This window comes from Rhizobium giardinii bv. giardinii H152, from assembly GCF_000379605.1.
Classification (GTDB): domain Bacteria; phylum Pseudomonadota; class Alphaproteobacteria; order Rhizobiales; family Rhizobiaceae; genus Pararhizobium; species Pararhizobium giardinii.
The window spans coordinates 114,373-172,043 of record NZ_KB902713.1; the positions used below are offsets into that span (position 1 = coordinate 114,373).

The window sequence follows — 57,671 nt, forward strand, 5'->3', positions numbered from 1 at the left end:
AATGGGAACATGAGGCCAGCGGCCAGGAAGCCGCCGTCGACGTTCAGGGTGTGCCCCGTGATATAGGCTGCATCGTCGCTCGCCAGGAACACCGCGGCGTCAGCGATTTCCGATGGTTCGCCATAACGGCGTTGCGGAACGAGCCGATGATAGGCGTCACGCGTTTCGACCGTGTGCATGACTTTTGAGACCTCGGTCAATATCGGACCCGGTGCGATGTTATTCACGTTGATTCCCGATTCGGCGAGTTCCACGGCCATCACCTTCGTGAGAAGTTCGACGCCGGCCTTCGAGGCACCATAGGCCGAACGCCCGACACCGCCCTTTTGACCGGACAGCGAAGCGATATTGATGATTCGCCCATAGCCTTTGGCGGCCATGATCCGAGCAAAGGCTTGCGCCACGAGGAATGTTCCGGTCAGATTGATCCGGACGACGCGTTCGAATTCCTCTCTTGAGCTTTCGAGAAACAGAGTGGTTGCGCCCACACCCGCGTTGTTAACGAGTATGTCGACCGTGCCGAACCGGCCAATCGTTTCCTTAACGATCGTCTCAACGTCTTCGTTGACGGAAATATCGGCGCGGACCGCCAAAGCCCGCTCCCCAAGCCGCTCGGCGGCTTCGTTCGCCACTTCCAGATCGCGGTCGACGATAACGATGTTCGCGCCTTCGCGAACATAGGCTTCAGCGATCGCCAGTCCGATCCCCCGGCCAGCGCCTGTCACCACGGCAGTGCGTCCAGAAAGTCTCATCTCGTCGTCCTCCAATTTTCTCGATATGAGGTATAAGGTATAAGGTATGACCTTGACAGGGTTATGAGCTGCTTCTATGAGTATTGTCAAGAGTGAGGCCCGGCTGATGTATGGAGGAAGATATCATCGGCCGGGATATTGGGAGGATCCAATGACATCAGGTGGCAAGCTCAAGGCCGTGTTTTACGGCGACGACTTCACGGGTTCTTCCGAAAACCTGGCGCAGTTCCATCGCAGTGGCGTGAAGGGCAAGCTGTATCTGGCGCGCCCCTCAGCACAGACGGCGGTGACGGACTCTCGGTCTTATGATGTGCTTGGCTTCGCCGGCACCGCACGGGCGTTGTCCGGCGTCGAACTCGACGAGGAGCTTGACAGCGCGTTTTCGATCATGCGCACCCTCGACAGTCCGCTCATCCAATACAAGATCTGCTCGACGTTCGACTCATCGCCCACCGTTGGAAGCTATGGTGCTGTCCTGGCGCGCGCTGCGGCTCACTTCGGCAAGAGGGACGTTCCAGTCCTCGCCGCTACCCCGGACTTCGGGCGCTACACCTGTTTCGGAAACCATTTCGCGCGCTTTGCGGACAGGATAGAGCGGCTGGACCGGCACCCGAGCATGTCGCGCCACCCCAGGACGCCGATGCAAGAGGCGGATCTGCGCATGCATCTGGCTGGGCAGACAGATAAGGAATTCGTCAACGTCACGCTTCCCGCGATCCGGAACCGCTCGGCAATGGACGAGCGCGTGTTCAAGGCCTTCCAAGAGGGGGCAGGGGTCATTTTCGATGGGCTCGAAAACGCGGATCTTGCGGCTGTCGCCGATCTGCTCTGGGCGCGATATCCCACACGTCCCATGTTCGCGCTTGCGGCTCAAGGCCTGGCGCAACAACTCGGAGCTCTTTGGGCCCGCTCGGGGCTGCTATCGTCGGCCGAGCCTGTAAAGACGGAGATCGTCGGAGTCGAAAATCTCCTGGTGTTATCAGGCAGCTGTGCTCTGCAAACCGGGCGCCAGATCGCTGTGGCCGAAGCTTCCGGGTGGAAGCTTGTCCACTTGGATGTCTCCAGGATCGCGTCCGACGAACAAGCTACGGCGATTGCCCGGGAGGCTGCTCTTAAGGCGATCGAAGGCCTTGATCGTGGCCGCCCCACAATCATCTACACGGCTCGCGGGGAGACCGGCCGCGTGGCCGGCGGCGATGTTCCCGCGGAACGCTTGGGAGCCATCTACTGCGACGTCGCACGTGCCGTGCGCCGCGCGGTTTCCTTGCCGCGGATCGTCTTTTCAGGCGGCGACAGTTCGAGCTATGCGGTGCGGACAATTGGCGCCGAAGCGCTCGAGATTGCCGTTTTTGACGAGGTACAGAATTGTCACGTCTGCCGTCTTGCCGCACCGGGCGACGCCGACGTCGATGGCCTCGAGGTTATGCTGAAGGGCGGGCAGATCGGTGGCGATGATTTCTTCCTCCGGGCCAAGGCGGGCACTGCGGGTTCGGTGGCGGCATAAGGAGCGGAAGATGCAAAAGAAAATCATCCTCGAAGCCAGGGTTAACGAATACGCGCCGCGGACTTCCAACCCAAATATCCCTTACACCGCCGACGAGATCGTCGAAGCCGCCGTTGCAGCCCGCAAGGCGGGAGCGGCGATCCTGCATTATCATGCCAGGACACCCGACGGCGGAGCGACGAACACCGTAGAAGCAAACGCCGAAATCATCCGCGAAGTCAGGCGGGCGACCGATTTGCTGATCCTGCCCACTCTCGGCTTTATCTCGAATGATGCCGACGCCAAGAAGCGCATCGACACGGTCGCAACCCTGGCATTGGACCCGGCTACGAAGCCAGACATTGCTCCGATCGATACCGGTTCGGCCAATCTCGAGCTTTGGGATGCCGAGACGCGCACGTTCGAAAATCCCGAGCGGTTGTATCTGAACACGACGGAAAGCCTTGCGCATTACGCGCGCACACTGAGCGGAAGAGGCGTGAAGCCGAAGTTGGTCTCATGGTCGGTTGGATTCACGCGTCGCGCCATTGCACTGATGGACGCGGGTCTCGTGAAGGGTCCTGCCTACTTTCTCCTCCACCTGACAGGAGGGCGGTACATCACCGGGCACCCGCCGACCGAGGCTGGTCTTATGGCACATCTTGCATTTCTGCCAGACGACAGGCCGATCGAATGGACGGTCAATTGCCTTGGGGGCAATCTCTTGAACATCGCTCCTGCGATCTGCCGTCTGGGCGGCCACATGGCTATTGGAATAGGCGACTACCCTTATCGTGAGCTCGGTATGCCCACGAACGCGGATGTCATATCGCGCGCTGTCGAGATCGCCCAAAAAGTCGGGCGCGAGCCCGCTACACCCCAAGAGGCACGCGCCATCCTCGAACTCGACGGCGCGTAGAACCAATACGGCATGCGACCCGCATAGAAGCGGCATAGATTTGGATTTTATGAGGTATGACGTCATATCATGGTGAACGCAACTGAGAAAATAAAAGTTCAGACAACCGCGCAGTCGTCGTCGGCACGCGTGCTTCTGCGGGCCGAGGGCGTGGAAAAGTCGTTCAACGGCGTACCAGCGCTCGTTGATGGCCGACTGACACTAAAGGCTGGGACAGTCCATGCTTTGTGCGGCGGTAATGGCGCCGGCAAGTCGACATTCCTCAACATCGCGATGGGATTGCTCCGCCGTGATGGCGGGATAGTTGAGATCGATGGCGAGCAGGTCGACTTTAAAAGCGCCGCTGACGCTTTGCGTCACGGCATCGCGATCATCACTCAAGAGCTTTCCCCGGTCCCCGAGATGACCGTCGCCGAAAACTTATACCTTGGGCGCGAGCCGAAACGGCTTGGCGTGCTCATCGATTTCAGCCAGATGCGCCGCGACGCCCAGGCATTCCTCGATGAGCTCGGTTTCGAAGTCGACGCTACCAGGAAGATGGGCGAATTAAGCCTCGCCCAGATTCAGCTCGTCGAAATTGCGAAGGCTCTCAGCTATAGGGCGCATATCGTCATCATGGACGAGCCGACATCGGCTATCGGCGAACACGAAGTCCATGTCTTGTTCAACGCGCTCCGCAAGATCACCGCACGCGGTTCCGCAATCGTCTACGTGTCTCACAAACTCACGGAAATCTTTGAGATCGCGGATGAGTATACCGTGTTCCGCGACGGCCGTTTCATCGAGACCGGAAACATCAAGGATATCGATCGCCGCCATCTTGTGACACAGATCGTAGGGCGTGAAGTCAAGTTGGTCGAGAGGGGAAAACCTCTCGAAGACGCGCCGATCCTGCTTTCTGTCTCGAACTTGGCGCGAGGGTCCCATTTCCGGGACATTTCGTTGGACGTGGCGTCGGGCGAAGTGGTCGGCATCTATGGATTGCTTGGATCCGGACGAACCGAATTTCTGGAAACTATATTCGGGCTGCATTCTCCGACTGGAGGCGAAATCGTCTTCGATGGCGGCAAGGTCAAGCCAGGCAGTCCAAAGGACGCAATCCAGCGTGGCATGGCGATGGTGACCGAGGATCGCAAGGACAGCGGTCTCGTGCTGTCGGCTTCGATTGCCCATAACATCACGCTTTCCTCGCTCGCCCTGATGGCCATCAGCGGTTTCATCCGCGGAGACAAAGAGCGCAGCGCAGTCCAAGACATGATCGTCTCACAGAGGATCAAGTCGGCGTCGCCGGATGTTGCCGTCGAAACTCTGTCAGGCGGCAACCAGCAAAAAGTCGTGCTGGCCCGTTGTCTTCTGACAAATCCGAAGCTGCTCATTTGCGACGAACCGACGCGCGGCATCGACGAAGGTTCCAAGCAGGAGATCTACGCGTTCCTGCGGGACTTCGCGGCAAAGGGTAACGGGGTCCTGGTGGTTTCATCGGAGGCACCGGAGATCATGCAGCTCAGTGACAGGATTGCGATCTTCAAACAGGGGCAGCTCGTCAATGTAATCGACGGTGCCGAGGCATCACAACAGACGCTCATGGATTTGGCGAGCTGATCGACAGCCCCAATCCGCCAGTGGGAGGATTTGCAAAATGAGTACAATCGCTTTGGAAAGATCGGGAAGCTTCCGTGCCGGCGAGATGATAAGGCAATTCAGCATCGTCTTGGTGTTCCTGCTGATCGTCGCGTTTTTTTCAGTTGCCAGCCCTTATTTCATGAGCTGGCCGAACTGGCTCAATCTGGTCCGGCAGTCGTCGATCAACGGCATTCTGGCGATCGGTGTCACCTTCGTGATCTTGACCAAGGGCATTGACCTGTCCGTTGGCTCGGTCATGGCTATTTCCGGGATGATCGCCGCCAGCCTGGTGACTGAAACCAACGAGCACTTTGTCCTCATCGGCATCTTGGCCGGACTGGCTGTTGGCGCGGGCCTCGGCCTCGTGAACGGCGTCCTCGTGGCCGCGATCAAAGTTCCGCCGTTCGTGGTGACGCTTGGGATGCTGAGCGTGGCGCGCGGTCTAACCTTGATCTTCTCCCAGGGAAGTCCGATCCCCAATCTCTCCGACGCCTACAAGTGGATCGGCTCCGGCCAGGTCGTGTACATCCCCGTTCCGATTATCATTCTGTTTCTCGTATTCATCATCGGCTGGGTCGTTCTGAACTACACAACCTTCGGACGCTACGTCTACGCCGTCGGGGGCAATGAGAAGGCGGCGCGCACGAGCGGCATTTCCACCAAAGTGATCGTCGGCGCGACCTATGTGATCTCGGGTCTGTTGGCTGGTCTTGCGGGACTTGTCCTGACGGCTCGCACCACCGCCGCGCTGCCGCAAGCTGGCATCGGTTATGAGCTTGACGCGATCGCTGCCGTCGTGATCGGCGGGACGAGCCTTGCGGGCGGCCGAGGATCGCTGCTCGGTACTCTCATCGGAGCCCTGATCATTGGCACCATCAATAACGGCATGGACCTGATGGGGGTGTCTTCCTACTACCAGCAGGTGCTCAAGGGCACCATCATCGTGGTCGCGGTCATCGCCGACCAGTTCCGCAAATAGGAAATTTCAGAATTGCCGCCGACGTGGTCGGCGACAATGCCCGGCCATGCGGGCGTGTGCAGGCACTTTCAAACCAGAGGAGAGCAATAAATGCAGATGTTTAGGAGGAGCCTGCTCAGGGCAGGCGCGGGATTGGCACTCGCCGCGGTGACACTGACAGGACCCAAACTGGCGTTCGCGGAGGACAAGATCCGCATCGCAGCGTTGTCGTTCGGCGAGTCCGGCGAATACATGAAGGCTTGGTCGACGGAAATCCAGAACCATCCCGCCGTCAAGTCGGGCGAGGTCGAGATCACCGTTTTCGACGGCAAATATGATCCGCTAACACAGGCGAACCAGATCGACACCGCTATCACCCAAGAGTTCAACGCGATCATCATGTCACCGTTCGACCTTGAGGCCTCGGCACCGCCGATCGAAAAGGCAGCGGAAGCGAAAATCCCGCTGATCGTGTCGGCGCTCAAGACGAAGTCGACGAAATACACCGCGTCCATCATCGTTAACGACACCGAAGGTGGCCGGATCATCGCTGAGGAACTCGCCAAGCGCCTTCCGAACGGCGGCAACGTCGTCCTCATGGAAGGTCCGATCGGCCAGTCGGCCCAGATCGAGCGCCGCGCAGGCATCGATGCTGGTCTCGCCAAGTTCACCAATCTTAAGCTCATCGAAGACAAGACAGGCAATTGGAGCCGCGCCGAAGGTCAGGCGCTCATGGAGAATTGGTTGCTCGCGCATCCTGGCCAGATCAACGGCGTCCTTGCGGAAAACGACGAGATGGCGCTTGGCGCGATCGAAGCGATGAAGAGCGCCGGCATCGATCTCAAGACCGTTCCCGTTCTCGCGATCGACGGCATCCCGGACGCAAAGCGCGCCGTGAAGAAGGGCGAGATGGCGGTCAGCCTCTACAAGTACGCCCGCGCCGAAGGCCAGGGCGCGGTCGACCTCGCACTGCGGGCGATCAAGGGCGAGAGCTACAAGCCGCAGTCCGAAATCTGGGGCTCGCTGATGGAATGGAAGGGCGGCACCGAGAAGGACTACGTCGTGCCGTGGCTCGTGCTCGATTCCGGCAATGTCGAGAAGTACATGTAATCGGACGATGGCGGACGGCCCAATGCGGCCGTCCGCTCTGCACCAAGGAAATAGGATCGATCATCATGTTGAAAAGAAAAGTTGGAAAGACCGATGTGACACTGACCTCCCTGGGGCTGGGTACCTCGCCGCTCGGCGGGTGCAATGTCGATGTGAGCTTCCAGACTTTCGAGGCGGTCGTCCTCAAGGCATACGACTTGGGCGTTCGTTATTTCGACACCGCGCCCCTTTATGGTCTCGGAAAATCAGAGCATTCCCTTGGCCACGTCCTTCGCAACAACGACCTCGTCGGCAAGGTCGTGGTCAGCACCAAGGCGGGCCGGATTCTGAAACCGGAAAGCCGCGCTAAGCGTGCCGAGAGCCTTTACGGCATCGACTGGGTGAAGGCGCTGCCGTTCGTCGACGACTACGATTACTCGTACGATGGCATCATGCGCGCCTTCGAGGATAGCCAACAGCGCCTTGGCATGGACCACATCGACATCCTTTATCTCCATGATGTCAGCGGCGAATGGCATCGCGAGGCTTACGACACCCACTTGTCGGCGCTGAGAGCGAGCGGTTACAAGGCGTGTGACGAACTGCGACGGACGGGCTCGGTTAAAGCCATCGGCCTCGGCGTCAACGAGACGGCGTCGGTACTTCAGGTCGCGGAGGAATTCGATCTCGATTGCTCCATGGTCGCCGGGCGCTACACCCTGCTCAACCATGGCGCTCTCGACCATTTCTATCCAGAAATGCAGCGTCGCGGCATCGGTATCATCGCAGCCGGCATCTACAACTCCGGCATCCTCGCCGAGGGCAGCAAGTCGATGACGACGACCCGCACCTACGATTGCCAGCCTGCGCCTGAACCGATCGTCCGTAAGGTCGAGGCGCTCGAAGCCGTCTGCCAGCGCCACGGTGTCTCGCTGCCGACTGCAGCGACACAGTTTGTCTACGCACATCCGGCGGTGACTGCGGTGGTGCAGGGAGCGCTGACGCCGGAACACGTGGCCGCGAACGTCGCCGCGATCTCGACGCCGGTTCCGGCCGCGTTCTGGGCCGACTTGAAGTCGTCCGGCCTCATCCCTGAAGCCGCGCCAGTCCCGGAGGCGTGATAGCGATGGATCTGGCTCAGCGGAGGCCTTCGGACATTCTGGTCACCTATCGGATCGAGACCGCAGGGAGCGCTGAGGCCTTGGCGGTCAAGATCGCGAGCGACCAGTCGACTGGCACATTTGTTGACCTCCCCGGGGAGACGCCGCAACTGAAGGCACGAGCGGCAGCGCGCGTGGTCGCTTTCGAAAAACTGGACTCTTTCGAGGCTCCCTCGCTCCCCGCAGCGGGCGAAGTCTTTAACCGGGCGGAGACAACGATTGCCTATCCCCTGGAGGCCGTCGGAAGTGACCTTTCGGCAGTCACCACGGTTGCATTGGGCGGAGTGTGGTCGATTAAGGAGTTTACCGGGCTGAGGGTCGTCGGTCTGCAGCTGCCCGCAGCGTTTGAGGGCGTCTATCCCGGTCCGCAGTTCGGTATAGACGGCTCCCGGCGCCTGACCGGCGTTTACGACCGGCCGATCATCGGCACGATTATCAAGCCCGCGCTGGGCCTCACCCCGGACGACACGGCGCATGTGGTTGCGGAACTCGTCGCGTCCGGCGTCGACTTTATAAAGGACGATGAGAAGCTGATGTCGCCACCGTACTCCTCGTTGGACGCGCGGGTGAAAGCGATCATGCCGATCATCCGGGATCACGAGCAGCGCACCGGCAAGAAGGTGATGTATGCCTTCGGCATTTCCGACGTCGATCCCGACGAGATGGTTCGCAAGCATGACCTGGTCGTGCGCGAGGGCGGTAACGCCGCCGTCATCAACATCAATGCGATCGGCATGGGCGCTTTTCTGTTTCTGCGTCGGCGGTCGTCCCTGGTCTTGCACGCCCATCGCAACGGCTGGGATCTTCTCACCCGGCATCCAGGTCTTGGGTTCGATTTCTCGGTCTACCAACAGCTTTGGCGACTTCTCGGCGTCGACCAATTCCAGATCAACGGCATCGCCGCCAAATACTGGGAACCGGACCATTCTTTCGTCCAGTCGTTCCATGACCTCCAGAAACCGATCTTCAGTGACGCCGACCGTCCGCTACCGGTCGTTTGTTCTGGTCAGTGGGGTGGACAGGCACCTGAGACCTATCGGAGGACGGGGCAGACGCTCGACCACCTTTACCTTTGTGGCGGTGGCGTCGTCAGCCATCCCGGCGGGCCGTCGGCGGGTGTGAGAGCGGTCCGTGCGGCCTGGGATGCCGCGGTCGCCGGAATCGATCTCCATGAATATGCCAAATCTCATCCAGAGCTGGCGCAGTCGCTCGCCAAGTTCGGCTCTAAAACCGTATCAGAAGGAAGATGACAGATGGATTATCGTCAGCTTGGCCGGTCAGGTCTGAAAATCTCGCAACTGGTTCTTGGTTGCATGAGTTTCGGCGTCGCCGATCGCGGCAACCATGCTTGGACCTTGTCCGAAGACGACAGCAGGCCCTTTATCAAAGAGGCACTCGAACAGGGCATAAACTGCTTCGACACGGCCAATGCCTACTCAGACGGCACCAGCGAGGAAATCGTCGGCAAGCTGCTCAGGGAGATGGGGCAGCGTGATGAGGTCGTCATTGCCACCAAGGTCTATGGCAAGATGCGTAATGGAGCGAACGCGGTCGGACTTTCCCGCAAGGCAATCATCGCGGAGGCTGAGGCCAGCCTCAAGCGGCTGGGGACCGACTACATCGACCTCTACCAAATTCATTTCTGGGACAATTCGACGCCGATCGAAGAGACGCTGGAAGCGCTGACCGATCTTGTTCGAAGCGGCAAGGTTCGCTACATCGGCGGGAGCAATTGTTACGCATGGCAATTCGCGCGCGCGCTCTACAAGTCGGACGCTGCCGGATGGTCGCGTTTTGTTTCGATGCAAGCTCAGATGAACCTCCTTTATCGCGAGGAAGAGCGGGAGATGTTGCCGCTCTGCAAAGCGGAAGGTGTGGGGATCATGGCGTTCAGCCCGCTGGCTCGCGGGCGCCTCAGCCGGCCTTGGGAGGAAAGCAGTTTGAGGTCCGAGACCGACAATGTCACAGCTCGATTCTACGGTCACGCGGACGAGGCGGATCGCCGCGTCGTAGACGTCGTCGCAAAGATTGCAGACGACAAGAACGTCTCACGATCCCTCGTTGCGATGGCGTGGCTCAACACAAAGGCGGGCGTGACGGCTCCTATAATCGGCGCCACGAAGCTTCAGCATCTGAAGGATGCCGTCGCTTCGTTGGCCGTCAAGCTAAGCGACGACGAGGTCCGCGAACTCGAGGAGCCATACGTGCCGCACAGCGTCGTCGGCTTGAACTGAGTTTGGCTCGGCGGGGACGACGTTGAGACTGTCAGCAGGCACGCGGGCCAGGCCTCCTGAACCAATGGCTTTGGCCGTATCGATCTCTGCTCCGTTCCGGAACCAGCGCGAGGAAAAAAGATGACCGCCACCCGTCGGTTTGACGTCAGCGACAGCGGGATTGAAGCTGCCGCCTGGCTAATGCGAAATGGCGAGGTTGTCGCTTTTCCGACGGAGACGGTGTACGGGCTCGGCGCGGACGCCAGCAGCCCCGCCGGGATAGAGCGCATCTATGAAGCCAAGGGACGCCCGCGGCATAACCCGCTGATTATCCACGTTTCGGACTTGGAAATGGCGCGCAGGATGGCACATTTCAATCCGGAGGCAGAGTTGGCTGCTGCCAGCTTTTGGCCGGGACCTCTGACATTGCTCCTGCCAAAGCGGGAAGACGCGGGGCTCGCAACCGCAGTTACCGCGGGCATGAAAAATGTCGCAATCCGATTTCCGTCGTCAAGCGTCGCCCAGCGGCTGATCCGAGCCGTCGGATTTCCGGTGGCAGCGCCTTCGGCCAATCGCTCCGGGAAGGTCACGTCGACGCGCTTTGCGGAGGTCGCCCGCCAGCTGGACGGACGAATTTCGGGGATCGTGGAAGAAGACACATGCGATCATGGCCTTGAATCGACCATTCTATCTTTGGTCGGTTCTCCGACCATTCTACGCCACGGGTCGGTTACACGGGAGGCGCTCGAAGCATTGCTCGGTCCGATTGAGGAGGACAGCGCTCCCCAGAAAGTCTCGGCTCCAGGCCAGCTAAAGAGCCATTATGCTCCGGAAGCTGCAGTTCGGATGAATGTCGATCGTCCTTCCGGCAACATGGTCTGGGTCGGTTTCGGACCGGACTGCGAGGGCTGTCAGTTCACGCTGTCTTCTTCTGGTGACCTTCATGAAGCTGCCCGCAACCTCTACACCGTCATGAGTGAGGCCGACGCTTCGGCTGGGCCAAATGATGTAATTGCGTTCGCTCCAATCCCGCTGACTGGCCTTGGATGGGCGATCAATGATCGTCTGCGAAGGGCCGCGGCACCGCGCCCAGCGGGGGTTCATCAAGAGTTTTGGTGGCGCTAGGGGCAAACGCCTCAACGTTGCATGCAAGTGGACCGGGCCTTACCCGAACAATGACGGCATGGCTGAGGTCAGATCCTCGCGACGCCTCCCATCGACATCTAAGGATGACCACATGACCGAACTCGAAACTAGACCGCTCGGAAAAAGCAAAGTGCAGGTGACTTCGCTGGGGCTTGGCACTGTGCCGCTCTCTGGCTTCAACGCGGATGTCTCCTATGACGAATTCGAAGCGACGATCCTCGCCGGGTACGCGGCCGGAATCCGCTACTTCGATTGCGCGCCGATGTACGGCTTTGGCAAGTCGGAGCATTATCTTGGCCATGCCCTCAGGGCGAACAAGCTGCGCGAAAACGTGGTCGTGAGCACAAAGGTCGGTCGCGTATTGAAGCCCGCCAGCAGGACGAAGAAGCTTGAGACCGTCTACGGCATCGAGTGGATCGACCCGCTTCCGTTTCTCGACACCTACGACTACACCTATGACGGCGTGATGCGCGCATTCGAAGATAGCCAACAGCGCCTCGGCCTAGACTATATTGACGTTCTTCTCGTGCATGACGTTGGTCGGGCATGGCACGGCGACCAAAGCGAGTTCTATTGGAATCAGCTGCGGGCCTCAGGTTACAAGGCACTGGACGAACTTCGCTCCAGCGGAGCCGTCTCGGCCATTGGTCTGGGTGTCAACGAGACCGACTCCGTCGTGGGTGTCGCCCGTGAATTTCCGATCGACTGCTCGTTGATCGCGGGCCGCTACACCCTTTTGAACCATGCCCCGCTTGAGGCCGCGTTCGACGAGTTGCTCCAGCGGAACGTCTCCGTGATCGCCGGCGGGATCTTCAATTCCGGGATCCTGGCGACCGGCATAAGCGGTCCTGCGGCCACTTACGATTACGGCAAGGTTCCTGCGGCCGTCGTCGAAAAGGTCAAGACCATCGAGAGCATTTGTTTAGGATATGCGGTGAGCTTGCCTGCAGCGGCGATGCAATTCGTCTATGCGCATCCGGCAGTGGCCACGCTGGTCATGGGGGCAAAAAGCGCATTCGAAGTCGATCAGAACGTCAAGGCGATCAACGAGACAATACCCGCTGCATTTTGGGACGCTTTGACTGAAGCGAACCTTCTTCCGTCGAATGCTCCGCTGCCGACGGCTGCACGATGATGGCGAGCGGAGGCACCGTTTTGCGCGGCTTCCGCTGTGAAGCGCTCGTTGGTTCGGTTCCATCGCCGGATGCACGCGCATGCCTCGAGGCGCTCGTCAGGACATATGGCGAGCTCCTCGCGATCTATTCCTTCATGCATATGGCATTGAAGGAGAAGAGCATGCGCCTCTTGATGGGCGAACTCGCCGATCGCGCCTCAGAGATAAAGCGATCCGTCCGTCACTCGCTCGCGGGCTCACCCGTTCTCGCGGGGCAGGGCCACGCACTCTCCCATCTTGGACGGGCAGATTGCCTGCTTGTCGAGGCGGAGGAGCACCTGCAGCGCGGTGTCTTGGTTTCAGATGCACCCCTGCTGGGGCTGCTTTCAAATGCGGCGATCGAACTCAGACGTTCGGCCGCCATCTTAGACACGACGACCTTCGACACGACAGCATGCTGTGGAGGGTCTCTACTTGGACATGGGGAAGAAGGCCATGGGAGCACACTCGATCTGGGTGCTTGAATACTCGCGAAGCCCGGTGCACCCGGTCAGCGGGGTTTTTTACGGCGCCCATAATCAGGGCACGATGAACCTGCCGTTCGCATACATTCTCATCAAGACAGGAGATGCAGTCGTTCTCGTCGATGCCGGTCACGACGCTGCCGATTTCGGAGGCCAGATCGCCAATTCAATCGGTGTCACAGGCTGGACGCCTCCAGATCTTGTTCTCGGGGAATGCGGGATCAGGCCCCAGGACGTCACGCATGTCATCCTCACGCACGCGCACTTCGATCACATTGGCGGCCTGAAATTCTTTCCAAATGCGAAAATTTTCGTTCAGAAGAAAGAATTGGAATCCTGGATGTGGATTCTGGCAAAAGGTCGCCGCTTCCGTTCATTGCAGGCCGGACTGAATCCCGCGGACATCCTCTATCTGACCCAGGCGAATATCGAAGGCCGCCTGGAACTGGTGGAGGGAGAGCGGGAAAACCTGGTGCCGGGCATTCATATCTATCCGGCATTCGACACCCACACCGCAGGATCGCAATATGTGGTGGTGGAGACCGGCGGTGGAGACGGCAAGTTTGTCCTGTCCGGCGACGTCATCTACACCTACAGCAACCTCACGGGTGAGGACGCCAGCGATCCCTGCTTCGTGGCGCCGGGCCTGGCCAATGGCAGCCAGACACGTTTGATCGAGTCCGCCGAGGAGATGCTCAAAATCGTCGGTATGGACGAACGACGAATCGTTCCCATGCACGAGGAGCAGCTCTCAAAAATCTATCCGTCGCGCGTGACAGATCGCCAGCTCATGCTCGTCGAAATTTGTTTGGCCGACGGAGACGTATCAAGAGTTTGATGGATTTGGAGCAGCGCGAACGCCAAGCTGCAGTCGTTTACAATCGTCCTCCCAAGGGTACGCAGAGAAAGGGCCGGGTGTCAGTGACCCCGGCCTTTTCCAAGTAGCTTGCCCGCCGCGGTGATCTGCCCGGTGAGGAAGCCCTATATTCGCGCTCACTTTGATGACGGCCCGGTGGCCCGCGATATTTGCCATGGAGGACAAGGCGTCCATCTACTTTGCGCGGCTGACGCGCGGGACCATCTCCATGGCGATGACATTTGCGCTTGAATGCCGAACATCCTGTTTCGTTAGAAAAGTTCGAGCGCTTTTGGCCATGCAAGGAACTTCCAAACCTTCCCGGCGAGAGGTGCAGTGGAATCACGCGTCTTCACGTCTCCCATGATGCCACCAGGCGCGATCGGCCTTGTCGAACAAAAGCACAAAATAACGCGAAATAAGGTCGCTATGTGGTTTTGTACGGTGCGGACCTTGATGTTAGAAGGTCGGTTGCAGTGCGGGCCGGAGGATTAGAATATGAAGAGAGATGATCGGAGGCAGGCCATTATGGACCTGTTGGTCGCGCAGAGGGTCGTGGATCTGGACGAGCTATCCGATCGGTTCGCTGTATCCAAGATGACCATCCACCGGGATCTGGATGATCTTGAGCAGGCAGGGATGCTTCGCAAGGTCCGTGGCGGGGCAACGATCGAGGCAGGAAGCCATTTCGAAAGCGATTTTCGGTTTCGCCAGCAGCAGGAGGGCGAGGCCAAGCGCCGGATGGCCGAGGCCGCCCTTGAACTCGTCGAGCCCGGCATGACGGTGATGGTCAACGACGGATCTATGGCGTCGGTGCTCGGGGAATTGCTGCCACAGAAGAGGCCGCTGACGGTGATCACCAATAATGCGGCGATCATCGATCGGCTCAAGACGGAATCAGGGATCAACCTGATTGCGGTTGGTGGACGCTATTCGGTGAAGTTCAATGGGTTTTTCGGCGTCGTCGCCGAACAGGCACTGTCGCGTCTCAGCGCCGACATCGCCTTCATCTCAACGCCAGCAGTTTCTGGATTGCGCGTCTACCATATGGATGATGACGTTGTCCGCTCGAAGCGAGCGATGATCGCGAGCGCCGCGCGTCGCTGCCTGCTCTTAAACCATAAGCGCTTCAATCATACCGCTCTTCATGTCCTGGCCACCATTGACGAGTTCGAAGTTATCATCACCGACCAGGAACCGTCAGTCGACGTCCGCACGGCTTTGGAAGGAGCCAATGTGCCACTTCGAGTGGCATCGCAGGCGAGCAAGTGAATATGGCAACATCCGTTCGGATAGGAACGGTTGGGATGAACACGTCGCTTTTCAGGCGAGAGCCCTCTGACTGGAACAGGCCAAGAGATCGATCGTGCTATCCAAAGCTTCCCGTTTAGATCTCTCATGTATCGGGTCTTCTTAAATCGCAGGCGCAAATCCTACCTACGATGCCGCGTAAGGCGGCACCTGTCCCGAATCTCAAGCTGGGCCCACCGATGGAGGGAGCCCTTCCACAATCTTCTCCTATGGACGTCTCTTATGGACGTCCAACGCGATATCTCAGATGCACGGAGCCGAGGCCAGCGGCTTCGGCGCTGATAAACGTGAGCCTCGCCCTGCCGGCAAGCCCATCCTCGTCGCCCTCGAATATGGCCGGGGTATTCGACTTGCCTCCGATCGCAGGGAAGATGACCAGGCTGACCTCGTCAACAAGACCCGCCTTCAAGAAATGGCCATTGGTTTGCGCCCCGCCTTCCAGCATCAAGCGCTTCACACCGAACTCGGTTCCAAGAAGGTCGAGCGCGTTTTTCAGATCGACGCCATCTTTCTCCGAGACGATATAGGAAACGCCAGCCTGGGTGAGGCCCGCCAGGTAAGCATCATCCACGTCAGATCCTGTCAGGACGACAAGGTGAGCTCCTCAATGTCGCTCTTGTCCCAGCGTAGCCGACCGTCCTTATCCACGATGACAGCGAACTCGCCGGCGTCCGGGTTGGCGATTATGGATCGGTCGCGCGGCTGTGCCGGTTGCTTGATAGGGGCGGTCGACGGCGTCCGCGAACTCTTCTCCCGTCGCTCTTCCCGAAAGCCAGGCGTCGGCGCCGATCTTCTCATGCAGGCCGTCATAGATCTTCACGAGCTCATCGACCGAATGGCCGGTTGCCTCGGCCCAATCATTGACGATCAATCGGCCATCCAGCGGCGACATCATGTGACAGATTACATAGGGTATGGGCATCGGATTACTCTCCTCTACAAACATTCCACCGTCAGTGGCCTGCCTTCAACCAGGCTGCGAATTTATCCATCCAGTCGGGGTGCCAACGTGAAAGCGCCGGTCGGTTCAGGATCATGTCATCGGCCGCCCAGCGGATCCGTCTGGCATCTATCGCAGACGTAACCGCGTTATCAGGACAAATGATGTAAAAATCTTCGTCGAGCAGACGGGCCAGGAAGTATTCCACAAGCTGTTCTGCGGTCCATGCCTCGTCGGGCTTGGCAGCGCCCTGCGGCTTGAGTGCGATGTTCATGGGTGTCCACGTGTAGCCAGGGACGAGGAGATGAGCCGATACACGACCTCTCGTCTCCTTCAAAAGCTCGTGCGACAGCTGTTCGGTCAGCACCTTGACAGCTGCCTTTGCCACCGAATAGGCGGCATTGCCTGGAGGAGTTGTAATTCCTTCCTTGGAGCTGAGGTTGACGACCGCCGATGGTCGGGCTGCCTTGATCATGTAGGGCACGAAGGCGTGTTGCGCGGCTAGAACACCTCCGAAGTTTACATCGATCTGGCGTCGCCACTTTGCAGGATCATCCCAGGGGCCCGCTCCTTGCGTAATGCCCGCGTTGTTTACAAGGATGGCCACGTCGCCAAACCGCGAGACCGTTTCGTCCTGCAACCTCGTCAGTGCCGATAGATCCGAGACGTCGCCGCTCACAACCAGAGTGTCCGTATCGAGTGTCGAGCTAATATCCTCAAGTGCGTCGGTGTCGAGATCGAACAATGCGAGCTTCATTCCGCGGGCCGCGAGAGCCCTCGCGATGGCTAAGCCGATGCCCTTGGCTGCTCCCGTGATGACCGCAACGCGGCCAGGAGCAACGATGCTGTTCATTCTCTCGCTCATCTTTGTCTTTCCCGTCATTGGACCGTCGCGGTGGAATTTTTCTCCGAGAAGCGTGCCGGCCGATGGCACCAGCGCAGAGAAGTCCATCAACGCTACTCGGGCGCTTGGGTCGGCGGACCATATCCGCTGGCTGCGAACGACCGTTCGATCGCCCATAAGAATAGGGTATCGCGACGGCTACTTGAAGTGAGCGGGATCGCACGTGCCGATGAGCCGTGTTCACTCAAGGGCCTTCGCGACGTAGGGAATGCCTGGCCAGTTCGACCGCGGACGCGACCAAAAAGGTAACGCACTCCTGGTCCCTGCCAGATCGGTGGATGATTTTCACTCACCGCCCCGATCGATTTTGCTCATGTAACCAATCGGCTCCACGGGCATTTGGTCACCAGCGCCTCGAGGCGATCGTGGTGCTGACAAAACCAAAGGAGTGAAATCATGAAAGGGAATAAACCACTCGCAATGATCACGGGCGGCTCATCTGGAATAGGCTTCGAGCTTGCCAAACAATTCGCCAAGAATGGATTCGACGTCGCCATTTCAGGCTCAAGCGACAAGGTAAACGAGGCCGCCGATGCGCTACGCAGCCTTAATGCCGAAGCATATCCGTTCAAAGCGGATGCCTCGACATACGATGGCGTCGAGGGGTTCTGGACCTTCACGCAGGGGCTGGGGCGCCCCCTGGAAGCCGCGGCTCTGAACGTCGGTATCGGTATTGGCGGCGCCTTCGTCGATAACGATCTCGAGGATGAGCTTCGCCTGCTTGCGATCAATGTGACCGGGACCGTCCATATGGCCAAACGCGTCGTCCAACATATGGTCAAGAACGGGCGCGGCAGGATTCTCATCACCTCCTCGGTTTCGGCGACCCTACCCACGCCATACGAAACCGTTTACGGCCCGTCGAAGGCATTTGGTTACATGTTCGCAGAATCTCTGCGCGAGGAGTTGCGGTCGACCGGGGTCACGGTGACGGCACTCCTTCCGGGCGCCACCAACAGCGACTTCCACGCGAACGCTGGAATGGGCGGTACGAAGCTCGGTGGCCAACAGAAAAACGACAAGACGCTCGTCGCCCAGCAGGGGTTCGAGGCTCTCATGAACGACATCGACCATGTCGTCGGCGGAGACCAGGAAACCAAGCGACAGGTGTTGGAAAACCGGACAACCCCCGAGCCTGTCAAAGCCGCCCGGCAAGCCGAATTGACCCAACCGCAGTGAAGGAGCACGTCATGTCACATCTGAAAGACAAGGTCGCCATCGTCACAGGAGCTTCCTCGGGCATTGGAGCAGCGACCGCCAGAGGATTGGCGGAAAAAGGTGCGCGCGTCGTCCTTGCTGGCCGCAATGAGGAACGCCTCAGTCAGATTGTCGAAGAAATAGCCGGCTCAGGAGGTGTTGCCAGCTACCAGGTTGCCGATGCGACGGATTTTGAAAGCACCAAAACGCTCGTCGCGTTCGCCACAACGACATACGGCCCGGTCGATATATTGGTCAACAATGCCGGCCTCATGCTCTTTTCCTATTGGAAGGATGCCGCGGTCGGCGATTGGAACAAGATGATCGATACCAACCTGCGTGGCTATCTGCATGCGATCGCCGCCGTGCTGCCGTCGATGTTGGAGCGGCGGTCCGGCCGCATCCTGAATATGAGCTCTATTGCCGGCGTTCATGTCGGCGAGGCGGCAGGCGTTTACGGAGCCACGAAGTTCTTCATACGCGGTATTACCGAAAGCCTCAGGAAGGAGTTGGGCGTGGGAAGCGGGATCCAGGTGTCTATGATCAGCCCTGGCGTGATCGATACCGGCTGGGCCGACAAGGTTCATGACGAGACGGGCAGAAAGATCGCCGGAGAGCTCAACAAGCAGGGTATTCCGCCGTCGTCGGTGGCGGAGGCCGTGGTCTACGCCCTAGATCAGCCTGCGGAGATCACGATCAACGACATTGTCGTCCATCCAACCCGGCAGGACTGGTAGCCGGCGTTTTCAGAGCTCAGAACTAGAACCTCCGGGACTGTCAGACCGCCCGCGCGGAACCAACCGGTGCCGTGACTCGTGGCCGTGGACACGAAGATCTTCATTGCTGACCATCTAATCCCGGAGGTTCTCGTTTTTCAGCGACCGGGCCATCTCCGCCGTCCTTCCCAGGATCCAACACGGATCAACTAAGGTCAAATTTTTGACTGCTTCCTTGGCCATCACTTACGAAAGACAGGGCCAGTTGAATAAGGATTGAAGGTGCCGGCCGCCTGAAGCAAGGTCGGCGTCGGCAAGGACGATCTTTTTCAGTACAAGTGCGAGTATCCATCACTCATGGTATCGACGCGGGCCGATCTGGCCGACCTTGAAACTTTCGTCGCGATCGCGAGGGCGGGGGGGTTCCGAAAGGCCGCCGCGCTTCGCGGCGTTTCGGGCTCCGCTCTCAGCCATTCGATCAGGGGTTTGGAGACCCGGCTGGGCGTCCGTCTGTTTCATCGGACAAGCAGGAGCATCAGTCTCACCGCCGCCGGCGAAGTACTGCTTGCCGAACTGGAGCCCCGTTTCCTCGGCATCCAAGCTGCGATGGATCTCCTGGACAGTTTCAGGAGCGGGCCTACGGGCAGGGTGAGAGTGACCACGCTGCGTGACGCCGCCGAGCTGTTGATCGCTCCTCGACTGCACAGTTTTCGCAGCAACTACCCAGATGTCGAGGTGGAAGTCAGCGTCGAGGATCGCTTTATCGATATGGTCGCCGAAGGTTTTGACGCGGGCATCCGTTATGGGGGAACAGTTCCCGAGGGGATGATCGCGTCGCGTCTGACATCCGAACTTGAATGGATCGTGGTCGGTTCTCCAACCTATCTCAACGAACGAGGGCGGCCCGAACGGCCGGAGGATCTCTTGACGCACGAGTGCATCCGGATCCGAACCGGTACGGACCACGTCTGCAAATGGGAACTTGGCGATGGCGATCGCATGGTTGCGCTTGACGTTCCCGGACTGCTCACGCTCGGAGATTCAGAACTATCCATCCGCATGGCGGAGGAGGGAGGCGGTCTCTTTTACTGCCTGCGGGCACGCGTCGAGGATAAACTCGCTGCTGGTATGCTGGAAGTGGTGTTGCCGGACTGGTCGTCTACTGGGCCGGGTTTTCATGCATACTACGTTTCGCACCGACAGGTGCCGTCCGCGCTCCGGACGTTTCTCGACCACCTTAAGGCGCCGCTTTCGGACGATTGAAGTGACGGCTCGACGGGTAAATATCAGCGGGCGGAAGTTCGAGTTCCGACAGAAAGTGGCTGCTTGCACCCAGTCTCAGAACGCCTCGAAGCTCTCGATCGCTATGACGGGAACAAGTTGGGTAAGCCAGACGCTGATTCTTGAGTTGTTGTACCGGCGGTGCGAGACCCGCTCTAAATTTACAGCAGGCGCCTACAGGGTAGTGGAGACTCGCCGAGGTCCATTCTTGCCTCCGCCTGCTTTCAAACATAACGAATTCAGATGAAAAAAGCTCATCTATTTTATGAAATATTGCGTTTGAATTAGGAGCTGAAAGCGGAGATGGTTCATTGCGTGGAGGGCATCTGAACCTGGATCGCCTTAGCGCGTAAGATGAGACGCAATACGGTTTACGAGGTCGCCGGACTATGTTCGGCGAGGGAAGAAGTATTGCTCAGATGCCGTATTAGGAGGAGGGCCGAATGAGTTTCCCCGCTGGAAAAACTGTAGATAAACGCGACAATTCTATTCTTGCTGGTCTCGAGCCGGCGATCTTCTTCGGTTTTTTCGAAGAGCTAAGCGCGATCCCGCGTGGTTCTTACAACGAGAAGCAGGTTAGCGATCACATCGCCGATTTTGCCCGGGCGCGCGGCTTCGAGGTTTACCAGGACGCGATCTACAATCTCCTCATTAAGAAGCCGGGCACACCCGGCTACGAAAACTCTCCGACCGTCATTCTTCACGGGCATACCGACATCGTCTGCGAGAGCGATGAGGGAGTTGACCACGACTTTAAGAACGAAGGCATCAAACTTCAGGTTATCGGCGATTTCATCCATGGTACGGGGACGACCCTTGGGGCGGACAACACCGTTGGTGTGGCCTTCGCAATGTCGTTGCTGGCATCCGACGATATCCCGCATCCGCCGCTCGAAGTCGTCTTGACGGTTCAAGAAGAAGTCGGCAAGGGCGGCGCGCAACACTTCGACGGCACAAAGCTTAGCGGTAAGCGCCTTCTCGACATGAATTGGCACGATCCCAAGTCGCTTTTCGCAGGCTGCGCCGGCGATATTTCAGTGCGCTTCAAGATTCCGCTTCAGTGGGAACCGCGCGTTTCGGGGCAGACCGCCCTTTCGCTGCGGATCTCTGGATTGAGCAGCGGTCATTCCGAATTCGACATCCATCTTGAACGCGCTAACGCGATCGTCCAGCTCGGACGGCTGCTCCGGATTGCCATCCGGGACGCTGGTGCCAGCGTAGCCGAAGTCAAGGGTGGCGTGAACCGTTACGTTATCCCGGGTGAGGCGGAGGCGATCATTTCGATCGATGCCCCGGGGATCGCCGATCTCAGACAGAGAATTGAAGCGGAAGCGGCTTCGATTGCGCTTGAGTACAATGCAAGCGATCCCAACCTCAAGGTCACAGTCAGCGAGTCGGGGAGACAGATTACTGAAGTCTTCTCGGCCCAGTCCGCCCGGGCCCTGGTCGATGCCATGAACCTGCTTCCCAACGGCGTCCAGAGCAAGAGCCTTCAGGTCGAGGGCCTCGTCGAGAGCTCCAACACCGTGGCGTTGCTTTCAAGCGATGAAAACGCCATCGAAATCGTCAATACGGTTCCAAGCGCCGTCAGCTCCCGTCGCTACAACATCGTCGACAAAATTAGGCAGCTGTCAGAACTCATCGGCAACGGCGCGAGCGTGGAGACATTCGCGGATTGCCCGGAATGGCCATACAATCCTCATTCGCGAATGCTCAACGCCGCCAAGGCCGCTTACGAGCGCGAGTTCGGCGAGCAGCCACATGTGGAAGTCTCTCACTCCAGTCTCGAGCTCGGACTTTTCCGAAAGAAGGTTCCTGACATTGACATGCTGTCAATCGGACCGGAAGCGTTCGACGTCCACACCACGCGCGAGCGCCTCAACCACATGACAGTCGATTCGACCTGGCGGCTTCTCAAGTCGCTGCTCCGCGAACTCCGGACCTAAGGTACTGAAATGCCAAAACTGCCAAGCTACTTCGGCAATTTCCCACATCCGCCCAGTGAGAAGAAGCCTGTCCATCTGACGCGCGATAGCTACAAGATGTTCATCTATACGGGGACGAAGCCGTATTCCAGCGACCTCAACTACCTGCTCGCCAGCACTGACCAGCAGACGACTGGCATCTATCAGCTCGCACCGGGAAGCAACTTCGACCCGGCCGATATTCACGCGGGTGACGAGGTGTACTATGTCCTCGAAGGTGTCGTGCATCTCCTAAACCCCGAAACCGGGCAGACCGAGGAACTCGGACCCGGTGACGCGGTGCTCATCCCCAAGGGCGCCCCGCATCGGGGCTATAACTTCAGCGACAAGGCTGCAGTTATCCTGTTTTGCATCGCACCCCGTATCTGGGACGAGAATGGACCTCCGACTGGTTATGACGGGCCGACGCGCCTCTATAAGCACGAAGGGAGAGCGTGATGAGCCTCGAGAAACTCGGAACCTATCCGGTAGACGGCGCACAGGCGCGCAAGAGGGGCGACCTTGTAAAAGTCGCCAAAAGCGATCGTCTGAACATCGTCTCCGGCCGTGATCATCCCGTTCTTGTCCAGTTCTGCGTCAGCAGCGATTACATGCATGTCGGAGAACTGACTATCCCTGTGGGCGGCGTTGGACCGCGCGCGAGCGAACCCGACAGCCATGAAGGGGACGCAGTCTTCTACGTCCTGCAAGGCCCCGCGACCTTCTATTTGGCGGATACGGACGAAACCTTTCACATCCGTGACGGGGAGTCTTTCTTCCTGCCGGGCGGCATCAGCTACCAGTGCTTAAACTACGGCTCAAACCCGATCCGGGTGGTCTTTACGATCGCACCGGGACTGTAAGCCGAAGATTTGAATCTCAGTTTGCCAAGTTTCGCCGCGGACGCGTTCCGCGGATGGGAAAGCTTTGTCTTGTCACCACCAGGGAGGATCATGTGACAATTTTCAGACGGACGTTAATCTTCGGTGCTGCTCTCGGGCTCACCGCTTCGCTTTCCTTCAGCCCAGCGCTTGCAGAGCAGGCGGACTATTCGAAGGTGTTTCCTGGCATCTTGATGGACAAGGACATCAAGCCTACAGGCCAAGAAGTGAAACCTGTTAAAAAGGATAACCGCCCGCTCAAGGTCGGCTTCCTGCCGACGGCGATGGACACCTACTATCAGCGTGTTCTAGCCGGCGTGAAAGAAGAGATCGACAAGCGCGGTGGCGACGGCGCTATCCAGCTTCTCGTGCAGGCTCCGAGCAGCCAGTCTGCCACGGACGACCAGATCAGGACGATGGAAGCCTGGATCAACGACGGTGTCGATGCGATCGCGGTTGCCCTATACAACGAAGGCGCATTGCTCCCCTCGATCCGGCGCGCGACCGAGGCGGGCATTCCGATCTTCCTCTTCAACTCACCCGTCGCCGATAATCCATATTATGTCAGCGATATTGGCTACGACCAGAGTGACGGCGGTCGTGCGCAGGCTCAGTGGCTGGTTGACACCTATGGCGACAAGGAAGTCAAGCTCGGGATACTGGAGGGCCTGCCCGGTCCGCATACGAGCCAGCGCATGAAGGGCTTCAACGAGATCATCTCGAAGCATCCCAACTTCAAAATCGTCGCTCAGCAGCCGGCTGGCTGGGTTCGTGCCCAGGGCCTGTCGGTGACCGAAAACATGTTCACCGCCAACCCCGACATCGAAGTCCTCGTCGCGCTCTACGACGAGATGGCCCTTGGCGGTCTGCAGGCCCTCAAGGCTAAGGGGCTGAACGGCAAGGTGGCGATCGTCGGCTACGAAAATATGAAGGAAGCCAACGACGCGATCCTCACCGGCGACTTTGCAGCAACGGTCGACACCGGGGCCAAGGAAGAAGGTCGCAACATCATTCGAGCGGTGGATGAGTTCGCGATGAAGGGCAACGCCCTGCCGAAGAAGATCTTCGTGGCGCCCAAAACCTACGATGCGAAGAACATCAAGACCTTCGATCAGAACGACTACGTCTACGTTCAGGAGAAGTAGACGTGACAATACGCGGCCCTGCCTTGCGCGGGGCCGTCCACTCAAAAAGGGCGACCTGAATGACAAACGCTCCGCTGCTCGAGATGAAAGGCATCGCCAAACGCTTCGGCAACACGAAGGCGCTTGATGGCATCGACCTCGTACTCAATCCCGGCGAGGTTCTCGGCCTGGTCGGCGAGAACGGCGCAGGCAAGTCGACGCTGATGAAAATCCTCTCCGGTGCATATGCGCGCGACGAAGGCACCATTGCTGTCAGAGGTAAGGTGGTCGATCTGAACACTCCCAAAGACGGGTCCAGGGCAGGCATCGCGATCATCTACCAGGAACTGAGCCTGTTTCCGGACTTTGACGCCGCCGAAAACATATTCGCTGGCAGGGAGCTGCGCCGCGGGCGCTTAAGTGCATCGCCGCTTGACCATTCAGCCATGCGGGCAGCCGCCTCGCGTATCCTGAAGGGCGAGTTAGGTGTGGACGTGCCTCTCGACAGGCCAGTTCGAGAGCTCAGCCTCTCGCATCGGCAGATGATCGAGATCGCCAAAGCCATCAGCAGCAATGCCGATATCATCATCATGGACGAGCCGACCGAAGCGCTCGAGGAGGTCGAACGCAAACAGCTGTTCGCCATCATCAAGAAGCTTCAGCAGGCAGGCAAAGCTCTCATATATGTGTCTCACCGAATCCAGGAACTCCTCGGCATCGTCAGCCGCGTGATGGTCCTGCGCGATGGCGGCACGGTCGCGGACCTGCCCGTATCGGACCTCGACGTAGACAAGGTCGTCGGTGCGATGATCGGCGGTTCTCTCGCAAAACAGTTTCCTCCCCGCGTCCCGGCAAGGTCCGAACCCTCGTTGGACGTTCGCGGTTTGACGAAAAGGGGTGTCTTCGACGACATCACCTTCTCCGTAGCCAAGGGTGAAATCCTCGGCGTCACTGGCCTGGAAGGATCAGGCAAGAGCGCGCTTCTGCGGGCGATCTTCGGGCAGATCCCTCATGATACCGGCTCGATTCTGATCGACGGAAAGCAAGCGGCAATTTCGGACCCGACTGACGCTATTCGTCAACACGTCGCCTTCTTGCCCGCCGAACGTAAAACCGAGGGGATTTTCCCACAACATAATGTCGGCTGGAACCTCTCGATCGCCAACCTTCGAACGCTCGGCAAAATCACGTTGATGCCGAAAAAGGAGCGCGAGATTGCCTCCGGCTACATCTCGAAGCTCGGCGTGAAATGCGATGGCGCCGCTGCCGACATCACATCGCTGAGCGGCGGTAACCAGCAAAAAGTCATGCTTGCTCGCTGGCTGCTCACCCAGCCAAAGGTGCTAATGCTTGAGGAGCCAACGCGTGGCGTCGACGTGCGTGCCAAAGCCGAGGTCTACACCCTCATCCAGGCTGCTGCGAAAGACGGCTGTGCTGTCATCGTGGTGTCCGCCGACAACGCGGAACTGCTTGGACTGTGTCACCGGGTCGCGGTCATGTTCGAAGGACGGATCTCGGCGGTCGTCGATGCGGCGACCTCCAAGGAAGAAACACTCGCTCTTCATTCGGTAAGGCCGCCGCAAGGCCATCATCTTCAGGGAGGTACCCATGGCTGATATTGCAGCTACACGCCTGCGCTCGCCCCTTACGCTCGCTCGCGGCGGCGGCAATGCCGGCGTTTACCTGGCCTTCGTCGTTCTTCTGGTGGCGCTCGGCTTTGCCGCTCCGCGGTTTTTCACCTTCGGCAACTTGACTGACGTTCTTCGTCAGGCTGTCCCCATCGCCGTGATCGCGTTTGGAGCAACCTTTGTGATCGGGATGCGGGGCATCGACCTCTCCGTCGGTTCGACACTCGCGCTTAGCGGCCTTGTGACCGCAAACCTGATTGTGCTTGGCTATCCCGTTCCCCTGGCATGCGCAGGGGGGATTGCGGTCGGTGCGGTGATCGGACTGGTGAACGGCATCCTGATCACCAAGGTCGGGATCACCGACTTTATCGCCACAATGGCCATCATGGTCATCAGCCGCGGTATCGTGTTGGTCTACACTCAGGGTATTCCGATCGTGGGCGCCTCCGACCCCGCCTTCCGAATGATCGGCCAGAGCTATGTCGGCGGTGTTCCCGTTCCGGTCATTCTGACCGCTATCGTCTTCGCGATCGCCTTCTACGTTCTGTATTACACGCGTTTCGGCCGTTTCGTTCTCTCGATCGGCAGCAATCCGGACGCTGCCCGGCTGGTCGGCATCCCCACGGACAAGGTCAAGATCGCCGTTTACGTACTGGTCGGGGTTTTGTCGGCCTTCGCGGGCGTTCTGCTCACCTCGCGCCTTGAAGCCGCCATGCCTGAAGCCGGCCAGGGGTACGAGCTAGATGTCATCGCCGCCGTCGTTATCGGCGGAACGGGTTTGTCTGGCGGACGCGCCACTCTTTTTGGAACCGCCGTGGGTGCCGTTTTGATGGCGGTCGTCCGCAACGCGCTCAACCTGCTCAACGTGAACACCTTCTGGCACCAGGTCGTGATCGGCACGATCATCCTGATCGCCGTGGCAGCCGATCGTTTCAGTCGCCGCCAAAAGGCCTGAGGAGACGATGATGAAATATTCCGAGCTCCGCAAGTCCGTTCTTGATGCAAATGCCGCACTCTACGACAGCGGCCTTGTCATCTCGACGTTCGGAAACGTCAGCGCTATCGACCGCGAGAAGGGTGTTGTCGCCATCAAGCCGAGTGGCGTTTCCTACAGTGCAATGCAGGTCGCGGACATCGTTGTAACCGACCTCGACGGCAATATCCTAGAGGGCACGCTGCGGCCATCGTCTGATCTCGATACGCACCTGGAACTCTACAAGAGCTTCAAGTCTATCGGTGCCGTGGTCCACACGCACTCGTTCTTCGCGACGGTGTGGGCCCAATCCGGCCGGGGAATTCCTGCCATGGGAACGACCCATGCGGACTATTTCAACGGAACGATCCCCGTCACTCGCAAGCTGCGCGACGACGAAATCAAAGACGGTTACGTTTGCAACACGGGCAAGGTCATCGTCGAGGCACTCGGAAACAATGACCCGCTCTCCGTCCCCGCAGCCCTGGTTAACGATCACGGTCCCTTCTGCTGGGGCAAGGACGCAGGCGACGCCGTTCATAACGCGGAGATGCTCGAGGCTGTCGCCAAGATTGCCTTCCACTCCCGGCAGCTGAACCAGGACGATCCAGAAATTTCCGGCGCGTTGCTGGACCGCCACTATCAACGCAAGCATGGCCAGTCGGCGACCTACGGCCAGCCAGACGGTTCCAAGTAGGGTTTATCATGTCGATTGTAGCAGGTGTTGATTTTGGAACCTTGAGCGTGCGGGTAACGCTGGCTGATTCTGAGAAGGGTTCTCTGGGAACCTGCGTCGCGGAATATCCTCTCGAGCGGCGTCGTTCCGATCCCGACCTGGCAACCCAGGCCCACGTCGATCATATGGAAGCGCTTGTGCTGGCGATGCATCGAGTGACCGACGAATGTGGCGTAGATTCCAAGGAGATCCGTGCGATTGCGGTCGACACGACGGGGTCCTCGGTGTTGCCTGTCGACAAAAATATGCAGCCTTTGGGGGACTACTACCTCTGGTGTGACCACCGCGCCAAAGCGGAAGCCGAGGAAATAACGGCCATGGCGCACGACATGCATATCGAGGCGATTGAATGGTGCGGGGGGACCTATTCCCACGAATGGGGCTTTGCCAAGCTTCTCCACTGGATGCGCCACAACCCCGTCCAGCGCGAACGCTTCGGGACCGCCGTGGAACATTGCGACATGGCTGCCGCGGTCCTCACTGGGGTGACCGACACGGCTCGCATGGTGCGCAGCGTCTGCGCGATGGGACACAAGTGGATGTGGAACCCGAAATGGGGTGGCTTGCCCTCGCAGGCTTTCTTGTCCCGCGTCGATCCGCTTTTCGACGGCGTGCGCGAGAAGATTGGCGGAACATATCAGACTTCTGCTTCGATCGCAGGTGGGCTCAGCACATACTGGGGCGAACGACTCGGCCTAACCCCCGGGATCCCAGTTCCCACGGGTGCGTTTGATGCCCATTGGGATGCAATTGGCGCTGGCTGCCGTCTGGGGGACGTCGTCAATGTCATCGGTACGTCGACCTGTATCATTGCAGTGAGTGAACGTGTGAGACTCATCCCTGGTGTTTGCGGCGTCGTCCCAGGGAGTGCCCATCCAGACCTTGTAGGAGTTGAGGCGGGCCTGTCTGCGACCGGCGACCTGTTCGATGCAATTGCACGACGTGCGGGCACAACGGTGTCCAAACTCGCTGAAGGCCTCGAAAGCATCGAAGGCGGAAAGACCGGTCTGATGCGTCTCCCCTGGGACAATGGGGACCGGACGGTTCTCGTCCGCTCTGATCTTGGTGGAATGACGCTTGGCTGGCATCTCGGCCATACCGCACAGGACGAACTGTACGCCGCGATTGAAGGAACGGCTTTCCACACACGGGTTATCCTGGAGCGGATGGAGCAACACGGCGTTCCGGTCAACCGCGTCATCAATGGGGGAGGTATCCCGCAAAGGAACGACATCCTCAATCAAATCTATGCCAATGTCATAGGCAAGCCGATATTGGTCCCTGACGGTATCCCGACGGGTCTCGGTTCGGGAATATTCGCCGCTCTTGCGTCCAAAGATCATGGATCGATCGAGAGCGCTCAGGCAGCTATGTGCGTGGGCTACAGAAAGTTTGAGCCCGATCCGAGCACGCGCGGACGTTATGAGACCCTCTACCAACTGTTCAAGCAGGTCTATATGGGCTTTGGCACCTCAAGCCTCGGAGACTTCTCGCAAGTTCTCGGAGACATCAAGCGGATTGCTGCAGGTGAGAGTATTCGATCCGAGTTTGGCCACCGTTCCGCGCGGAAGATGGCATTGCTATGACCCGTTGCGCTCTTAGATCAGATTGCTATGGATCGAGGACGTTATGACGTCACTTCCATCCATTCGTGCAATACAGTCGTTTGTCGCAGCCGGCAGAAAGGCGTCATTTCTGGAGGCGGCTGCCCAGTTACAGCTTACGCCGTCGGCGATCAGCCACCAGATCAGACTGATGGAAGAAGACCTTGGGGAAAAGCTCTTTCACCGCATTGGAAGAAACGTGTCTCTCACCGAGATTGGCGAGCGATACCACCGTGATCTTTCAGAAGCGCTTTCGATGATTGAGCAGGCGACCGATGAGGTTTGCCGGCGCAACAGCGTCGACGTCCTGAGCGTTGGCTGCGCTTCAAGCCTGGCTTCGCTATGGCTTATGCCAAGATTGCCTCGGTTCGAGGAGTTGTATCCCTCGTTCGAAATCAGGCTTCTTTCGACATCGGACCCTGCAAAATTGTCCGATGGCTCGGTCGATGTCGATATCTGCTACGGTAGCGTTCCTCGACTGGGCTCTATTGCGGCGGAGGAGTTCCCCCTTGAGACAATCGTCGTAGCCTGCTCTCCCGAGGTCGCTAATGGCGAGCGGCCCATACGCAAGCCATCCGACCTGGTGGGCCATACCCTCATCAAGTCGGAGCAGACGCTTTACAGCTGGCAGCAATGGGCGAAGGACCACGGCTTGGCGATTGACGTCAATCGCGGCTCTCGATTTCGCGACGCATTCATGGCGATCGCAACCGCTGTCGAAGGACGCGGCGTGTGCCTCGAGAGCTACCGGCTTCTTCAACGGGATGTGGAAAGAGGTAACCTCGTCCTTCCATTCGGAATGACGGGCCCCAACCTCCGTTGCCACACGCTCACATATGTCCGCTCGCGGCTCAGGTCGGAAAAGGTCAACGCGTTCAAGCAATGGCTGGAAAATGTATGGCTTGAAGACGCTGCCTCGGCTGAAATGCGGGCGCGAGGCTGATCGAACCTCTGACGGGCAGCAAGATCGCCCGGCGTTCAGACGCCGAGACAGCAATATGCGTGATGCCCAACTTTCGATCTTAGCCATGCCTCGCAATTTTTTTCGTAGTTTTTGTGATTGCGAGGCGAGCGGCCACCGAGCGCGATATGCGCCGTCTTCAGTCCTTCATCACCAGTGTATGCGCTGACGGCCTCAATGCCACAGCTTTAGGAGCGTGTCGGATCCCGCTCCGGGCCGCGCCATCCGCGACCTTAGATCTAAGAGTCCGCAAGTCTACGGCTGTCTGACACTATGAGCCGATGCGAATGCGGTGTCGCCACGGCTTCGCTCTGCACCCGCTTCTGTCTCTTCTAATTGACTATACACACGAGCAGGCAAAGCTATCGCGAAAGGATCAACTGAGACTGGCAGCTCTCAGACAATCTGGATTGATATTAAGAGCGAATGCCTCCATATGTAGAGAATGATTTAGCGCGGCGTGAGCCGATTACAGGTGTTGGCGGGCGATGCAGACGGACCTACAGATATCCAGACAGAGTGCGACTTTGCGCGTAAAAGTTGAGGAGACTCTACGTCAGGCGATAGCCAGTGGGCGATTTAAGCCCGGCCAGCGACTGGTAGAGCGCGAACTTTGCGAAATGCTGGGCGTCGGCAGGACCTCGGTTCGCGAGGCAATGCGACAGCTCGAAGCTGAAGGCATCATCACAAGCTATCCCCATAAGGGACCGGTCGTCAGTACGATCACCTACGAGGAAGCGCAGCAACTCTATACTGTTCGGGCTCTTCTTGAAGGATTCGCGGGCCAGCAGTTCGCCGAGCATGGCACCGCCGCCGACATAACGACACTTCAAGCTGCGGTGGTCGAATTCGAAGCTGCCGCCGAAAGTGGCGTCGGTGCGCGGCTCATAGATGCGAAAAACGCGTTTTACAACTGTTTGATGGACGGCAGCAAAAACGTGTTCGTAAGGCAAATGCTGACAGCTCTGCACAATCGGATCAATCTCCTTCGAATGACAACCATGACGCAACCGGGACGGCTTGCGCACAGCATTGCCGAAATCAAGGATATTGCGAACGCAATCCAGAATCGCAACGGGCCGTTGGCGGCGGCGGCCTGCAAATTCCATATCGACCAGGCTGCGAAGGTCGCACTTGAATACCTGCGGAAGAACGCAGCGCCAGAATCTTAAAATTTCGATTGACAGATTGTCTGATAATCTTTTTAATCCTCTCTGAAGGAAGGCGGGTTTCATTGCTCGCACACGTCCGGAGGAAAAAATGTCATCGACACTCAACGCAACGCGCGTGGCCTTTATAGGGCTGGGCGCGATGGGCCAACCTATGGCTCAACATCTCATTTCGGCAGGCTTCGACGTCGTCGGTTTCGACCTCTCGAAAGAGGCCAGGATAAAGCTCGATGATGCGGGCGGGCGAGCCGCCGAAACGATTTCTGACGCCATGGTCGGGGCCAGTTTCGTGATCACCATGCTTCCGAACGGCAAGATCGTGCGCGAGGCGCTGCTGGGCGAAAACGCCTGTGGCGGCCTCAAGCAGAATGCCGTCGTCATCGACATGAGTTCGTCTGCTCCAAATGACACAAGGGAACTCGGTCTCGAACTTGCTTCGCGTGGCCTTCGGCTGGTTGACGCCCCGGTCTCCGGAGGCGTCAAGCGCGCCGTCTCTGGCACCTTGACAATCATGGCCGGTGGGGAGGATGCTGATATCGAGGAGGCCGAGCCGCTGCTGAAGGCAGTGGGACAACAGGTGTTCCGGACGGGGCCAGTTGGCTCGGGTCATGCGATGAAAGCGATTAACAACTTCGTATCCGGTGCAGGTGTGCTGGCGGCGATCGAGGGTGTCCTTCTGGGACGTGCCTTCGGCCTGGAGCCGGCGACGATCGTCGATATTCTCAACTCGTCGTCTGGAAAGAACAATGCCACCGAAGTGAAGATGAAGCAGTTCATCCTCTCTGAGACGTTCGGGTCGGGATTTGCCATTGGCCTGATGGCCAAGGATATCCGCATCGCCGCCGATCTTGCCAAGACGCTTGGTCTTCGCCTCGATGCTCTCGCCAGCACGGCAGACGCCTGGGATGCTGCACAGAAGGCGCTGGGCTCTTCCGAGGACCACACCCGCATCATCCGATACGTCGAAGATCACAATTAGCCTCGGAAACTCGCGAGTTCAGGTGAAATAGACAGATTGTCTGATAATCAGTCGATTTCGCCGTAAACAGTAAGCTAGGAGCGTTGTCGAATGACCGCAACGAAAGAAGCGAAAGTGAAAACACACGGCAAGGAGCGGCCTATTCCTTCGAAACAGTTCGCTCAAGGGCTAGCGACGCGTCGTGAAGTCATGGGCGATGCCTATGTCGACGCAGCACTCGGTAAGGCGACCGACTTCACCTGGCCTATGCAGCAGCTCGTCACTGAGTATTGCTGGAACGAGATCTGGAACCGACCAGGCCTCGACAGGCGCGCGCGGTCCATTCTGAACCTTGGCATGATCTCTGTTCTCAATCGTCCGCATGAGCTCAAAGGCCACGTGCGCGGCGCGATCAACAACGGCCTCACCAAGGAGGAAATTCAGGAGATTTTCCTGCAGGTCGCGGTCTACGCCGGCGTACCGGCGGGCATTGACAGCTTCAGAAACGCCCAGGAGGTCTTTAACGAAATGGGCATCTGAAGCCGCCGCCGCTGGGCGTGGCGGAAAATTTTGAAAGGCGTGGATCGGCCGCGCCGTTTTAACTAGGGAGGAGCCGAACTTGGCCATCGATCTCGAGAAGTTCAAAAAACTGGCGCTGGAGGACTTCGAGTTCAAGCGCGAAACCCGTTATCTCAACGGCATTATCAAATGCGATTTTCCGACCCGAAGCGTCGCACTTCACTTTGAAGACGGCAAGATGGTGAAGGTCGAAGAAGCCGCCTACGACGACGAGGAGTGCAAGATCGTCATCCGGGGCACGGGTGAACAGTGGGAGGCGCTTCTCCAGAAGAAGCCGCAGCCATTTTACCAATGCCTGCAGTCGTCGAATATCAAACACGGTCTGTACCTCAGCAACAATCACGAAACCTTCGCGTATCTCCCTGCGCTCAATCGCATGACGAACCTGATGCGCGAAGCCCGTCCGGAAGGAGTAGCAGCATGACCAGGCATGATCCGATCACGGGCCGTTACGTCTACCTGACGATCGAAGGCATCGAATATCGCGTCTATTATGAGGAAGCCGGAGAGGGCATTCCCTTGCTTGTCGGTCACACGGCGGGCTCGGACGGCCGCCAGTACCGCCACACGCTCTGCGACGAAGAGGTGACCAAGAACTTCCGCGTCATCGCGTTCGACCTGCCCTATCACGGGAAGTCTCTTCCCCCGCACGGCGTTCGCTGGTGGGAGAAGGAATACAACATGACCAAGAAGTTCATGATGGATTTCCAGCTGGAACTCTCGAAGGCCCTTGGTCTGGACCGCCCCGTTTACATGGGTAGCTCGATGGGCGGACATCTCGCCATCGATCTGGCGTCCAATTACCCGGACAACTTCCGCGCGACCATCTCTGTCGAAGGGGCACTGCGCTCGGCTGCCGAATATGTCGATGTCGGCATGGCAGGCATCAGGAAGGAATTCGACAACCCGAACGTCAATCGTACCTCCATCGGCGCGGCCATGATGCTCAACATCTCGCCGTATTCACCAGAAGCCAATGTCCGCGAAATCCAGTGGGAATATAGCTGCGGCGGTCCGGGCGTCTTCGCAGGTGACCTCTATTATTACTACTACGACCACAACGTCTCGCCCGAAGAAGCGAGCAAGATCGATACGTCGAGGTGCATGCTGTACTTCCTGACGGGTGAATACGATCCGAATACCTCCCCGGCCGACACCAAGATCGCCGCCGATCTCGTCAAGGGCAGCAAGTTCTGGACGATGGAGAAGCTCGGACATTTCCCGGTCACTGAAGACTACACCGAGTTCAGAAAATACCTGCTGCCGATCCTCGAGGAAATCCAGCAGGCATCCGCAACCAGGGCGAAGGTCGCCTGAAAACAATCTCTTGGGAGGAGCATCCAATGAGACGGAGTTTAACCGGAACCATGGGGGCGCTGATTGCGGTCAGCGCCCTGACGACCACGGCCTGGGCTGACGGCGTCGACCAGCTCCCCGCCAACGAGAAGAAAATCTACGAGGTCGTCGACCCGCAGGTTCCGCTCGGAGCGAGCGCCTATAAGGACTTCAAGCCAAAGAAAGGGCCGCCGTGGAAGATCGGCTACGCCAGTAGCTATGCCGGCAACACGTGGCGCGCAGCGGCCCTCGATGCCGTCATGAATGACCTGTTGCCGCGCTCCAAAGAAGCGGGGCTCGTATCCGAAGTCGTGGTCACTCAGTCCGACCTCAAGGACGCCGTCCAGATTCAGCAAATGCGCCAGATGGTTGATGACGGTGTTGATGCCATCATCATCTGCTGCTCGAACGTCACCGCTCTCAACCAGACGATCGAGTACGCCTATAAGGCAGGCGTTCCTGTCTTCTCGTTTTCGGGATACGTGACGTCGCCTTACGCGATCAACGGCGCTGCCAACCACGCGCAGGGCGGCGGCGAGATGGCGACCTGGCTTGCAGAAAAGATCGGCAAGAAAGGCAACGTGCTTCTGGTGTCGGGCATCCCTGGCTTCGCCTCATCCGACAGCTTCGACAAGGCCGCCAAAGAAGCGCTGGCAAAATATCCCGATATCAATATCGTCGGCGAAGTGGCTGGCAAGTGGACCGACCAGGTCGCACAGGTCGAGGTGCAGAAATTCCTGGCGACGAACCCCACGCAGATCGACGGTATTTTGACACAGGGCGCGCAGGAGAACGGCGTGTTGAACGCCATGCTCCAGTCGGGCCGTGACATGGTGCCGATTACGCTGGGTGGCGAGGCTTCGGCGGCATGTTACTGGCGCCAGAATCCAGAATGGATCGATGCCGGCTTCCATATCTGGCCGCCGCGCCGCGAGATGCAGCAGATGTGGGAGATCATGCTTCGTACGCTCCAAGGGCAGGGGCCAAAGGTACAGTCCTTCCTGCGCCCAGTCCTGCCGTTCACAATCGATGACGTTCGCGCGGCGATCCCCGAGGATTGCGATTTGAACTCGACTGATTTCGTCGAACCGAAGGCGGACGGATGGTTCCCAAGTGCGATTGCCGACCAGTACTTCGAGCGTCCTGCCGATCCCTGGAAGCCGGTAGCCCAGTAAGCCGGATCCGCCCGGTGGCTTAACCGCCGGGCGGGACCTTGGATGATCGTAAAAGCCGCCTTGGCGGACGTTGCGGGTGGGAGGTCTGCGATGGGCAGCGAGATAACAGTCAGAATGATAGATGTCGCCAAGGCGTTCGGGGAGACGAGGGCACTCAAGAAGTGCGACTTCGAGGCCCGCGCCGGAGAGGTGCACGCCATCGTCGGCGAGAACGGCAGCGGCAAGAGCACGATGGCCAAGATCATGTCGGGCGTTTTGCACCCGGACGCAGGCAAGGTCACGATCCTGGGTGAAAAGGTTGCCTCGCCCGTCGACGCCAAGCGGGTCGGCCTGACCACCATCTTCCAGGAAGTCCTGGTTGCCGACGAGGCCAGCGTGTTCGAGAACCTCTATGTCGGTCGGGACGGTGTCTTTCGTTCGCAGTCGACCGGCGATCGGCGGACCGAAGCGGCTGAAATCCTGGCGCGGCTCGTCGGAAAATCCGTAGACCTCGATCAGCTGGCAGGCAGCCTCCCGCTCAGCATCAAACAGTGGATCGTCATCGCTCGGGCTATCCTTCGCAAGCCGCAGGTGCTGATCCTCGACGAATCTTCGGCCGCGCTCGACCTCGACTCGACCCTCCGGCTCCATGCGGAAATCGACCGCCTTCGTGCCGAGGGCGCGACGATCCTCATCGTCACCCACCGGATCGCCGAACTCGTGCGTATCGCCGACCGTGCGACGATCCTGCGTGATGGGATAACTGTCGGTACGCTCGGAAAAGACGAGATTACCGAGGAAAACCTGCTGTCCATGATGACGCCGGCAGATCGGCGCGCCAGCGATGCGACAGAATACGCCTCCCGAAAGAAGGCGCTCGAGGCCCCTCTCATACTGACCGCGACTGGTCTCGCCGCGCACCGGTCGGCGCGCCTGTTCGATTTCGACCTTCCCAAGGGGAGCATCGTCGGCGTAGCCGGGCTTGATGGGCAGGGGCAGGACGCTTTTATCCGCGCCTTGGCCGGCATCATCCAGCCGTTCGGTGGCGAGGTGAAGGTCCGCTCGGTGGATACGGACAAGATGGTCCCGCTGCGATCGCTCGACGATGCTGCGAACCTCGGTGTTTCCTACGTCTCCGGGGACCGCAAGCGCGAGGGTATTTTCCCGCAACAAAGCATCTTCGAAAACCTCGCCATCGGTGTCTACAGGAAGAAGCTCGGCCCCCTGGGTGTGATCCGCAAGCCCACGCTGAAACCGATGTTCAAGCGCGAAGTGGATCGTCTGCGCATCAAGATCGGCAGCCCGTCGAACAGGATCACCTCACTGTCGGGTGGCAACCAACAGAAGGTGCTCATCGGGCGCGCCTTCGCAAACGATCCCCAAGTCATCCTCCTGAATGACCCCGCCCGCGGCGTCGATCTCGGCACCAAGCGCGACCTCTACCGCGAACTCCGCCTGTTTGCTGAAAAAGGCGGCAGTGTCATCTACCTGTCGAGTGAGATCGAGGAGTTCATCGGGTTTGCCGATCGCGTCGACGTGTTCTTCGGGGGAACGTTGTTTCGATCCCTGACCGGCGAGGAAATCGCCGAGGCACCAATTCTCGCCGCTATGTTCGGGAAAGCCCGGGACGCTTCCGTTGATTTCGATCTGGAAAGGACCGCATGATGTCTGCAACCGCTTTCCGTCAAGTCACACAGGACCGCTCGCTGTACGTTCCGGCCGGGCTTTTCCTTGTCCTCCTTTGCGCCGTCGCCTTCCGGGGCCAAGGTCTGTTCACGAACAATGGTCTGGCCGGAGCCATTCTGGTTGCAACGCCGCTGATCCTGACCGCGCTCGCGATAACACCGATCGTCATGGCGGGCCGCGGAGCCGTGGACCTTTCCGTCGGACCGCTGATGGGCTTCGTCAACGTCACGCTCATTACGTGGCTGGTCGGCAACGGCATCACGCACCCTGTGGCCATCATTGCCTGGGCGGTGGGATTGGGAGCGGCGTTCCAGTTGGTGCAAGCGCTCGTGATCATCTACGTGCGCGTCGCGCCCATCATCGTCACGCTCTCCGGTTTCCTCGTTCTGTCGGGCGTCAACCTTATGGTCATGTCGCGTCCCGGCGGTGTCGCGCCAGACTGGATGCTAAGCTGGGGCGCGGGAACGAGCGTGTTTTCGCCTGTCCTGTTGCTTCTGCTTGGCGCTTTCGCAATCTGGGGCGTCCTGAGGGGCACGATGTTTTACCGCAACCTGCGGATGACAGGGGCCGACGAGCGGATGGCCTATACCAGCGGTGTGCAGGTCGACGTCGTGCGCATCATCGCCCATATGGTCGGCGGCGTTTTTGCCGGGCTGGCCGCATTGAGCTACACCGCGCTGATCTCGTCCGGCGACCCGACCCAGGGCAGCACCTACACGCTGCAAGCGGTCACGGCGCTGGTCCTTGGCGGCGCCAGTCTCTCCGGGGGGCGCGGCGGTGCGCTCGGCTCGACGCTCGGCGCGATCAACATGTTCCTCATCTCGTATCTTCTGTCCACTTTCAACTTCGGTACGGTTTCCGGCTTCGTCACGCAAATGGCCTTTGGCCTGATCCTCGTTGGATCGCTTCTCGTGAACGTTTTCGTCATCAGCCGCCGCACTGTCGCGTGAGGGAGTAAGGAAATGATCTCCACTGTCTTGAACACAGAAATCGGCGCGGCTGGAGGTTCCAGCGCTCTGCGCAAGCACAAGAGTATTTCGATCGGCTTTTGTCTCCTTGCGGGTCTGCTCATTCTTGGAGCCCTGCTCGTGCCGGGCTTCGTGTCGCCGCAGAACGCCCGATCGATCCTCCTGCTCGCCGCTTTCCTTGGGCTGGCTTCTGTCGGGCAGACGCTCTGCGCGCTCGTTGGAGCGCTGGATCTTTCCATCCCATACATCATCGGTGGCGCCAATATCCTGCTTCCAAGCCTCATGGTGGCGGGTCTTCCGGCGCCCGTCGCCATGATCGTCGTGCTCGTCCTTGGCACTTTGGTCGGGGCTTGCAACGGCGCCCTCAGCTTCCGGCTGCAGGGTCAGGCGCTGATCATGTCGCTCGGCCTTGGTTTCGCGGCCGTCGGCGCGGTCCAGATCTACACCTCGCTCGGGTCGCAGTTCGGCGGTACCGTCTTTGCGCCCGTCCCCGGCTGGCTTCGCAACCTTTCGGCGTTCAACGGCAAATTCTTCGGTCTCCCGTTTCCACCGGTTATCGTCATATGGGCTGTCATTGCCGTCGCTCTGGGCTGGATCATGCACAACACCTGGTTCGGCCGCAGCCTCTATGCTGTTGGCGGGAGCCGCACAGCCGCCGCCCGCCTCGGAATCTCGGAATTCAAGGTCTGGACAGTGATCCACAGCGTCAGCGGGGCGATGTCGGCACTCACCGGAATGCTGCTCCTCGGTTTTTCCGGCGGCGGTTTCGTCGGTGTCGGTGACCCCTACCTGTTCACCACCGTGGCGGCGGTCGTTATCGGCGGAACATCTCTTCTAGGCGGTGCCGGCGGTTATGGAGCGACGGTCCTCGGCGTCCTCGTCCTTACTGTCCTGACCTCGCTTCTCGTCGGGCTGGGACTGAGTTTCCCGGCGCAACAGGCCGTCGTAGGGCTGCTGATCGTCCCCATGGTCGCGATCTACGCCCGCTCACCGCACATCCGTAATCAGATTTGAACGTTGCATCGAAAGGAATACCAATGGCTATCTCCACCGCTCTACTTGATCGCCTAAAGGACCCCTCCCTGGTACGCGAGGAAATGCTGGTAGGAGGCGACTGGCGAAAAGAGGGAGCGAGCGGCAAGACGATCCACGTCCACAATCCCTCGACCGGGGACGTGATCGCGAGCCTCCCGAGCGCAGGACTCCAGGACGTCCGCGAAGCCATCGACGTCGCCAAACTCGCCCAGAAAAAGTGGGCCGCACGATCGGGCAAGGAACGTGCCGGCGTCATGCGGAAGTTCTTCGACCTCGTCACGGCCAACACCGAGGACCTCGCGATCATCCTGACGTCCGAGATGGGCAAACCTCTGGCCGAGGCACGCGGCGAGATCGCCTATGGCGCTTCCTACATCGAATGGTTTGGGGAAGAAGCCAAGCGCGTTTACGGCGACACCATTCCGGGGCATCAGGCCGACAAGCGTCTGATTGTCATCAAACAGCCCGTCGGCGTGGTGGCGGCCATCGCGCCCTGGAACTTTCCTTCAGCCATGGTCTGCCGCAAGATCGCCCCGGCGCTGGCATCCGGCTGCGCCATCATCTTCAAGCCGGCCGCCGAAACTCCGTTGTCGGCCCTTGCTCTTGCAATCCTCGCTGAGCGCGCCGGAATACCCGGCGGCCTGTTCAGCGTCCTGCCGACAGACAACGCCCGGATGTTCGGTGAAGAAGTCTGCTCAAACCCCGTCGTCAAGAAGCTGACCTTCACAGGGTCTACCGAGGTCGGCCGCATCCTGATGGCGCAGGGCGCACAAAAGATCATGAAGCTCAGCCTCGAACTTGGCGGCAACGCTCCCTTCATCGTCTTCGACGATGCAGACCTCGACGAGGCCGTGGAAGGAGCGATGCTATCCAAGTTCCGCAATGCCGGCCAGACCTGCGTTTGCGCCAACCGTCTCTACGTTCAAAGTGGGGTCTACGACCGCTTCATAGAAAAACTGGCGGCGCGGGTTTCCGCCCTCAAGGTTCTTGACGGGTTCGAGGATGGAGCAACCATCGGTCCGCTGATCAACGAGGATGCAGTGGCGAAGCTCTATAGCCACATCGACGACGCGGTCGGTAAGGGTGCGAAGGTCGTTGTCGGCGGCGCAAGGGACGAGCGTGGTGGCACCTTCGTCCAGCCGACGCTTCTCTCGGAAGCCACAAAGGAAATGAAGGTCGCACGAGAGGAGACCTTTGCGCCGCTCGCCCCGGTCTTCAGGTTCGAGACGACGGACGAGGTCATTGAACTGGCCAACGACACCGAGTTCGGTCTCGCTGCCTACTTCTACGCCAACGACCTTCGAAACGTCTGGAAGGTTACAGAGGCCCTAGAGTACGGGATGGTCGGCGTCAACACCGGCCTGATCTCGACGGAGGTCGCACCGTTCGGCGGCGTCAAGCAGTCGGGGTTCGGCCGCGAGGGCTCAAAATACGGCATGGATGACTTCCTTTCGATGAAATACGTCTGCATGGGCGGTATACAGTCGTAGTCCAACGGTTGGTGGCGGGTCTTAAGGCTCGCCACCCGCAATGTTTGAGCTGGTCGCGGAGGCCCGATGACACATTCTGCAGAAGGCGAGGAAACTCTTGGCCAAGACCGCGCCGGCAGCCTTCAAAACGAGGCGGTCGACCGCGAGCAGGACCCGGCCGATCACGATGCCCAGGCGAATGTCGAGGGCAGAACGGCAATGGAACGCCGGAACGTGCGGAGAGAGGCGGGCGCTGGACTCGCCTTTGTCGTGGGTCAGTCTGCTTAAGGCTTGCGTTGGCCCAACGCGCGCCGGGACCCAACACATTATCGGTGAGCGGACGACTATTCCCATTACTTTGTCCACGATTTATCAGTCGGCGTCATCGTTGGCACGAGCGCTAGGACACTCCGAGCGCGGCTACGCACCGGCTCATCTACCATGCTACCGTCGATCGATGTAGCGCCGTCTGCTGACGTAAGAACACGGCGTGCCCAGGCAACTTCCTGCTCGGACGGCAGAAAGGCATTCTTGACGACCGAGACTTGTTTGGGATGGATACACAGCTTGCCAGACATGCCGAGAGACCGTGCATGCTCCGCATCATCACGGCTGAAAGCGTCGTCGTCCAGTTGCAATGTGACGCCGTCGATGGGGGCGGCGATAGAAGCCAAGCGCGATGCGAGTACCAGTTCCAGGCGGACCGGAAGTAGGTTTTCACGTAGATGGACCATCCCGATATCGACACAGAAATCCACCGATCCGAAAGCGAGGCGCCGCACGCAGGGTGTGGCTGCAAGCATTCTTGCGGAGGCCAGTCCTTGCGCGGTTTCTATCAGCGCGATGAGAGGAACCCCAACCGCATCTCCCACGGACTGAACTGTCGAGGGGTCGCCTGATTTAGGCAGCATGACCGCCGCTGGCGCAAGTGCGGCGACCGCCGCTACATCGGATGCATGCCACGGCGTTCCAAGGGCGTTGATCCGGACGATAATCGGTAGACCAGTGAATTCAGCAGTCAAGGATGCGCGCGCAAATTCCTTCCTCTCGACGGCAACCGCATCTTCAAGGTCAAGAATCACGGCGTCGGCCCCTGTCGAGGCAGCTTTTCCAAACCGCTCAGGGCGATCGGCCGGGACGAATAGTGGCGCCCGAATTGTAGAAAGGTTCACCATTTTGCGCGCGCTTCCATCGTTACTGGGGCGTCAGCGGAGCGGTTTCACAGCCGCATGCTGTCGCCGTCCCGACTGCGTTTATTGTAAAATCGTCGATGTCGAATAGTGGGGCGAAGCTCTGGAGGTCAAATTGCCAGGTACCGTCCGCGAATGTAGATAGTGAATGAACTAGCATCGATGTCGTCACTGGATCGCGTACATCTCTCTTGTCGTAGAACTTTGCTCGGGAAATTGACCGATCGTATTTGTTTGATCCTCTGTTCGCTTGCGAGCTGTCGTGTCCGCTCAACCAAATCGAGAGGCATTTCCGAATGCTTATTTGACATAGTCAGCACTGTAACGTGCATCGGCATCAATAGGATATAGCTAGATCGTATAGCTACGATATGATCGACGTGGCTCCCCTAGCTGACGCGGTCGAGGCATTCTCGACACCGGATATTACGGTAGAGGGAGGACAACCGTGTTAGACTTGATGAAAGGCCTTATTTTCGTTGCTACACTGACGACTGCCAGCTTTGCGACGCCTGCTCTGTCCGAGGATAAATCCTCGGCAGTCAGCCAACTTCCGGCAGATCTTCAGGAAGCCTATGTCGGAGTAGATCCGGAGCAGCCGATCGGCGGGTCCGCCTACAGGGACTACAAGCCCAAGAACGGCCCTCCGTGGAAGATCGGATACGCCAGCTCTTACTCTGGCAATACCTGGCGCGCCGAAGGCATGAAACGTCTTATGGCGAAGCTGCTGCCGGAGTACAAGAAGGCCGGTTTGGTCAGCGAAGTGATGGTAATGCAGTCTGACCTCAAGGACGCTGTCCAAATCCAGCAGATACGCCAGCTGGTCGATCAAGGTGCCAACGCAATCATTGTTTGCTGTTCAAATCCGGTAGCTCTGAATGGCGCTGTCGAGTATGCCTACAAGAACGGCGCCGTCGTTTTTTCGTATTCCGGTTATCTGACATCCGACAAGGCTCTGAGCGCCTCTGCGAATTACGCTCAAGGCGGTTATGAAATCGCGAAAGCACTGATCGAGGAGGTTGGCAGCAAGGGCAGTTTCTTGCTCGTATCCGGCATCGCCGGCGCGGCCTCGTCCGAGAGCTTCGACACCGGTGCAAAACGTGCGTTAAGCGAATTTCCCGACGCAAAGTTGGCCGGTCAGGTTTTCGGCAACTGGACTGATCAGGTCGCGCAGACCGAAGTACAGAAGTTTCTCGCCACCCATCCAGGCGAGATCGATGGCATCATCGCGCAAGGTTCCCAAGAGACGGGTATCTTGAAGGCTGTTCTGCAGTCTGGACGCGACGTCATGCCTATTTCGTTGGCTGGTTCCGCTGGGGCAGCCTGCTACCTGAAGCAGCATCCCGGCTGGATCAGCCATGCCTTCCAGATATGGCCTCCGGGTGACGAGATGGAGTTGGGGTTTAACGCGGTTATCCGTACGCTTCAAGGGCAGGGACCGATCATTCAGTCAATCCTTCGGCCAGTCTACCGCGTGTCAGCGGAAGATTATGTGAAGAGCCTGCCCGAAGACTGCTCCGTAGACTCTACGGACTATATCCAGCCCGGCATAGCAACATGGTTCCCGAGCGAGCGCGCCGACGGTTATTTTCTTCGCCCGGCCGACCCACTCGCCGCTTCCGCTAAATAAACGCCTCTTGTTATGCGGCGCTCCAGCTGTCTGGGGCGCCGAGATCCACTAGAAAGACTTTCCAATCAGAATTCCGGGTCTGGGTTTAACCCATACCAAGGTCTGTCTGCCTTCGTGATCGGCATGCTTCCGCTTGCTGTCGCTGGTGGAGATTTTGTCGGTGTGTCACATGCTAGTCTCGTCACTGCGGTGGCTGACCTGGCGATCATTGGGAGCTCGCTTCAGGGCGGTTCTGAGGGATATGGCGCATCGACCATCGGCTTCTAAAGCTTTCCTCGTTTCTGATAGGGATGGGGCTCAGCTACCGCTCGCAACAAAGCATGTCTGGTCTGCTGATCCGGCGATAGTTGCGCTGCATGCGCGCGCGCCGCGCGTTCGCTACGAGATCTGACAATGATCCACGAATTGAAGTATTGTGAAAAAGGGGAGAAGAGGCATGAATACTCACACATACACAAACCAGTTGAAGATCGACTTCGATGGTCCTTACCTGATGACCATTGGCGGTCAACTTGTTGACGCGCAGAACACATTCGAGGTTCACAATCCGGCAACCGGCGCCATCGTCGCGAATGCGCCCGAAGCGTCGCGCGATCAGGTGGACGATGCTATCGCGGCGGCAAAGCAGGCCCAGCCCGGCTGGGCCGCCTTAAGCTGGGAGGAACGTCGGAATTACATAACGGCCTATGCGGATGCACTGGAAGCCAACAAGGAAAGCATCATCACGCTGCTGACGACAGAGCAAGGCAAGCCGCGGCATTCCATGGCCACAACCGAGGTGGACTATGCGATCTTCTGGGTGCGTGAGGTTGCCAAGCGCGCACTCCACGAAGAGATCATTGAGGATACTCCAGATCATGTCGTCAAAATCGTGCGTTCGCCGCTCGGCGTCGTCGGTGCGATCACGCCGTGGAACTTCCCGATCTTGCTCGGCCTCTGGAAGCTGGCGCCGTGTCTGATCACCGGCAACACCATTGTTATCAAACCTTCTCCCTTCACCCCGTTGGGTACTCTCCGTTGCGGTGAAATCGCGCAGAAAATCTTCCCGAAGGGCGTCGTCAACGTCGTATCGGGCGGCAACGAACAAGGCGTCTGGCTGACGGATCATCCCTCCGTGTCGAAAATATCGTTCACAGGCTCGACGGCCACGGGCAAGAAAGTCATGGCGGCCGCCGCGCTTTCGAACTTGAAGCGCGTCACGCTAGAGCTCGGCGGAAACGATCCTGCGATCGTCATGCCAGGCACGGACTACAAGACGCTGATACCGACCTTGTTCGATGCGGCCTTCGGCAACTCTGGCCAATGGTGCATCGCGATCAAGCGTCTCTACGTCCATGAGTCTCTCTACAAGGGCTTTCTGAGTGACTTCGTGGAATACGCCTCTGCGAAAGTCGTCGGAAACGGCATGGATCCTAGGACTGATCTAGGGCCGATTCAAAACAGAATGCAGTACAATAAGCTTCTGAACCTGTTCGCAGACGTAAAGTCCAAGGGTTACAAGGTCCCCCTCGGCGGAACGGTTGATGAAAGCCTCCCCGGCAATTTCGTTCCCATCACCATCGTCGACAACCCCCCGCGCGACAGCCGCATCGTTCGTGAAGAACCCTTTGGTCCGATCCTTCCGATCATTTCATGGAGCGATCTCGACGAAGTCATTCAGGACGCTAACAATACCGAGTTTGGTCTGGCGGCATCGGTGTGGGGACCTGATCGTGATGAAGCGATCCGCGTGGCCCATCGCATCGAGGCGGGTACGGTCTGGGTCAACGAAATCCACATTCACGGCATCGACATCCCCTTCGGCGGCCACAAGCAGTCTGGAATGGGAGTCGAAAACGGACGGGAAGGTCTCGAAGAGTTTACCAACGCCAAGACATACATGTTCAGGAAGTGAATTCTCCTCCAGCCGCGCAGGCAAAGAGGGCTTTGACGGGAGGCGACCCAGTTGGCTTCCTCTCGTCTTGGTAAAGCGACAGTCTGGTCACAGGCTATTCAGGTGGCTTGGCGACACACACGATTACTGGCCGACGCGGCGTTATTGACTTAAGAGAAATCAATAGCGGACTTGGGAGGCAGTTGTGGACGTTCGTCAACTAAAATATCTGATCGCGATTGCGGAAAAGCGATCCATCGCGGCAGCTGCCGAAGCGCTCGGCATGGCTCAGCCGTCACTGTCGGTTCAGATGAAGAATCTGGAGCACCGTCTGGGGACCGAACTCTTCGTGCGTTCTCCGCGGGGGGTGACGTTGAACGAAGCGGGGGAAATCCTGCTCCTGCATGCCGGTCAGATCCTCCATGCTGTCGAGGTGGCCACGAACGAGGTCCGCGAGGCCGGACGAAACCCGTCCGGCCCCGTCATTTTCGGGTTTCCTTCGTCCGCCTCGATGGTGCTGTCCGTTCCTTTGGCAGAAACGATCAGGCTCGAATATCCAGACATCAGGCTTCGTGCGGTGGACGCTATGAGCGGGTTCATCAAGGAGTGGCTGGAGGAGGAAACAATTGATCTAGCGCTTCTTTACGAGACGAGCGGGCTGGTTAATGCTGAGGTGAAGACTCTGCTTCATGAGAACCTCTATTTTTATGCCGCGCCGGATCTGTGGCCTTTCGATAGCAGCCTGGCTCAACCGGTGACCCTCTCCAGCATCCAAAACATCGAACTGGTCCTACCCTCGAAATCGCATGGCTTGCGCATGCTGATCGATCAGCACTGCAAGCAGGCTGGTGTCACGCTCAATATCGTCGTGGAGATGGACTCTCTTTCCCAGATCAAGTCGCTCGTTTCCCGGGGCAGCGCGTGCACTATCCTCGCACCTGCCGCAGCCAACGATAGCGAGACGCGTGGAGAATTGATCGGCGCCCCACTGGTGGATCCGGTTATATCGCGACCGGTTTATCTTGTCAGAAACCCGAAACGGATGCGGACAAAGGCATCGGCAGTCGTCGAGAAAGCCACAATCGACGTAGTACGCGAACTGGTCGAACGAAATATTTGGCGCGGAACGCTGGACACCGGTGCTTTGCTCGAAGGGTAATAGCCTCTGCCTATATCGGATATTATCATACTCTAATTGTCGGGTATCCCATTCTTGGTCTAGTTTTCGGTCCTAGGCGGAGGCTTGTGGGTCGAGGGGGAGGTAGCCTCGGGCACATATCTTGGCTTTGAGCACAAGGCTCGAGCGATCGTATCCTCTAGTAATTGCGACATCGGCTGGCGGTAGGCCGAACGTCACGAGCTCGGGCTCGATACAGGCAGCCGCTTCGCCAAAGGCTTTTGCTCTGCACTCGGAAGGCGGAGTCACGCTTGAGAAGATAATTTGATGCGGTTGCCGGCAATGGCTCGCAACGAACCCGGATAGAGAACATGCGTTTAAAAAATAAGACAGCATTGGTGACCGGCGCGGCATCGGGATTCGGCAGAGCTATCGCTCGCCGTTTTGCAACCGAAGGGGCGAACGTCGCGATCGTTGATCTCAACAGTCCGGCAGCTCAGGTCGTTGCGGCGGATATCGGCGATTCGGCGATGGCCGTGAGATGTGACGTATCGAACGGCGATGAAGTTGCCGAAGCGGTTGCAGCAGTGATCGACCGTTTCGGAAAAGTCGACATTGTGGTGAACAATGCAGGTTGGAGTCACAAGAACCAGCCTCTGATGGAGGTGGAGTTCGCAGCATTCAAGCGGGTCTACGAAATTAATGTCGATTCCATATTCCATGCGACAAAGGCGGTTGTTCCGCATTGGCGAACAATCGGCGGCGGTGTGATGATCAACGTGGGGAGCACCGCCGGTATCCGCCCTCGTCCGGGGCTGAGTTGGTACAACAGCTCAAAAGGAGCTGTGAACGCCATGACGAAGACGCTGGCTGTCGAGCTAGCGCCCGATGGAATCAGGGTTTGCGGATTGGCCCCAGTCATGGGCGCAACGGCTCTGCTGGAGACGTTTATGGGCTTGCCGGACACGCCCGAGAACCGATCTAAGTTCCTTGCCTCAATTCCGCTCGGCCGTCTTTGTGAGCCGGAGGACATGGCAAATGCTGCACTATATCTGGCATCCGACGAAGCCTCGTTCATAACCGGCGTCATCTTGGAGGTTGATGGTGGCAGAACAATTTAGAGACCAGGCATCATAACGGCTCAGACGCAGGCGAAGTGTCGAACGTAAGGCTGCGAGCGCAGCTGACCAAGCAAAACACAAGACACAACGGATCTAACACTCTCCAAGGGCGCCCGCGCCTCTGGGTGGGCAGGATATTGCTGTTCGGAACATGAACACAGGACATCTTCGGGAGGTAAATGATGTCGTACTTCAAATCCACACGGGACGGCCAGTTAGAGCGGGCCGTTGTCGACTACAATCGCGGTACATTGAGCCGTCGCGACTTCATGAAAAAAGCCGTGGCGTTGGGTGTCACGGCCGGGCTCGCCGGTGCACTCGCAACGTCGTGGTCGGGTAATGCGATCGCTCAATCAACGAGGACGGCCGCGAAACCTGAGGGAACATACGATTATATTGTTATCGGTTCGGGATCTGCAGGTGCTGCCTGTGCGCATCAGCTTGCAAAGGGCGGCGCAAGTGTATTAGTCCTCGAAGCTGGACGAGCCGACGATCTCGAGGAGGTCCACGATAGTCGATTGTGGGCTGCGGCGCTGGGCACGGACGCAACGAAGTGGTTTGAAACCACCCACCAGAAGTATGCGGACAATCGTACGCATCTCTGGCCGCGCGGGAATGTCCTTGGCGGAACGTCCTGTCTGAATGCCATGATTTTTGCCCGTGGCCATTCCTCCGACTATGATAGTTGGGCCTACGAGGGCAACACCGGCTGGTCGTTCAAAGATGTGCTGCCCCATTTCATGGCGTTGGAGACTTACGAGCCTGGCGGTGAAAATCGCGGGGAAAGCGGCCCCTTATTTGTCTCTCAGCCTGCGGATGGCAGGAAGCATCCGGGCGCTCAGGCGTTCATGAATGCTTGCGCAGATCTTGGATACGTGGAAACGAAGAGCATCAATTCAGACCGCATGTCTGGCCAGGCATGGGTCGATTTCAATATCAAGGATCAACGCCGCCAGTCATCCGCCGTTTCGTTTCTTTATCCAATTCGCGAGCAAAAGAACGTTACAATCCTGGTGGAGGCGCCTGTCATCAAGATTAATTTCACTGGCACCAAGTGCACGGGCGTGACCTACTTGCATGATGAGACGCCCGTGACGGTCAACGTGTCGCGTGAGGTCGTGGTGTCCGCAGGAGCAATTGACACGCCAAAACTGCTCATGCTTTCGGGGATTGGCATCGCCGCTGATCTAAAGTCGCTCGGGATCGAGACGGTTGCCGACCTCCAGGTCGGCGTTGGTCTCCAGGACCATATTCTCGGCGCAGGACCGAACTGGGAAACCAAAGGACCGTTGCCGGTGTCGAACTATAATCATTCCGAAGCTACATGTGGGAGCGCTCCGACAGCCGTTTGGCGGCACCAGATACGACAGTCCTCTATGTCTCGGTTCCCTTCGCCTCGACCGGACACAAGCTCGATTACACGGATGGCTATTGCGTTCTGTCCGGCGTGAACCGTCCTCATTCACGAGGCTGGCTTAAGCTCCGATCGGCAGACGCCATGGATGCACCAATAATTGAAGCCAACTACCTCAAGGAAGAGCAAGACTGGAGAGCGTACAAGTGGTCGACGGAGCTCGCCCGTGAAATCGGCAATAGCGACGCTTACAAGGATGTCCGCAAGCGCGAGGCTCTCGTGCCAGTGAGTGGCAAGCTGAACGATGCGGAGATGCGGCAATATCTCGCCAAGTCGGTGAATACTTTCTTCCATCCAACTTCGACATGCCGCATGGGCGTCGGCGATGGCGCCGTGGTCGATCCTGAATTGCGCGTCTACGGTATTGAGGGCCTGCGCGTCGCCGACGCCTCAATCATGCCGTCCATCACGACATCCAACACAAATTGCCCGTCGATGATGATCGGGTGGAAGTGCGGAGACATGATGGTCAAGTCGGCATAGACCCGAGAGAAGCCGCAGGGACGCGGGGTCTCATGCGGCTTTCCTTCCACAAGGAGATACACTTTGGTGACGAAGTCTGCATGGTCGCGATGGATCGGCCTGGCGATATTATTGGGGTCTGGCCCGGCATTCGCCGGAGATACTGCAAAGGGGGAAAAGTTGTTCAGAAACTGTCTCGCGTGCCATAGGCTCCAAGGCGATGATGGCGCGACGATCCGCAAGGGCGGGCGAGCCGGTCCGAACCTCTTCGAGGTGATCGGTCGCCTTGCCGGAAGCGCACCGAATTATGAATACAGTGATGGACTTCAAGCCCTCCACAAGAGCGGTCAAGTTTGGTCGAAGGAATCCCTTACCGCGTTTGTCGTCAACCCCAACGAGTTCCTGAGCGTGCAGCTCGGGCCAGGTCATACCAGCAAAATGCCCTTCGCGCTCCCCAACGGGGCAGCCGACATCGCGGAATATCTCGCAAACGTGGCAACGACCAGGAAATAAGGCAAGCCGGCGCCGCCGCACCCGCGAAGCATTAACAAACGGAAGTTTGTTCGGATTGGTTATATGGGCGTGCGGGCCGCAATTTTTCCCGTGTGTTTATCAGGCCCAGTCCAGTATCCGGCCGTCTCTATGCTCAAGGAAAAGTGTCGGGGCCTCCGCCATCGGTACGGGTTTGGAAGTGGCGAGATCTTCAGCCATTTTTTGCAAAGCTTCGATATCGAACAGAGGCAGACCGGACCGGCGCAGGTCCTCAACGAGATCTTGTCGCGCGGGATTCACAGCAATCCCGACTTCAGTCACGACTGCATCAATGTGTTCGCCCTGCGTGCAGACAGTCCTCGCGGAGGGTACGATCTTTGCGAAGCCGCCTCCCGTGAGCTCTGTGGTGACGATGCTCAACTTGGCACCCTGGGCGGTATCCGGATGTCCGCCCGGTCCACCAAGAATGCGCCCGTTCGCACCGTTGACGACGTTAACGTTGAAGGCGCAGTCGACCTCCGCTGCGCCTAGCAGCATAACGGTAAGCCCGTTGACGACCGGTGAGGGATGGATTGGGCTTGCATACTCGGCAGCGCTCATCATTCGATGTCTTGCGTGCGAAGCCGACGACGCTACTGCGGCGCTATCAAAACATTGAACGTCCCTGATCTCCTCAAAAAGTCCACTCTTGAGCATCGCGACATGGGCGCCGGTAATCCCCCCTGACATGAAAGATCCACAAACACCGGACTGTGACATTCGTTCTCCAATAATCGGCACTGCGGCTAGCGAACATCCCCCCGCACCGCTTTGGAGTGAAATGCCCTGCTTAAGCATCCCAGAGGCTTCTATGAGATCAGCCGTTAGACTCGCAATCTTTCGAGCAGTTGGTGACAAGGATGGTATTGTCGTGCCCGACGAAATCCCGCTCACTACACCGGGGTTGTCGTATTGCAAAACAGCATCAACGAAATGAGCGGGGATGTCGATGAGCACCAACGGGGCGTTTCTCAGTTCATGAGCGACCACGATCGTGGCGCGCGCGTAAGCGGCATCGACTGCTGCATATCCGAGTGGGCCACAGGCAGCGGCCCCGATCCTGCCGGTCGCGTTTCCGTCACGGGTTGCGACCGAGGCGCCAACGAATGCGACGTCAATTTTGAGCTGATGAGACGAGATCGCTCGCGCTCTACCCCCGTGCGATTGAAGCAGGGCAATGCCCTGGAGCCTGCCCGCGCGGATCACCTCCGCGGCTGGCCCCCGAATATAATCCGTGATGACGTTCGCGACGGTGCCGTCCTCGATTAATGCGGCCAACGGCGCGTGAGTATCAAAAATGGAACTCGCCGCAATTGTCAGCCCCTTGATGCGGCGCCGGCTCGCGATCGAAAGAACAGCGTTCAGCAGCCGGTCCCCCTCGCGATAATGATGGTGGAAGGAGAGTGTCTGACCATGCGTGATGGAGAAAGCATCAAATGCAGCCTCAAGAGTGCGGAGACTTATGCAAGAGTTGCTACGGTCCCTCTGCTTGCCTTCTCTGACGTCGGCATCTGGCTCAGTCACCGGAAAAAGCGCGCCTAGAGGCGATGCGATCGGCCAGCGGATCAGACGTAGTCTTGATGTATTGGGCATGGGTATCTCGCGGTGCTGATAAACTCTGTTTAACCATTCCTCTGCCGCAGCAGCCGTGCCTCTCTTCTTTGAAAGATTCGGCACGTCACTGTGTGCCCGTTTGTCCGGACCAGCCCTTGCCGCCAAAGCCAACGAATGTGGTCCAGCACGTAGCAGTTTGGTAACCGCCACGAAAGAATGGGTATGAAAGGTATAGGAGGAAACTATAGCCGGCCTCAGCATGATGTATTTGCGACGCAGGACAGCAGAACTTAGTTTGAATCCGTAGCAAGGAATTTACTATGGCAAACACCGACCTGATCCTTCCCAAGGCAATGAACCTTATCGGAAACAAGTGGCTTCCCGCCTCCGGTGGGCGGGAGATCGATGTCGTTTCGCCGATCGACGGAGCGATTTTTACGACGATCGCAGACAGCAGCGCTGAGGATGTAGAGCGTGCGATCATGGCGGCCCGTGCAGCGTTCGACGGAGGTGAATGGTCAAAAGCTACTGCCACCGAGCGCGGGCGGTTGTTGCTGGAATTATCGCGCCGGATCCTTTCTGAGAGCGAGTCCCTTGCGCGTCTCGAATCCCGCGACAACGGCAAACCGATCAAGCAGGCTCTGGCCGATATGATCGTCACCGCCCGATATTTCGAGTTTTATGGTTCCGCTGCCGACAAGGTACATGGTGAGGTGATCCCCTTCCTGAATGGCTACAATGTAGAGGTCCATCGCGAGCCGCATGGCGTAACAGGGCATATTATTCCTTGGAACTATCCCGCCCAAATGTTCGGGCGCTCCGTGGCCCCGTCGCTCGCAATGGGCAATGCAACGGTTCTAAAGCCTGCCGAGGATGCTTGCCTTACGGCACTGCGTATCGGCGAGATGGCGGTCGAAGTCGGCTTTCCGGCCGGAGCGGTCAACATCGTCACGGGACGCGGTCTGGTCGCCGGAGCCGCACTGTCCTCGAGCAGGAATATCGACTTCATTGCTTTCACAGGCTCGCCTGAGGTGGGCGTTCAGATCCAGACTATGGCGGCCCGCAATTTTATTGGGTGCACATTAGAGCTTGGCGGTAAATCGCCGCAGATCGTGTTCGACGATGCTAACCTTGATGCGGCACTGCCCGTGCTCGTCAATGCCATCATTCAAAATGGCGGCCAAACCTGTTCAGCCGGTGCGCGAGTGCTGGTGCAGAGGGGCGTGTATGATCAAGTCGCAGTCGAACTCAAAGCTCGCTTCGAAGCGATCCAGGCGTCCGATTCAGGCGAAGATTCAATTCTTGGCCCACTCATTTCCGTTAGGCAGAAAAAGCGGGTGGAAAGCTATATCGCGGAAGCGGATGCCCCGTTGCTGGCGCGTGGCGGAATACGCCCGGGCGTACCGACCGACGGTTACTACGTTGCGCCCGCGCTCTTTGGACCTTGCGACCCATATTCCAGGATCGCTCAAGAAGAGGTCTTCGGACCTGTCTTGTGCATGATTCCTTTTGACGACGAGGCCTCCGCCATCGAAATCGCCAACTGCACGGAATACGGTCTGGTCGCGTCGATTTGGACCGCCGATGGTGGACGTCAGAAACGGGTCGCAAAGAAACTCAAATGCGGGCAAGTCTTCATCAATGGATACGGCGCTGGCGGAGGGGTGGAGCTGCCCTTCGGAGGATATCGAAAATCCGGCCATGGTCGAGAGAAGGGGTTTGCAGCGCTGCACGAATTCTCGACAATCAAAACCATCGTCGATAATCACGGCTAAACTTGTCGTCAGTCGGCTATAAAGCTTTGCGCCCGATGGTGCAGGGCAGGCAAGCAAAACAATATGCCTGCGACTCCCCGTGCCGGTCGTAAAATAAACCTAAGCAATTAACGCGCCCACTGCCTCGGGCCGATTTCATGGATCGAGTTGCCGCGTGAATCCACGCCGACGATAACCGGCATATCGCGCACTTCAATCTGATAAATGGCTTCCATCCCCAGATCTTCGTAGGCGATGACTTTAGCGGCCTTGATGGCCTTTGCAACGAGATAGGCGGCTCCGCCAACCGCGACGAGATAAAGGGCACCATGTTCGCGTATCGCATCTATGGCTACCTGTCCGCGCTCGGCTTTCCCGATCATGATCTTCAATCCGCTAGCGGCAAGCAAAGGGGGTGTGAACATGTCCATGCGCGTTGATGTCGTAGGACCGGCCGGACCTATCACCTCGCCGTCTACAGCATCGACAGGACCGACATAGTAGATCGCGCGGCCAGCGAGATCGACGGGTAGAGGTTGCCCGTTGGAGATTGCCTGAACCATGCGTTTGTGCGCGGCGTCGCGACCGGTGAAAAGCGTCCCCGACAGCAACAGAACCTCGCCCGGTCGAACCTCAGTCAAGACCTCTGCGTCAAGATTGTCGAGATCGATTGGCCGCCCCATCGGTCTGTCGAGGTCGTTGAATTTCGGCCAAAGCGACAATGGTGGTGGGACCAGGCGCGCCGGGCCGGATCCGTCGAGGACGAAATGCACATGACGAGTGGCCGCACAATTCGGTATCAGCGCGACCGGCAGGGACGCGGCATGTGTCGGAAAGGTTTCGACCTTGACGTCGAGAACGGTGACCAATCCGCCTAAGCCTTGCGCGCCGATACCCAGCGCGTTAATTTTGTCAAAGAGTTCGAGCCGCAACGCTTCCTCAGCGGTGGCCGCACCGCGGGCTTTCAATTCGAATATGTCGATCGGATCGTTGAGGACCCGTTTGGCCATCACCATCGCCTTGTCCACAGTCCCTCCCACTCCGATGCCGAGAATTCCCGGAGGACACCAGCCAGCCCCCAGCTTCTTCACAGTTTCGACGACCCAATCGGCCACCGAATCCGAAGGGTTCAGCACCGTGAACCTCGCTTTGTTCTCCGAGCCGCCACCCTTCGCCGAGACAGTTACCGAAACCTCGTCTCCCGCTACCAGTTGGGTTTGGAGCATGGCAGGGGTATTATCCCCTGTGTTTTTGCGCATACCGAGCGGATCGGAAACTATCGATGCTCGAAGAGGATTGGCATTTAAACGGTACGCGCGCCGAGTAGCTTCGTCAGCCATCTCCTGCAACGAGCGCTTCCAGTCGGTTCGCGCCTCGACGCCCACATCGATAAAAATGTTAGCGCTGCCGGTGTCTTGGCACATCGGTCGATGGCCGATCGCCGCCATCCGGGAGTTTACCAGTATCTGCCGGATGGCGTTGCGTGCTGCTGCGCTCGACTCGCCCTCGTACGCTGCTGTCAGTGCCGTGACGAAATCGCCGGGATGATAGTAGGAAATAAATTGTAGCGCGTCCGCAATACTGTCGATCAGATCGGCCTCACGAATGATGTGCACTTCGGAATTCTCCCACTCCGTGCGACTGCGCGCCTTCCGTTGCCATTACAGCTAGGTATTAAGATGCCCGTGGCCCGAACAGTGGCGTCTTGTTTTACAATATCCTGCCGCGCTCCCGGATTGGCATAGAATATAACTATAGGCTCTCAACAATCTGGTTATTTCCACTTGATGTCGGTCTTAGGCATGTTCAGGCAAGTGGAGCCGGAGGAGCGCGCATGTCCTGTGATCTTGAGGGTATTTTGGTAGTCTCGTTGGAGCAGGCGGTGGCAGCCCCCTACCTTTCTGGGAAATTGGCAGAGGCCGGCGCACGCGTCATCAAGGTCGAGCGTCGCGAAGGCGACTTCGCAAGGCACTATGACCATCTCGTCCATGGAGAAAGCGCATACTTTGTATGGCTTAATCGTGGGAAGGAATCGATCGCCCTCGACCTCAGGGAACCTGGCGACAAGATGGTTATGCAGAAAATCATCGACGAGGCGGACGTCTTCATTCAGAATCTGGCGCCAGGCGCAATCGACAGACTCGGTTTTGGAGCGGGCCGGATGCGCGCACGCCGTCCTTCCCTTATCACCGTTTCGATCTCGGGTTACGGTGATGAGGGGCCGTACCGCAACCGAAAGGCCTATGACCTGTTGGTTCAGGCGGAGAGCGGTCTCTCCGCGATCACCGGTAACACTCACGGCTCCGCACGGGTCGGGGTCTCTGTCTGTGACATAGCGTGCGGCATGACGGCGCATCAAGCGGTTCTGCAGGCACTTTACGCTCGGCAGAAATCCGGAGAGGGCAGGCATATCAGCGTTAGCCTGTTCCACTCGCTCGCTGACTGGATGAACGTCCCCTATATGCAATACAATTACGGAGGCGTCTCCCCCGACCGTGCGGGGTTGAGCCATCCGACGATTGCCCCTTATGGTGCGTATGCGGGTGGTGACAAGCGACACGTCCTGTTCTCTATTCAAAACGAGCGTGAGTGGCTCAATTTCTGCGAGCATGTTTTGAACGATGTGGGCGTTGCTAAAGATGTGCGGTTTATGAACAATTCTTCGCGTGTCGCGAACCGCGGGGACCTGGACGCGATCATCAATGATGCAATTTCACGCTACAACCGCGAAGAACTCATCTCGAAGCTTGACCTGGCAGGGATCGCAAATGGTCGAGTGAGTTCCATGGAAGACATTGCTCACCATCCCCAAAACCGTTTCGTCGACGCTGACACGCCGACGGGTCCAGTGCGCCTCTTTGCTCCGGGGGCGACGGTGAACGGGGAGAGCCCTCGGTTTGGCCGTGTCCCTGCGATAGACGAGCACGGCTCAGCAATTCGCGCCGAGTTTTCGGGCGAAAAAGCGATTATAATGACGTAGCCCCGATCTGTATCGGCGAGCTGATCCCGAACTGCGCGTTTCAAGCTTGTGGCACTGCCTCATGTGAGCGACCAGAAAGCTTTGACGCGAACGCCCTATCGACTGCACCCGCAAACGGCCAACTAACCGATCCTGACGCGCGGCCCCTATCCGGACGTGGGCATCACGATCAGACCCCGCATCCGCTTTTCAGAATGCGCTGGCAACCCGATGACAGACTCCCGAGAAGCCGTAGGACATGACAACAAAGCGCTCTCAAAAATTCGATTTCTGCGATGTGCAATTTTATCGGGTGAGACCGCCTTGTCATTGGCGGCCCCACCCCGCGTCGCCTTGGGAGGGCGTGCTTTATACGTAAGACTGTTGACCCTCTGCGAGCGCAACTTCGATTAGATAATGTCCGTTCTTCGTCGTCCTGCTCGGATACATCTTCGTCATCTCAGGCTCATGCGGTGTCAGAACTCTCTCGATTTCAAAGTTGACGGTTTTCAGGATTTCGTGTGTCGCGAAAAGCAGATTCGTCTGGCTACCGAAAGCAAGGCCGACCGGAAGGTAGAGGGGATCCTCCCGATTGCCGCCATGCATGTTGTCGTGGCGGTACAAAAGATCGCCCGCGTAGGTGTAGACGTCGTCGCTCGATATCTTGCCGTCATTGCGGATGATGACATACTGCGAAGCAGCGGTGTGGGTATCGCGGGCGACCCTCACATCAATCCCCGGGAAAAGGTTGTCGACGTTGCCGTCGATTCCACGCATACGCCCCTCGCGGGCCAACTGGACGGCGTAGAGCATATCTCCGGTGTCTGTCGCGGTCAGCAGCCACCGGAAGCGGCGATCCAGCAGCATGATAGACACCCAAGCGGCGAGTTCATCTTGCTGGATATGGAACGTAGCGTTGGGAAAAAGCTCCATACCACCCATGTGGTCGAAATGCGCGTGCGTCAGGATGACGTCTGTGACTAGCTCGGGGGAGCATCCGACTTCGTTGAGGATGTCCTCGGGCGGAAACCAGTTCTGGACGTTGAAGCGGTCCATAAACTCCTTCCCATGGGACGTGTAGTTGACGCCGCAGTCCAGGAGGATCGTCTTCCCGTGGCCCCTGAGAAGCGTGTAGCAGTAGGGAAGTTTTTCCGTACCCAAGTTATGGCGGCCATAAACAAGCGAGCTGGTCGGCGCGTCAGGCACCCAGGCGAATTCGAGCATCCAGATAGAGTAGTCTGACAAAGTATCCTCCCGATCCCAATTCAATTTGCAGTTTGATGAAGCGCGCAGCAAGAATGCTCAAAATCGACGACTTCGAATCCCGGCAGGCATTTGGAGGCGCTTCTGAGTTCCTCCCAGGCGGTCCGCAGCGGAGGGAGTGGGTCGCGGGCACCTACTGCTCCTGATAACGTCGCGTCGATGTCCTTCATCGCGATGGCGAGAAAACCTCCTGCCTTGCCAAGATGGCGGTGGAAATGCCGTGATCGAGGCGTGGGAGAGAGGCCCCGGAATTCCTCGATCCCGGTCCTCAACAGCGTGGTTGCAGCCTGATGGACGCCGATGTCGAGTACGTGCCGGGACTTCGTGACGGCCAGCAGGACAAGCAGGCCCGCCATGCGGTTGGCCGCGCCATGAAGATTCTCGAAGCACGGC

The 57,671-nt window shown here is 58.4% G+C and carries 54 protein-coding genes and 1 pseudogene (2 of these 55 only partly in view); 45 read left to right on the plus strand and 10 right to left on the minus strand.

Features of this window, described 5'->3' with window-relative positions:
- Positions 1–752 carry the 5' portion of an SDR family NAD(P)-dependent oxidoreductase gene (locus A3AY_RS0127210; protein ID WP_018328839.1) on the minus strand. It extends 43 nt beyond the left edge of the window, so the window shows 752 of its 795 coding nt (coding positions 1–752); it begins with the start codon at positions 750–752; its stop codon lies beyond the left edge, outside the window.
- Positions 753–903: 151 nt separating this feature from the next.
- On the opposite strand from A3AY_RS0127210, the gene A3AY_RS0127215 reads away from it, so the two are divergent.
- From A3AY_RS0127215 to A3AY_RS0127270, 12 genes are all read left to right on the plus strand, one after another.
- Entirely contained in the window at positions 904–2,256 is a 1,353-nt protein-coding gene (locus A3AY_RS0127215) for a four-carbon acid sugar kinase family protein (RefSeq protein ID WP_018328840.1), read from the plus strand.
- A 10-nt stretch (positions 2,257–2,266) separates the two neighbouring features.
- The gene (locus A3AY_RS0127220; protein ID WP_018328841.1) at positions 2,267–3,154 is read left to right on the plus strand and encodes a beta-keto acid cleavage family enzyme; all 888 of its coding nucleotides are present in this window, start codon (positions 2,267–2,269) and stop codon (positions 3,152–3,154) included.
- Positions 3,155–3,223: 69 nt separating this feature from the next.
- Complete coding sequence (locus A3AY_RS0127225; RefSeq protein WP_018328842.1) at positions 3,224–4,756, plus strand: sugar ABC transporter ATP-binding protein; 1,533 nt, start codon at positions 3,224–3,226, stop codon at positions 4,754–4,756.
- Between the two features lie 37 nt (positions 4,757–4,793).
- Positions 4,794–5,756 carry an ABC transporter permease gene (locus tag A3AY_RS0127230; RefSeq protein WP_018328843.1) on the plus strand — a complete coding sequence of 321 codons (963 nt, stop codon included), beginning with the start codon at positions 4,794–4,796 and terminating at the stop codon, positions 5,754–5,756.
- A gap of 90 nt (positions 5,757–5,846) precedes the next feature.
- The gene (locus A3AY_RS0127235) at positions 5,847–6,845 is read left to right on the plus strand and encodes a substrate-binding domain-containing protein (RefSeq protein WP_082366355.1); all 999 of its coding nucleotides are present in this window, start codon (positions 5,847–5,849) and stop codon (positions 6,843–6,845) included.
- A gap of 65 nt (positions 6,846–6,910) precedes the next feature.
- Positions 6,911–7,945 carry an aldo/keto reductase gene (locus A3AY_RS0127240; protein ID WP_018328845.1) on the plus strand — a complete coding sequence of 345 codons (1,035 nt, stop codon included), beginning with the start codon at positions 6,911–6,913 and terminating at the stop codon, positions 7,943–7,945.
- Between the two features lie 5 nt (positions 7,946–7,950).
- Positions 7,951–9,234, plus strand: coding sequence for a 3-oxo-isoapionate-4-phosphate decarboxylase OiaX (gene oiaX, locus A3AY_RS0127245; RefSeq protein ID WP_018328846.1), 1,284 nt, complete (start codon positions 7,951–7,953; stop codon positions 9,232–9,234).
- Between the two features lie 3 nt (positions 9,235–9,237).
- The gene (locus tag A3AY_RS0127250) at positions 9,238–10,218 is read left to right on the plus strand and encodes an aldo/keto reductase (RefSeq protein ID WP_018328847.1); all 981 of its coding nucleotides are present in this window, start codon (positions 9,238–9,240) and stop codon (positions 10,216–10,218) included.
- A gap of 120 nt (positions 10,219–10,338) precedes the next feature.
- Complete coding sequence (locus A3AY_RS0127255) at positions 10,339–11,322, plus strand: L-threonylcarbamoyladenylate synthase (RefSeq protein ID WP_018328848.1); 984 nt, start codon at positions 10,339–10,341, stop codon at positions 11,320–11,322.
- A gap of 112 nt (positions 11,323–11,434) precedes the next feature.
- The gene (locus A3AY_RS0127260; RefSeq protein WP_018328849.1) at positions 11,435–12,478 is read left to right on the plus strand and encodes an aldo/keto reductase; all 1,044 of its coding nucleotides are present in this window, start codon (positions 11,435–11,437) and stop codon (positions 12,476–12,478) included.
- A 161-nt stretch (positions 12,479–12,639) separates the two neighbouring features.
- Positions 12,640–12,981, plus strand: coding sequence for a hypothetical protein (locus tag A3AY_RS0127265; protein WP_234913093.1), 342 nt, complete (start codon positions 12,640–12,642; stop codon positions 12,979–12,981).
- Positions 12,953–13,819 (plus strand): N-acyl homoserine lactonase family protein, encoded by an 867-nt coding sequence (locus A3AY_RS0127270; protein WP_018328851.1) that lies wholly within the window; start codon positions 12,953–12,955, stop codon positions 13,817–13,819. Before A3AY_RS0127265 ends, A3AY_RS0127270 begins: the two co-directional genes overlap by 29 nt.
- Before the next feature lie 104 nt (positions 13,820–13,923).
- Here the strand turns inward: A3AY_RS0127270 and A3AY_RS40810 are convergent.
- A pseudogene (locus A3AY_RS40810) lies at positions 13,924–14,083 on the minus strand (Re/Si-specific NAD(P)(+) transhydrogenase subunit alpha); the annotation flags it as partial.
- 252 nt (positions 14,084–14,335) lie between these two features.
- Between A3AY_RS40810 and A3AY_RS0127275 the strand changes: the two are divergent.
- Positions 14,336–15,109, plus strand: coding sequence for a DeoR/GlpR family DNA-binding transcription regulator (locus A3AY_RS0127275; protein ID WP_026203878.1), 774 nt, complete (start codon positions 14,336–14,338; stop codon positions 15,107–15,109).
- Positions 15,110–15,368: 259 nt separating this feature from the next.
- Here the strand turns inward: A3AY_RS0127275 and A3AY_RS40815 are convergent, their stop codons facing one another.
- The 3 genes from A3AY_RS40815 to A3AY_RS0127285 are packed head-to-tail and all read right to left on the minus strand — an operon-like array spanning position 15,369 to position 16,953.
- Positions 15,369–15,734 carry a RibD family protein gene (locus tag A3AY_RS40815; protein ID WP_268841567.1) on the minus strand — a complete coding sequence of 122 codons (366 nt, stop codon included), beginning with the start codon at positions 15,732–15,734 and terminating at the stop codon, positions 15,369–15,371.
- 54 nt (positions 15,735–15,788) lie between these two features.
- On the minus strand, positions 15,789–16,070 hold the full coding sequence (locus A3AY_RS40820) for a hypothetical protein (RefSeq protein WP_234913094.1): 282 nt from the start codon (positions 16,068–16,070) through the stop codon (positions 15,789–15,791).
- Positions 16,071–16,101: 31 nt separating this feature from the next.
- Positions 16,102–16,953 (minus strand): SDR family NAD(P)-dependent oxidoreductase, encoded by an 852-nt coding sequence (locus A3AY_RS0127285; RefSeq protein WP_026203879.1) that lies wholly within the window; start codon positions 16,951–16,953, stop codon positions 16,102–16,104.
- A 435-nt stretch (positions 16,954–17,388) separates the two neighbouring features.
- Here A3AY_RS0127285 and A3AY_RS0127290 point away from each other — a divergent pair, with 435 nt between their 5' ends.
- The 23 genes from A3AY_RS0127290 to A3AY_RS0127400 all read left to right on the plus strand — a co-directional run bounded on the left by A3AY_RS0127290 (position 17,389) and on the right by A3AY_RS0127400 (position 40,698).
- Positions 17,389–18,171 (plus strand): SDR family NAD(P)-dependent oxidoreductase, encoded by a 783-nt coding sequence (locus A3AY_RS0127290; RefSeq protein WP_026203880.1) that lies wholly within the window; start codon positions 17,389–17,391, stop codon positions 18,169–18,171.
- An 11-nt stretch (positions 18,172–18,182) separates the two neighbouring features.
- Positions 18,183–18,926: an SDR family oxidoreductase gene (locus tag A3AY_RS0127295; RefSeq protein WP_018328855.1), complete on the plus strand. Its 744-nt coding sequence runs from the start codon at positions 18,183–18,185 to the stop codon at positions 18,924–18,926.
- Positions 18,927–19,262: 336 nt separating this feature from the next.
- Positions 19,263–20,168 (plus strand): LysR family transcriptional regulator, encoded by a 906-nt coding sequence (locus A3AY_RS0127300; RefSeq protein ID WP_018328856.1) that lies wholly within the window; start codon positions 19,263–19,265, stop codon positions 20,166–20,168.
- Positions 20,169–20,629: 461 nt separating this feature from the next.
- A complete protein-coding gene (locus tag A3AY_RS0127305; RefSeq protein ID WP_018328857.1) occupies positions 20,630–22,132 on the plus strand; it encodes an aminoacyl-histidine dipeptidase in 1,503 nt (500 codons plus the stop codon).
- Positions 22,133–22,141: 9 nt separating this feature from the next.
- Positions 22,142–22,609, plus strand: a complete 468-nt coding sequence (locus tag A3AY_RS0127310) for a cupin domain-containing protein (protein WP_004129736.1) — start codon at positions 22,142–22,144, stop codon at positions 22,607–22,609.
- A complete protein-coding gene (locus A3AY_RS0127315; RefSeq protein WP_026203881.1) occupies positions 22,609–23,013 on the plus strand; it encodes a cupin domain-containing protein in 405 nt (134 codons plus the stop codon). The genes A3AY_RS0127310 and A3AY_RS0127315 overlap by 1 nt, the downstream gene beginning before the upstream one ends.
- Before the next feature lie 92 nt (positions 23,014–23,105).
- Complete coding sequence (locus A3AY_RS0127320) at positions 23,106–24,176, plus strand: sugar ABC transporter substrate-binding protein (RefSeq protein ID WP_018328858.1); 1,071 nt, start codon at positions 23,106–23,108, stop codon at positions 24,174–24,176.
- A gap of 59 nt (positions 24,177–24,235) precedes the next feature.
- Positions 24,236–25,771: a sugar ABC transporter ATP-binding protein gene (locus A3AY_RS0127325; RefSeq protein WP_018328859.1), complete on the plus strand. Its 1,536-nt coding sequence runs from the start codon at positions 24,236–24,238 to the stop codon at positions 25,769–25,771.
- Positions 25,764–26,738 (plus strand): ABC transporter permease, encoded by a 975-nt coding sequence (locus tag A3AY_RS0127330; RefSeq protein WP_018328860.1) that lies wholly within the window; start codon positions 25,764–25,766, stop codon positions 26,736–26,738. Before A3AY_RS0127325 ends, A3AY_RS0127330 begins: the two co-directional genes overlap by 8 nt.
- Positions 26,739–26,748: 10 nt before the next feature.
- Positions 26,749–27,453, plus strand: a complete 705-nt coding sequence (araD, locus tag A3AY_RS0127335; protein WP_018328861.1) for an L-ribulose-5-phosphate 4-epimerase AraD — start codon at positions 26,749–26,751, stop codon at positions 27,451–27,453.
- 8 nt (positions 27,454–27,461) lie between these two features.
- A complete protein-coding gene (locus tag A3AY_RS0127340; protein ID WP_026203883.1) occupies positions 27,462–29,078 on the plus strand; it encodes a ribulokinase in 1,617 nt (538 codons plus the stop codon).
- Positions 29,079–29,121: 43 nt separating this feature from the next.
- Positions 29,122–30,039 (plus strand): LysR substrate-binding domain-containing protein, encoded by a 918-nt coding sequence (locus A3AY_RS0127345; RefSeq protein WP_018328863.1) that lies wholly within the window; start codon positions 29,122–29,124, stop codon positions 30,037–30,039.
- Positions 30,040–30,545: 506 nt separating this feature from the next.
- Positions 30,546–31,229, plus strand: coding sequence for a GntR family transcriptional regulator (locus tag A3AY_RS0127350; RefSeq protein ID WP_026203884.1), 684 nt, complete (start codon positions 30,546–30,548; stop codon positions 31,227–31,229).
- Between the two features lie 88 nt (positions 31,230–31,317).
- A complete protein-coding gene (locus A3AY_RS0127355) occupies positions 31,318–32,205 on the plus strand; it encodes an NAD(P)-dependent oxidoreductase (RefSeq protein ID WP_018328865.1) in 888 nt (295 codons plus the stop codon).
- A 90-nt stretch (positions 32,206–32,295) separates the two neighbouring features.
- Positions 32,296–32,724, plus strand: coding sequence for a carboxymuconolactone decarboxylase family protein (locus tag A3AY_RS0127360; protein ID WP_026203885.1), 429 nt, complete (start codon positions 32,296–32,298; stop codon positions 32,722–32,724).
- Positions 32,725–32,803: 79 nt separating this feature from the next.
- Positions 32,804–33,187 carry a hypothetical protein gene (locus A3AY_RS0127365; RefSeq protein WP_018328867.1) on the plus strand — a complete coding sequence of 128 codons (384 nt, stop codon included), beginning with the start codon at positions 32,804–32,806 and terminating at the stop codon, positions 33,185–33,187.
- Positions 33,184–34,080: an alpha/beta fold hydrolase gene (locus A3AY_RS0127370; RefSeq protein WP_007636581.1), complete on the plus strand. Its 897-nt coding sequence runs from the start codon at positions 33,184–33,186 to the stop codon at positions 34,078–34,080. The genes A3AY_RS0127365 and A3AY_RS0127370 overlap by 4 nt, the downstream gene beginning before the upstream one ends.
- A 26-nt stretch (positions 34,081–34,106) precedes the next feature.
- A complete protein-coding gene (locus A3AY_RS0127375; protein ID WP_026203886.1) occupies positions 34,107–35,273 on the plus strand; it encodes an ABC transporter substrate-binding protein in 1,167 nt (388 codons plus the stop codon).
- Between the two features lie 90 nt (positions 35,274–35,363).
- On the plus strand, positions 35,364–36,917 hold the full coding sequence (locus A3AY_RS0127380; RefSeq protein ID WP_018328869.1) for a sugar ABC transporter ATP-binding protein: 1,554 nt from the start codon (positions 35,364–35,366) through the stop codon (positions 36,915–36,917).
- Entirely contained in the window at positions 36,914–37,888 is a 975-nt protein-coding gene (locus A3AY_RS0127385; RefSeq protein ID WP_015341892.1) for an ABC transporter permease, read from the plus strand. Before A3AY_RS0127380 ends, A3AY_RS0127385 begins: the two co-directional genes overlap by 4 nt.
- A 12-nt stretch (positions 37,889–37,900) precedes the next feature.
- Positions 37,901–38,920: an ABC transporter permease gene (locus tag A3AY_RS0127390; RefSeq protein WP_018328870.1), complete on the plus strand. Its 1,020-nt coding sequence runs from the start codon at positions 37,901–37,903 to the stop codon at positions 38,918–38,920.
- Between the two features lie 23 nt (positions 38,921–38,943).
- Positions 38,944–40,431 carry an NAD-dependent succinate-semialdehyde dehydrogenase gene (locus A3AY_RS0127395; protein WP_026203888.1) on the plus strand — a complete coding sequence of 496 codons (1,488 nt, stop codon included), beginning with the start codon at positions 38,944–38,946 and terminating at the stop codon, positions 40,429–40,431.
- A 66-nt stretch (positions 40,432–40,497) separates the two neighbouring features.
- Positions 40,498–40,698 carry a hypothetical protein gene (locus A3AY_RS0127400; RefSeq protein ID WP_018328872.1) on the plus strand — a complete coding sequence of 67 codons (201 nt, stop codon included), beginning with the start codon at positions 40,498–40,500 and terminating at the stop codon, positions 40,696–40,698.
- Between the two features lie 65 nt (positions 40,699–40,763).
- Here A3AY_RS0127400 and A3AY_RS0127405 read toward each other — a convergent pair whose 3' ends face one another.
- Positions 40,764–41,585, minus strand: coding sequence for an HpcH/HpaI aldolase/citrate lyase family protein (locus tag A3AY_RS0127405; RefSeq protein WP_018328873.1), 822 nt, complete (start codon positions 41,583–41,585; stop codon positions 40,764–40,766).
- A gap of 475 nt (positions 41,586–42,060) precedes the next feature.
- Between A3AY_RS0127405 and A3AY_RS0127410 the strand changes: the two genes are divergently transcribed.
- From A3AY_RS0127410 to A3AY_RS0127435, 7 genes are all read left to right on the plus strand, one after another.
- Positions 42,061–43,230: an ABC transporter substrate-binding protein gene (locus A3AY_RS0127410; protein WP_018328874.1), complete on the plus strand. Its 1,170-nt coding sequence runs from the start codon at positions 42,061–42,063 to the stop codon at positions 43,228–43,230.
- A 463-nt stretch (positions 43,231–43,693) separates the two neighbouring features.
- A complete protein-coding gene (locus A3AY_RS0127415) occupies positions 43,694–45,124 on the plus strand; it encodes an aldehyde dehydrogenase family protein (protein WP_026203889.1) in 1,431 nt (476 codons plus the stop codon).
- Between the two features lie 184 nt (positions 45,125–45,308).
- Complete coding sequence (locus A3AY_RS0127420) at positions 45,309–46,262, plus strand: LysR family transcriptional regulator (RefSeq protein ID WP_018328876.1); 954 nt, start codon at positions 45,309–45,311, stop codon at positions 46,260–46,262.
- Positions 46,263–46,591: 329 nt separating this feature from the next.
- Positions 46,592–47,341 (plus strand): SDR family oxidoreductase, encoded by a 750-nt coding sequence (locus A3AY_RS0127425; protein WP_026203890.1) that lies wholly within the window; start codon positions 46,592–46,594, stop codon positions 47,339–47,341.
- A gap of 182 nt (positions 47,342–47,523) precedes the next feature.
- Positions 47,524–48,792, plus strand: a complete 1,269-nt coding sequence (locus A3AY_RS36295) for a GMC family oxidoreductase (protein ID WP_210163032.1) — start codon at positions 47,524–47,526, stop codon at positions 48,790–48,792.
- The gene (locus tag A3AY_RS40195) at positions 48,789–49,238 is read left to right on the plus strand and encodes a GMC oxidoreductase (RefSeq protein WP_210163033.1); all 450 of its coding nucleotides are present in this window, start codon (positions 48,789–48,791) and stop codon (positions 49,236–49,238) included. The genes A3AY_RS36295 and A3AY_RS40195 overlap by 4 nt, the downstream gene beginning before the upstream one ends.
- A 66-nt stretch (positions 49,239–49,304) precedes the next feature.
- The gene (locus A3AY_RS0127435; protein ID WP_210163034.1) at positions 49,305–49,730 is read left to right on the plus strand and encodes a c-type cytochrome; all 426 of its coding nucleotides are present in this window, start codon (positions 49,305–49,307) and stop codon (positions 49,728–49,730) included.
- Positions 49,731–49,829: 99 nt separating this feature from the next.
- Here the strand turns inward: A3AY_RS0127435 and A3AY_RS0127440 are convergent, their stop codons facing one another.
- Positions 49,830–51,341 (minus strand): citrate lyase subunit alpha, encoded by a 1,512-nt coding sequence (locus A3AY_RS0127440; RefSeq protein ID WP_018328880.1) that lies wholly within the window; start codon positions 51,339–51,341, stop codon positions 49,830–49,832.
- Positions 51,342–51,622: 281 nt separating this feature from the next.
- On the opposite strand from A3AY_RS0127440, the gene A3AY_RS0127445 reads away from it, so the two are divergent.
- A complete protein-coding gene (locus A3AY_RS0127445) occupies positions 51,623–53,077 on the plus strand; it encodes an aldehyde dehydrogenase family protein (RefSeq protein ID WP_018328881.1) in 1,455 nt (484 codons plus the stop codon).
- A 107-nt stretch (positions 53,078–53,184) separates the two neighbouring features.
- On the opposite strand, the gene A3AY_RS0127450 is transcribed toward A3AY_RS0127445, so the two are convergent.
- Positions 53,185–54,672: a fumarate hydratase gene (locus tag A3AY_RS0127450; RefSeq protein WP_018328882.1), complete on the minus strand. Its 1,488-nt coding sequence runs from the start codon at positions 54,670–54,672 to the stop codon at positions 53,185–53,187.
- A 218-nt stretch (positions 54,673–54,890) separates the two neighbouring features.
- On the opposite strand from A3AY_RS0127450, the gene A3AY_RS0127455 reads away from it, so the two are divergent.
- Entirely contained in the window at positions 54,891–56,036 is a 1,146-nt protein-coding gene (locus tag A3AY_RS0127455; RefSeq protein WP_018328883.1) for a CaiB/BaiF CoA transferase family protein, read from the plus strand.
- 348 nt (positions 56,037–56,384) lie between these two features.
- On the opposite strand, the gene A3AY_RS0127460 is transcribed toward A3AY_RS0127455, so the two are convergent.
- A complete protein-coding gene (locus A3AY_RS0127460) occupies positions 56,385–57,260 on the minus strand; it encodes an MBL fold metallo-hydrolase (RefSeq protein WP_026203892.1) in 876 nt (291 codons plus the stop codon).
- Between the two features lie 20 nt (positions 57,261–57,280).
- Positions 57,281–57,671: the 3' portion of a hypothetical protein gene (locus A3AY_RS0127465; protein ID WP_018328885.1), read on the minus strand. It continues 56 nt past the right edge of the window; only the last 391 of its 447 coding nucleotides appear in the window; its start codon lies beyond the right edge, outside the window — the gene reads right to left on this strand; its stop codon occupies positions 57,281–57,283.

Excerpts from the sequence above, each read along its gene's own strand:
- A3AY_RS0127220 (WP_018328841.1), top strand. The coding sequence starts at position 2,267 with ATGCAAAAGAAAATCATCCTCGAAGCCAGGGTTAACGAATACGCGCCG.
- A3AY_RS0127405 (WP_018328873.1), bottom strand. The coding sequence starts at position 41,585 with ATGGTGAACCTTTCTACAATTCGGGCGCCACTATTCGTCCCGGCCGAT.
- A3AY_RS0127230 (WP_018328843.1), top strand. The coding sequence starts at position 4,794 with ATGAGTACAATCGCTTTGGAAAGATCGGGAAGCTTCCGTGCCGGCGAG.
- A3AY_RS0127360 (WP_026203885.1), top strand. The coding sequence starts at position 32,296 with ATGACCGCAACGAAAGAAGCGAAAGTGAAAACACACGGCAAGGAGCGG.
- A3AY_RS0127325 (WP_018328859.1), top strand. The coding sequence starts at position 24,236 with ATGACAAACGCTCCGCTGCTCGAGATGAAAGGCATCGCCAAACGCTTC.
- A3AY_RS0127225 (WP_018328842.1), top strand. The coding sequence starts at position 3,224 with ATGGTGAACGCAACTGAGAAAATAAAAGTTCAGACAACCGCGCAGTCG.
- A3AY_RS0127240 (WP_018328845.1), top strand. The coding sequence starts at position 6,911 with ATGTTGAAAAGAAAAGTTGGAAAGACCGATGTGACACTGACCTCCCTG.
- A3AY_RS0127370 (WP_007636581.1), top strand. The coding sequence starts at position 33,184 with ATGACCAGGCATGATCCGATCACGGGCCGTTACGTCTACCTGACGATC.
- A3AY_RS0127425 (WP_026203890.1), top strand. The coding sequence starts at position 46,592 with ATGCGTTTAAAAAATAAGACAGCATTGGTGACCGGCGCGGCATCGGGA.
- A3AY_RS0127375 (WP_026203886.1), top strand. The coding sequence starts at position 34,107 with ATGAGACGGAGTTTAACCGGAACCATGGGGGCGCTGATTGCGGTCAGC.
- oiaX (WP_018328846.1), top strand. The coding sequence starts at position 7,951 with ATGGATCTGGCTCAGCGGAGGCCTTCGGACATTCTGGTCACCTATCGG.
- A3AY_RS0127290 (WP_026203880.1), top strand. The coding sequence starts at position 17,389 with ATGAAAGGGAATAAACCACTCGCAATGATCACGGGCGGCTCATCTGGA.
- A3AY_RS0127390 (WP_018328870.1), top strand. The coding sequence starts at position 37,901 with ATGATCTCCACTGTCTTGAACACAGAAATCGGCGCGGCTGGAGGTTCC.
- araD (WP_018328861.1), top strand. The coding sequence starts at position 26,749 with ATGAAATATTCCGAGCTCCGCAAGTCCGTTCTTGATGCAAATGCCGCA.
- A3AY_RS0127285 (WP_026203879.1), bottom strand. The coding sequence starts at position 16,953 with ATGAGCGAGAGAATGAACAGCATCGTTGCTCCTGGCCGCGTTGCGGTC.
- A3AY_RS36295 (WP_210163032.1), top strand. The coding sequence starts at position 47,524 with ATGTCGTACTTCAAATCCACACGGGACGGCCAGTTAGAGCGGGCCGTT.
- A3AY_RS0127350 (WP_026203884.1), top strand. The coding sequence starts at position 30,546 with ATGCAGACGGACCTACAGATATCCAGACAGAGTGCGACTTTGCGCGTA.
- A3AY_RS0127270 (WP_018328851.1), top strand. The coding sequence starts at position 12,953 with ATGGGAGCACACTCGATCTGGGTGCTTGAATACTCGCGAAGCCCGGTG.
- A3AY_RS0127255 (WP_018328848.1), top strand. The coding sequence starts at position 10,339 with ATGACCGCCACCCGTCGGTTTGACGTCAGCGACAGCGGGATTGAAGCT.
- A3AY_RS0127215 (WP_018328840.1), top strand. The coding sequence starts at position 904 with ATGACATCAGGTGGCAAGCTCAAGGCCGTGTTTTACGGCGACGACTTC.
- A3AY_RS0127340 (WP_026203883.1), top strand. The coding sequence starts at position 27,462 with ATGTCGATTGTAGCAGGTGTTGATTTTGGAACCTTGAGCGTGCGGGTA.
- A3AY_RS0127385 (WP_015341892.1), top strand. The coding sequence starts at position 36,914 with ATGATGTCTGCAACCGCTTTCCGTCAAGTCACACAGGACCGCTCGCTG.
- A3AY_RS0127300 (WP_018328856.1), top strand. The coding sequence starts at position 19,263 with ATGGTATCGACGCGGGCCGATCTGGCCGACCTTGAAACTTTCGTCGCG.
- A3AY_RS0127305 (WP_018328857.1), top strand. The coding sequence starts at position 20,630 with ATGAGTTTCCCCGCTGGAAAAACTGTAGATAAACGCGACAATTCTATT.
- A3AY_RS0127265 (WP_234913093.1), top strand. The coding sequence starts at position 12,640 with ATGCGCCTCTTGATGGGCGAACTCGCCGATCGCGCCTCAGAGATAAAG.
- A3AY_RS0127380 (WP_018328869.1), top strand. The coding sequence starts at position 35,364 with ATGGGCAGCGAGATAACAGTCAGAATGATAGATGTCGCCAAGGCGTTC.
- A3AY_RS0127235 (WP_082366355.1), top strand. The coding sequence starts at position 5,847 with ATGCAGATGTTTAGGAGGAGCCTGCTCAGGGCAGGCGCGGGATTGGCA.
- A3AY_RS40820 (WP_234913094.1), bottom strand. The coding sequence starts at position 16,070 with ATGCCCATACCCTATGTAATCTGTCACATGATGTCGCCGCTGGATGGC.
- A3AY_RS0127445 (WP_018328881.1), top strand. The coding sequence starts at position 51,623 with ATGGCAAACACCGACCTGATCCTTCCCAAGGCAATGAACCTTATCGGA.
- A3AY_RS0127310 (WP_004129736.1), top strand. The coding sequence starts at position 22,142 with ATGCCAAAACTGCCAAGCTACTTCGGCAATTTCCCACATCCGCCCAGT.
- A3AY_RS0127400 (WP_018328872.1), top strand. The coding sequence starts at position 40,498 with ATGACACATTCTGCAGAAGGCGAGGAAACTCTTGGCCAAGACCGCGCC.
- A3AY_RS0127395 (WP_026203888.1), top strand. The coding sequence starts at position 38,944 with ATGGCTATCTCCACCGCTCTACTTGATCGCCTAAAGGACCCCTCCCTG.
- A3AY_RS0127260 (WP_018328849.1), top strand. The coding sequence starts at position 11,435 with ATGACCGAACTCGAAACTAGACCGCTCGGAAAAAGCAAAGTGCAGGTG.
- A3AY_RS0127410 (WP_018328874.1), top strand. The coding sequence starts at position 42,061 with ATGAAAGGCCTTATTTTCGTTGCTACACTGACGACTGCCAGCTTTGCG.
- A3AY_RS0127455 (WP_018328883.1), top strand. The coding sequence starts at position 54,891 with ATGTCCTGTGATCTTGAGGGTATTTTGGTAGTCTCGTTGGAGCAGGCG.
- A3AY_RS0127330 (WP_018328860.1), top strand. The coding sequence starts at position 25,764 with ATGGCTGATATTGCAGCTACACGCCTGCGCTCGCCCCTTACGCTCGCT.
- A3AY_RS0127355 (WP_018328865.1), top strand. The coding sequence starts at position 31,318 with ATGTCATCGACACTCAACGCAACGCGCGTGGCCTTTATAGGGCTGGGC.
- A3AY_RS0127295 (WP_018328855.1), top strand. The coding sequence starts at position 18,183 with ATGTCACATCTGAAAGACAAGGTCGCCATCGTCACAGGAGCTTCCTCG.
- A3AY_RS0127440 (WP_018328880.1), bottom strand. The coding sequence starts at position 51,341 with ATGCCCAATACATCAAGACTACGTCTGATCCGCTGGCCGATCGCATCG.
- A3AY_RS0127275 (WP_026203878.1), top strand. The coding sequence starts at position 14,336 with ATGAAGAGAGATGATCGGAGGCAGGCCATTATGGACCTGTTGGTCGCG.
- A3AY_RS0127345 (WP_018328863.1), top strand. The coding sequence starts at position 29,122 with ATGACGTCACTTCCATCCATTCGTGCAATACAGTCGTTTGTCGCAGCC.
- A3AY_RS0127250 (WP_018328847.1), top strand. The coding sequence starts at position 9,238 with ATGGATTATCGTCAGCTTGGCCGGTCAGGTCTGAAAATCTCGCAACTG.
- A3AY_RS0127315 (WP_026203881.1), top strand. The coding sequence starts at position 22,609 with ATGAGCCTCGAGAAACTCGGAACCTATCCGGTAGACGGCGCACAGGCG.